At 65.7% G+C, this 57,671-nt stretch carries 16 protein-coding genes and 2 pseudogenes (1 of these 18 running past the window's edge); 7 read left to right on the forward strand and 11 right to left on the reverse strand.

Annotated elements, in window-relative coordinates:
• The 5 genes and pseudogenes from AC5Y7E_RS10270 to AC5Y7E_RS10290 all read right to left on the reverse strand — a co-directional run.
• Window positions 1-8,878, reverse strand: a pseudogene (locus AC5Y7E_RS10270) (amino acid adenylation domain-containing protein); the annotation flags it as partial.
• A 23-nt stretch (window positions 8,879-8,901) separates the two neighbouring features.
• A complete protein-coding gene (locus AC5Y7E_RS10275; RefSeq protein WP_499919807.1) occupies window positions 8,902-9,132 on the reverse strand; it encodes an MbtH family protein in 231 nt (76 codons plus the stop codon).
• 688 nt (window positions 9,133-9,820) lie between these two features.
• Window positions 9,821-11,092, reverse strand: coding sequence for a glycosyltransferase (locus tag AC5Y7E_RS10280; protein WP_499948847.1), 1,272 nt, complete (start codon window positions 11,090-11,092; stop codon window positions 9,821-9,823).
• A 184-nt stretch (window positions 11,093-11,276) separates the two neighbouring features.
• Window positions 11,277-12,269: an aldo/keto reductase gene (locus AC5Y7E_RS10285; RefSeq protein WP_499948848.1), complete on the reverse strand. Its 993-nt coding sequence runs from the start codon at window positions 12,267-12,269 to the stop codon at window positions 11,277-11,279.
• Entirely contained in the window at window positions 12,269-13,876 is a 1,608-nt protein-coding gene (locus tag AC5Y7E_RS10290; RefSeq protein WP_499948850.1) for a GMC oxidoreductase, read from the reverse strand. The genes AC5Y7E_RS10285 and AC5Y7E_RS10290 overlap by 1 nt, the downstream gene beginning before the upstream one ends.
• A gap of 258 nt (window positions 13,877-14,134) precedes the next feature.
• On the opposite strand from AC5Y7E_RS10290, the gene AC5Y7E_RS10295 reads away from it, so the two are divergent.
• Window positions 14,135-15,790 carry a GMC oxidoreductase gene (locus AC5Y7E_RS10295; RefSeq protein ID WP_499919803.1) on the forward strand — a complete coding sequence of 552 codons (1,656 nt, stop codon included), beginning with the start codon at window positions 14,135-14,137 and terminating at the stop codon, window positions 15,788-15,790.
• A gap of 116 nt (window positions 15,791-15,906) precedes the next feature.
• Here the strand turns inward: AC5Y7E_RS10295 and AC5Y7E_RS10300 are convergent, their stop codons facing one another.
• Complete coding sequence (locus AC5Y7E_RS10300; protein ID WP_499948851.1) at window positions 15,907-17,175, reverse strand: glycosyltransferase; 1,269 nt, start codon at window positions 17,173-17,175, stop codon at window positions 15,907-15,909.
• 377 nt (window positions 17,176-17,552) lie between these two features.
• Here AC5Y7E_RS10300 and AC5Y7E_RS10305 point away from each other — a divergent pair, with 377 nt between their 5' ends.
• The 3 genes from AC5Y7E_RS10305 (at window position 17,553) to AC5Y7E_RS10315 (ending at window position 23,006) form a co-directional block, all read left to right on the forward strand.
• Window positions 17,553-18,647, forward strand: a complete 1,095-nt coding sequence (locus AC5Y7E_RS10305) for an NAD-dependent epimerase/dehydratase family protein (protein ID WP_499948852.1) — start codon at window positions 17,553-17,555, stop codon at window positions 18,645-18,647.
• A 154-nt stretch (window positions 18,648-18,801) separates the two neighbouring features.
• Window positions 18,802-20,988, forward strand: coding sequence for an acyltransferase family protein (locus AC5Y7E_RS10310; RefSeq protein ID WP_499949180.1), 2,187 nt, complete (start codon window positions 18,802-18,804; stop codon window positions 20,986-20,988).
• Between the two features lie 497 nt (window positions 20,989-21,485).
• Window positions 21,486-23,006, forward strand: a complete 1,521-nt coding sequence (locus AC5Y7E_RS10315) for an MFS transporter (protein WP_499948853.1) — start codon at window positions 21,486-21,488, stop codon at window positions 23,004-23,006.
• A gap of 77 nt (window positions 23,007-23,083) precedes the next feature.
• Here AC5Y7E_RS10315 and AC5Y7E_RS10320 read toward each other — a convergent pair whose 3' ends face one another.
• Window positions 23,084-24,379 (reverse strand): glycosyltransferase, encoded by a 1,296-nt coding sequence (locus AC5Y7E_RS10320; protein ID WP_499948854.1) that lies wholly within the window; start codon window positions 24,377-24,379, stop codon window positions 23,084-23,086.
• 519 nt (window positions 24,380-24,898) lie between these two features.
• Here AC5Y7E_RS10320 and AC5Y7E_RS10325 point away from each other — a divergent pair.
• Window positions 24,899-26,326, forward strand: coding sequence for a hypothetical protein (locus AC5Y7E_RS10325; RefSeq protein WP_499948855.1), 1,428 nt, complete (start codon window positions 24,899-24,901; stop codon window positions 26,324-26,326).
• Between the two features lie 122 nt (window positions 26,327-26,448).
• Here the strand turns inward: AC5Y7E_RS10325 and AC5Y7E_RS10330 are convergent, their stop codons facing one another.
• On the reverse strand, window positions 26,449-26,679 hold the full coding sequence (locus AC5Y7E_RS10330) for an MbtH family protein (RefSeq protein WP_499919798.1): 231 nt from the start codon (window positions 26,677-26,679) through the stop codon (window positions 26,449-26,451).
• A 750-nt stretch (window positions 26,680-27,429) separates the two neighbouring features.
• Between AC5Y7E_RS10330 and pks2 the strand changes: the two genes are divergently transcribed.
• Entirely contained in the window at window positions 27,430-33,771 is a 6,342-nt protein-coding gene (pks2, locus tag AC5Y7E_RS10335) for a sulfolipid-1 biosynthesis phthioceranic/hydroxyphthioceranic acid synthase (protein ID WP_499948856.1), read from the forward strand.
• An 86-nt stretch (window positions 33,772-33,857) separates the two neighbouring features.
• Complete coding sequence (locus AC5Y7E_RS10340; RefSeq protein WP_499949182.1) at window positions 33,858-35,207, forward strand: hypothetical protein; 1,350 nt, start codon at window positions 33,858-33,860, stop codon at window positions 35,205-35,207.
• Window positions 35,208-35,228: 21 nt separating this feature from the next.
• On the opposite strand, the gene AC5Y7E_RS10345 is transcribed toward AC5Y7E_RS10340, so the two are convergent.
• The 3 genes and pseudogenes from AC5Y7E_RS10345 to AC5Y7E_RS10355 all read right to left on the reverse strand — a co-directional run.
• A complete protein-coding gene (locus AC5Y7E_RS10345; RefSeq protein ID WP_499949184.1) occupies window positions 35,229-35,924 on the reverse strand; it encodes a thioesterase domain-containing protein in 696 nt (231 codons plus the stop codon).
• A 123-nt stretch (window positions 35,925-36,047) separates the two neighbouring features.
• Window positions 36,048-45,545: pseudogene (locus AC5Y7E_RS10350) on the reverse strand (amino acid adenylation domain-containing protein); the annotation flags it as partial.
• Window positions 45,542-57,671, reverse strand: partial view of a non-ribosomal peptide synthase/polyketide synthase gene (locus AC5Y7E_RS10355; RefSeq protein WP_499948857.1) — the 3' portion only. It continues 10,883 nt past the right edge of the window; 12,130 of the gene's 23,013 nt are visible here — the last part of the coding sequence; its start codon lies off the right edge, out of view — the gene reads right to left on this strand; its stop codon occupies window positions 45,542-45,544. The pseudogene AC5Y7E_RS10350 and the gene AC5Y7E_RS10355, both read right to left, overlap by 4 nt.

Below are 57,671 nucleotides of genomic sequence, written 5' to 3' on the forward strand. Positions count from 1 at the left end.
AGTGGCCGGGTCGAATATGTCGGTGCGGAATTCGACCTCTCCGCCGATCCCGGCGGGATCGCCGGCATCAGTCCAGCGCTCGGCCAGCGAGAACGCCAAATCCATTCGGGCCGTGCGGATCTCCACTGGAAGCGTGGTGAGCTGCAAATCCCCGAGATCCAGCTCCGCGGATTGGTTGTTCTGCCAGGCCAACAGCACCTGGATCAGCGGATGGTGGGCCCGGCTCCGGGTGGGATTGAGCCGCTCGACCAGCACCTCAAAGGGCACATCTTGATGCTCATACGCCGCCAGACTGCGCTGACGCACCTGAGCCAGCAACTCGGCCACCGTGGGGTCCCCGGCCAGATCTATCCGCAGCACCAACGTGTTGATGAAAGCCCCGACCAGATCGTCTAGCGCGGTATCACGCCGCCCAGCGATCGGAAAGCCCACCGCCACATCGGAATTGGCGCTAATCGTCGACAGCAACACCGCCAGAGCGGCCTGAACTACCATGAAGCTGGTCGCATCGTGCTTGCGGGCCACCTCGCGGACCCGCTGCTGCAATTCGGCCGGCCAGTCCACCACGACACTGGCCCCGCGGTAATTCGCAATCGGCGGATAGGGCCGATCAGTGGGCAACTGCAGCTGCTCTGGCAGCCCAGCCAGAGTTTCCTCCCAATACGCCAGCTGTCCGGCGATGCGGCTGGCGCTGTCGTCAAGGTCGCCGAACTGCTCGCGCTGCCACAACGTGTAATCGACGTACTGCACCGGCAACGGCGCCCAACTCGGAGCCTGCCCGGCACACCTGCTGGCATAAGCCGCACCAAGATCACGTACCAGCGGGGCCACCGACCACCCATCGGCGGCGATGTGGTGCACCGCGGCCACCAGCACGTGGTTATCCTCGGCGACACGGAAAAGCCTTGCCCGCAAAGGAATCTCGGTGGCCAGATCGAACGTGTAGCGAGCCGCGGCGCCGGTGGCCTCCTCCAGCCGGTCCTCCGGCCACCCGACCGCATCCACGACCTGCCAGCCGAAGTCGGCCCGCTCGGCCGGCACCACTTGCTGCTGGGGTATCCCGTCCACCACGGGGAACGAGGTCCGCAGGCTCTCATGACGGCCGACCACATCGGCAAGCGCCGCCCCCAAAGCATCGGTATCAAGCCGACCGGTGAGCCGCAATGCCACCGCCATGTTGTAGATCGGGGACGGCCCCTGCAACTGATCGAGGAACCACAACCGGCTCTGGGCAAACGACAGCGGAACCACCGCCGGCCGCTCAACGACCACCAACGGCTCCAGCCCGCCCCCGTCGGCGCCGGTGCGGGGCGCCAGCTGGGCCACGGTCGGCGTCTCGAACAAGGCGCGCACCGACAGGCCCGAATCGAATGACTTGTTGATCGCGGCGATGGCGCGCATCGCCGAGAGTGAATCGCCGCCGAGTTCGAAGAACGACTCGTCGACGCCGACGCGTTCGAGGCCAAGGACCTGGGCATAGATCCCGGCAAGGATCTCCTCGGTCACCGTGGCCGGAGCCCGATAACCCTCGGCGTCCTGATACTCCGGCGCCGGCAACGCCCGCTTGTCCAACTTGCCGTTGACCGTCAACGGCAACCCCTCGAGCACGATCACCGCCGCGGGAACCATGTACTCCGGCAACCGCTCAGCCAACCCCGCCCGCGCCGCACCCGGATCCACCGTCCCGGTCACATACCCCACCAGACGCTTATCACCCGGACGATCCTCACGCGCGATCACCACCGCCTGGCGCACCCCATCCAGCGCGGCCAACGCCGCCCGCACCTCACCCAACTCGATGCGATACCCACGAATCTTGACCTGCTCATCAGCACGCCCGAAGTACTGCAACTGCCCATCAGCACCCCAACACACCACATCCCCGGTGCGATACATCCGCGCCCCGGTACCACCAAACGGGCACGCCACAAACCGCGACGCCGTCAAACCCGCGCGGCCCACATAGCCATACCCCACCCCAGAACCGGCCACATACAACTCACCGGCAACACCCGCCGACACCGGCCGCAACCAGCCGTCCAACACAAAAAAGCCCAGATGCGCCAGCGGCACCCCCACCGGACTGGCCTTGGCCGCCACGTCGGCGCGCACAATCTCCCTGAACGACGCATGCACCGTCGTCTCAGTCGTGCCATACATATTGATCAACCGCGGCACCACCGGATGATCGGTGACCCAGGTCGCCAAACGCTGCGGCTCCAACGCCTCCCCGGCAAACACCACGGCCTGCAACTCAAGCCGCCGTCCCTGCTCCGGGCGCACCTCATCAACAGCCTGCAGCGCATAAAACGCTGACGGCGTCTGACTCAACACACTGACCTGCTCGGCAACCAGCAACGCGTGGAAATCCTCCGGCGAACGCGCCACCGACTCCGGCACCACCACCAGCCGCCCACCATGCAGCAGCGCGCCCCAGATCTCCCACACCGAGACGTCAAAGGCCAACGAATGCCACTGCGACCACACCTGCCCGGACAACTCCAGGTGCTCGCCCGCAGCCTCCAACAACCCCGTGACATTGCGGTGAGAAATCGCCACACCCTTAGGCACACCCGTGGTACCCGAGGTATAGATCAAATACGCCACGTCATCAGCCGAGCGCGCCGGCAACCCCGTACCCGGCTGCCCCGTCACGCGCGGATCATCGAACTCGACCACAACCAGGTCAAACTCAACCAACCGATCCGCTAACTCCCCAGCACACACCGCCACCACCGGCGCCGCATCACCGAGCACGAACTGCACCCGCGCCGACGGTACGGCCGGATCAATCGGCACATACGCCGCCCCGGTCTTCAACACCGCCAGAATCGACACAACCGCCTCGACCGAACGGGAAAACAGCAACGCCACCCGCTCGCCCGGACCCACACCCAAGCCAACCAACAAGTGCGCCAACCGATTCGACGCCTCATCAAGCTCGCCATACGTCATCGACCGGCCGGCGAAACTCACCGCCACCGCCTCCGGCGCCCGCGCCACCTGCGCGGCAAACAACACCGGGATCGACACCCCCAAGCCCGCCGCCTGGGTCAACACCCCCCGGTTGGACCACCCATCCAACCGGACACGCTCGACCTCATCCAACAAATCCATCGACGACAACCGCCGCCCCGGATCAGCAACCATCCGGACCAAAATCTGCTGCAACCGATCGATCAACGTCTCGACGCTGGATGCGTCGAACACATCGGTATCGAACTCGAGGCGCAAACCCAACTCAGCGCCAGGCACGACCTGCACCGCGAGCGGGTAGTGGTTGTACTCGCGGTTGGTGAACTCGGTGACGACCAATCCGTCGGCGCCCAGCAACCCGTCGGTATCGAGCGGATAGTTTTCGAACGCGAAAAGGGTGTCGAATAGCTGGTCATGGCCAGTGGCGCGATGGATCTCGCTCAGCGCCAGGTGCTGGTGCTCAACGGTGTCGTTATGGATGGTCTGCAGCTGCGCCAGCAGGTCCACCGTGGTTGTTGCCGGCGAGATGCGCGCGCGCATCGGCACCGTGTTGATCAACAGCCCGATCATCGAGTCCGCGCCGAGTACCTCGGGTGGCCGGCCGGAGACCGTGACGCCGAAGACGACATCGTGGTGGCCGGTCAGTGAGGTCAGCAGCTGCGCCCAAGCGGCCTCCAGCACGACGTTGATCGTGGTGTGGCTTGAGCGCGCCAGCTCGCCGAGGGCATTCGTGGTTTCCTCTGGGACTCGAAACGACGCCACGCTTCGCCGTCCCAGCCGCAACCCACCTGGCTCGCCAACTAGCGTCGGGGCCTCGAAATCGGCGAGCACCTGACGCCACGCCCCATAGGCGGAGTCAACGTCTCGATCCGCCAACCAAGTCACAAACCTGCGATATGGGACCGCCGCGGGCAGCCGCTGACCGGAGTAGCTGGCGAAGATCTCCCCCAACAGGATCGACAGCGACCAACCATCAAGCACGATGTGGTGGTTCGTCAGCACGACCCGGTACCGGTCTGTTCCGGTGCGAATCAGCACCACCCGAAAGGGTGACTGATCAGCGAGATCGCACACAGCGGCACGTTCGGCGGCGCATACCCGCCGGATTTGCTCGTCGATGTCGGGACTGCCGTCAAGCTGCACATACCGCCAGGGCAGTTCCGGGTCAGCAGGGATGATCTGCACCGGCCGGTCGAACTTGTCGGAGAACCGAGCCGCCAGGTTTGGATGGCGGTTGACCACCGTGTGCACCGCATCGCGCAATCGGTCCGGGTCGAGCGGGCCGGCCACGGTGATATCCAGCTGCACCGCGTACAGATCGTCGCCGCCCTGCCCCGCGCTGGCATGAAAGAGTAGGCCCTGCTGCAGCGGAGTCAGCGGCAGGACGTCAGCAATCCGCATATTGCCGCTGGAGCTCGTCGATCTGCTGCTGACTGAGGCCGGTAAGCCCGATGTCGGAGGGCGTCAACCCGCCACCACCGCGACGCACGTGGGTGCAGATACCGGCGAGGGCGTCGAACCACAGCCGGCTCAGCCGCCTAACCTGCGCCTGATTCAGTGCCGAGGGCGCCCAGGTCCAGTCGGCGTGCAGGCGCGGGCCGGTTTCGGTGTCGATCGTGGCAGCGTTGAGCTCTAGCGTGTGCATCAGCGCCATCGGAATAGCCGCGGCCGCCGCGGTCAACGACAAGCCGTCCTGGCTGATCTGCCAGAGCTCGCCAGGAGCCTGGGCGTCCGGGCCACCGAACCGCCCCAGGTAGTTGAACCCGATCTGTGGATCGGAGCCCGCCAAGTCAGCGTCGGTGTTCAGATATCTCAGCAACCCGTAAGTCATACCGTCCGGAAGGTCCCGAAGCTGTTCCTTGGCGGTCTTGATCGCCGCCCCCAGCGCGGCGTCACCGGATCCCACCTGGGTCCAGCTGAGCCTGCCGAAGGTCAACGAGACCGGGTATTTGGTGGTGAACCATCCCACCGTGCGTGACAGGTCGATATCGTTAGCCAGCTCTTCGTTGCGTCCGTGGCCCTCGACATCGATACCGATGGGCGCGCCGCCAGTGCCGAGGAATTCCGCCAGCGCCACTCCAAATGCGATCAGCAGGATTTCCTGCACTCCGGCGTGGAACGACGCGGGCACCTCGCCGAGAAGCAGGCGAGTGGTCTCGGCATCCAGCTGCGTGGACAGGCGGCCGGCCGTGGCAAACGTGTCTACGGCCGGTTGCACTGCCGGCAGCACAGCCGGTGTCAACAATGCCTTCCGCCACGTCTCGGCCTCGTTCAAGACTGCAGCTTCGCGCGCATACTCGGCCAGCAGGGACGACCACCGGGCGAACGATGTTCCGCCCGGCGGCAACGCCACCGGCTTCCCGCTGTGGCGTTGGGCCCAGGCGATGTTGATGTCCTCGAGCAATATCCGCCAGGACACCCCGTCGACGGCCAAATGGTGAATGACCAACGCCAACTGCCCCGTGGACGCCACCCACACAGCGCTGAGCATCACGCCGGCGGCCGGGTTCAACCGCGACCGCGCCTTTACCAGCGCTTCCTCGGACAGCACGTCCACTGACTGCAGGCAGCCGCCGGCATCGACGGCCCCCGCCTCGGGCACTTGCAGCGACCAGCCGCCGGCGCCGTCGTCCTCGGCACGCAGGCGCAGTACGGGATGCCGATCCAGCAACGCCTGCAGGACCGCTACCACGTCCGGTTCGCTAACCCGCGGGGGTGCCTGCATCACCAGAGTCTGGTTGAACTGGTCAACCGCGCCATCCACGCCTCGCAGCCAGCGCATGATCGGGGTGGCCACCACCGGTCCGAGACCCTCGTCGTCAACCTCGCCATCGCGGTCGATGACGCCGGCTACCGAGGCCAGCCGTGCGACGGTCTGCTCGACGAAAACGTCGCGGGGTCGGCACCGCACCCCGGCTTTGCGAGCCCGCGCGACCACCTGCATCGACAGAATGCTATCGCCGCCGAGTTCGAAGAAGGATTCGTCGACGCCGACGCGTTCGAGGCCAAGGACCTGGGCATAGATCCCGGCAAGGATCTCCTCGGTCACCGTGGCCGGAGCCCGATAACCCTCGGCGTCCTGATACTCCGGCGCCGGCAACGCCCGCTTGTCCAACTTGCCGTTGACCGTCAACGGCAACCCCTCGAGCACGATCACCGCCGCGGGAACCATGTACTCCGGCAACCGCTCAGCCAACCCCGCCCGCGCCGCACCCGGATCCACCGTCCCGGTCACATACCCCACCAGACGCTTATCACCCGGACGATCCTCACGCGCGATCACCACCGCCTGGCGCACCCCATCCAGCGCGGCCAACGCCGCCCGCACCTCACCCAACTCGATGCGATACCCACGAATCTTGACCTGCTCATCAGCACGCCCGAAGTACTGCAACTGCCCATCAGCACCCCAACACACCACATCCCCGGTGCGATACATCCGCGCCCCGGTACCACCGAACGGGCACGCCACAAACCGCGACGCCGTCAACTCGGGCCGACGCACATACCCGCATCCGACGCCTCGGCCCGCCACATACAACTCACCGACCACACCCATCGGCACCGGCCGCAACCACCCATCCAAGACAAACAACGCCGCACCAGACACCGGCGAACCGATCGGCACCTCATCTGACCCCGACGTCAGCGGGCCAGTCATCGCCGCGTACACCGTGGCCTCGGTCGGGCCGTAGGCGTTGATCATCACTCTTCCGGGCGCCCACCGATCCACCACTTCGGCCGGGCAGGCCTCGCCCGCCACCACCACTGCCGTCGAATCTAATCCCTCTTGCGCCAACATCCCAAGGGCAGAAGGAGTTTGGCATAAGACGCTGACCTTTTCGGCGACCAGTAAATCATGGAAGTCCTCGGGTGAGCGCGCCACCAGCTCGGGCACCACCACCAGCCGCCCACCGTGCAGCAGCGCGCCGAAAATCTCCCACACCGAGACGTCGAAGGTGAAGGAGTGCCATTGAGACCACACCCTCCCTGGTCCGGGCGGCAGGCCCGCATGCAGCACCTCAAGCAACTGGGTCACGTTGCGTTGCGTGACGGCTACGCCTTTGGGGATGCCGGTGGTGCCCGAGGTGTAGATGATGTAGGCGATGTTGTCGGGCGCAGGCGCCGGCAGCCCCGTGCACGCACACGCCTGGATCTCGGCGGCACCGACATCGATGACCGGCAGATCACAGCCATCGAGGCGCTCCACCAAATCCTGGGTCGTGACCGCCACGATCGGCGCGGCATCGGCAAGCATGAACTCCAACCGCGCCGTCGGCAACGCCGGATCCATCGGCAAATACGCCGCCCCGGTCTTCAACACCGCCAAGATCGACACAATCGCCTCAGCCGAACGGGCAAACAACAACGCCACACACTGCCCAGGCCCCACACCCCGACCGGCCAGATGATGCCCCAACCGGTTGGCGGCCTCATCAAGCTCGCGATAAGTCCACCGGCGCTGCCCACACACCAGCGCCACCGCCTCGGGAGCGCGAGCCACCTGAGCGGCGAACAACTCCGGAACCGACGCCGAGGACCCCACCGCCGCGGCCAACACCGACCGATTACCCAGCTCATCGAGCCGCGCCTGCTCGGCCCCATCAAGCAGACCCATCGACGACAACCGCCGCACCGGATCGGCAGCCATCGCCACCAACACCCGTTCTAGCCGCGTGGCCAACTCCCCGAGATCGCAATCGGGCAGCAACTGCCCCGCACCCGGCGTGGACAAAAACAGCTGATCCTCGTCCCGGAAAAAGACCAGCCGGAACTGATCCCCCAACCCGTCATGAGTCAACGTCGCCGTCACCGCAGAGCCGGCAAGATCTGCCAGATGCGTAGTCGGGATGAAGTTGACCGCCACCCGATTCGACGCCTGCCCGGGACCCCGGAAATGCCCCGCATTCTCCAACGCGTGCACCGGGAACCGCTGATGCTGCAACGCTTCTCGAATCCGCCTGTCGACGTGTTCACAAAAACCGGCCACCGTCGACCCCGGTGACGCCTTCAACACCAGCGGCACCACCCCAGAGATCATCCCGGGCACCAGCTTGGACTCCGGCCGCACCCGCCTGCTCACCGGGAAATCGAACACGATCTCCGAATTCTCGATATCGCCCCCACCGACCAGCAGCGCACACGCCGCAGTAATCACCGACGACCGACGCATCCCCAACGTCTTCGCCAGCGTGTCGATGCCGGCGACGGCGTTCGAGTCCAGCTGCACGGGCGCAGACGATTCGTCGCCGTCGTTCGCAGCGTCCGATGCCTGATAGCGCGGTTCACTCTGCGGGGGCAGATTTTTAGCCCAATACTCCTGGTCATCGAGATAATCGCTGGAAGATTCATATTCCAGCTCACAGTCGATCAGATCGTGCAATGAGCCGAAGTAAGTATCAGGAATCGACTCACCACAAGCCAAAGCACTATAGGTGGTGGCTACCCGATGGAGAACTAGTGCGAGACCGATTCCGTCGGTCACAATGTGATGACAGCACGCGAAGAAATAAAATTCATCCGTCCGTGTCTGCAACAAAGCGAATTTGAATAGCGGGCCACTAAGCGGCATCGCCGTTCGCTGAATCGAGGACGCCAGCCGATAGGCGTCCTGCTCGGAATCCCGGGATTCTGTCAAATCATAGCGAGCAAGTTCGACATGTGGATCCTCGACCACACTTTGAATAATCTGGCCATCGACCTCGGAAAAGACGGCTCGCAGCGGTTCGGCTTCCCGCACAACCTGGCGGATCGCGGATTCGAACAAGTCAGCGTCGATAGGGCCCGCAATCCGCATGAATACGCCAAGCTGCCACCTGGCAGCAAACTGTCCTGTTTCTTCTGCGAGCCATATATCCAGTTGCCCCCGCGTTAGCGGAAGTGAACGGTCATGAAGTCTCATACCACTCCCCCGAAACACACGATCTACTGGTCAGATGCGCGGGCCGCCGTCAGCCTTTCGCGCAGACTCTTCGGCCGTATGTCAATCCAGTTCTGGTCGATGTAGTCCAGGCACGCGGCGCGGTCGGCTTCGCCGTACACGACCCGCCAGCCGGCTGGAACGTCAGAGAAGGTCGGCCACAGGCTGTGCTGCTCCTCGTCGTTAACCAAGACGACAAAGCTGGCACTTTCGTCGTCCAACGGATTGACGCTCACCGATTCCTCATACCCCTCTAGTCGACGTGTGTAACACTGCTCCAAACGGTACCGGAGGCGTCGGGGCCTGTCCGTAGTTTCGACAAACTTGATGGTTGGGCCTACGTGACGATCGCCACAGCCCGGGTGGCGGTGTGCGGGACCGGCTTTCGCAGGCCAACTTCGCCCCGGCGATTCGCGGCTGTTGAGTTTGCTCAATGGTGTGTTGGTCGGGCAAGAATCCCCCAGACTACGAATGTTCGGCAAGCGAGCATTACAATCCACGCCGCTTGTCATCCCCCGCCCATCAGGGGGTCCATTTTGAGACGTCGTAGCGACGTGATTCGCCCGTTTGAAGCAGTGCCACCACCACATCGCTGATTTTGGTCGACTAGCGCCGACCGGCTTGTCCGTCGTCATTGCAATCTCGGCCAGCAACCATTTGCGTGCCCGACCATTAGGCCATGTCTTTGTGCGTCGTCCGTTGCCCGGCGTGATGACGAGCTCTTTGCGCTCGTGCCGATATGGCGGTGGCTCGCGTCGGCATCCGGTGTGGCGCACGGCTGGCGGCGGAAATGGTCACCCGAGAAAAATTCTCGAGCATTAAAAATGCATCCCCTTCGGGCATAGGGGCAATGACCTCAAACATTCGGTTTTGGGAGCGATGAGGTCGCCGATCGACACACTTTCGGCCGCTCGACTGCACCGATCAGCCGACCCTTCGAGCGCGAGCGAATTCTTCCAGAAGATCGGCGGCCGCCCCAACGCTGGCATCAGGTTTCGTCATTCGAGTCGATATTTCACGAGCCCGAGCGACGTATTGCGGGGCGAGGATGGTGCGTAAGTCCGCGACCAACGATTCTCGGGTAACGGTTGAAAAACGACGGGCGGACCCCACCTTCAGTCGTTTGATTTGAGCTCCCAGGAGCGTCTGAGTGGGGTCCATCGACAGGATCAAAGTTGGAACGCCGGCGCGCAGTCCGACGGCCGTGGTGCCTGCGCCACCGTGGTGGACAATCGCGCGGCAAGCCGGAAATATCGCCGTGAAACTGACTGCTCCTACCACCTTGACATGCTCGGAATGCGAGACGTCGCTGAAGTCACTCCAGCCGGCGCACACCAAGGCACGCTCGCCTAACTCCGCACACGCCGCGCTGATCATGGCAAGCGTGTCGGCCGGGGATTCGACCGGCATACTGCCAAAGCCGAAGAAGATGGGCGGTGTTCCCGCAGCAATCCACGAGGCGACCTCTGCGTCTGCCGTGGTCGGCGACTCCATCGTCAGCGCGCCGACAATGGGCCGTCGGCCATTCCATTTCGCCCATTCAGCTGCCAGCCCTGGAAAGCAAACCTCGTCGTAGGCTTGGATTTCCAGGGATCCGCGTTCGGCGATCCTTCGCGGCGCGGGTTTCCTTGCCTTGGGTAAACCGAGCTCACGGCGCTGTTGGTCCTCGACCCGCTTTTCGATCAACCAATCCACCCACTCGAGCACATTCATCGCGAAGCGTGCCAACGGCGCGGGAAGGAACCGCAGGAGCTGGCCATTGGCACGCACCGGGACGTAGTGCAGTGCCGCAAACGGCAGGTCGTAGCGCTCCGCGACGTTGGCGGCGGGCCGCTCGAAAGCCAAGCCCGTGAACAGTAAGTCGGCTCCCTCTGCCACCAAAGACGTCAGGGTTGTGTTCAGCTCCCCCCAGCACCGGCTAACGGGCTCCGAGAGTTCTCTCCACAACCGGCGAAGCTCACGGATCCTCCAGAAGTTCCGGAACAAAGACATCCAGAAGTCGCGGTAGACGGTCAGCATCGCCTGCGAATCCGGCCCGTATGCGACTGCTGGAAGCCCCACCGACTCGGCGAAGCCGACCAGGTCAGGCGGGACGGCGATGCGCACGTCGTGCCCCCGGCGCAGCAGCTCGCGGCCGAGGGCGGCACACGGCTCGATATCGCCACGAGTGCCGAAGCTCGCTAGCACGAATTTCACTGCGAATCCACGCCTTTCACTTATCCTGCCGCGTCCTGCGGGAAGGAGCAGGCGCAGCCATCGTGCGAGCCCAATCGCCCGGCAACCTACGTCAGTACCCACGCTGACGACTGAAATCCAGACGTTCTGGTCAGGCGTGCTACAACACCGGACGCCCTGCTGAGTGTAGCGGGGCTCCGAAAAGTCACCGCAGAGCCTGACCTGTATTCAGCCAGTGCAGCGTCGCTTCATCCAGCTTCAGCGAGAGTGCGGCCGCGTTGTCGTCGAACTTCTCCAGCGTCGTGCAGCCGACCACCGCGAACACATGAAGCGGGTGGCACAGGACGTATGCGAGCGCAACCTGCGCGACGGTGACATCATGCTCGCGCGCGAAGGTTTTTGCGCGATCGAGCCTTTCGATGTTCTCTTGGGTGCCGAAGTACGTTGCACACCACCGGCTCATGCGGTTGCGGCCTGGATTCTTCGGGTCGTAATGGTTGGAAAAGAATCCGCGGGCGAGGCTGGACCACGAGAACACGGACAGCCCGTGCGTCGAATACCAGTCCCTCGCCGCACGCTGGGTTTCCCCTCCAAGTGTGACGGCGCCGGGCCATGGGGCTTTCGCCCATTCGGCCAGGCTGAACTGAACGCTTGAGGCGCTGAATGGCATCGATCCCGCGGCGGTGGCGTACGTGTTGGCCTGGGTGATTCGCTCGTGGGACCAGTTCGACGCACCGATCGCGCTGATCTTCCCTTCGTCCATGTGACGGCTGAGCCGCTCCATGATGGGTTCCACTGATGCCGTGGGGTGGTCGTAGTGAAGCAGGTACAGGTCGATGAAATCCGTGCCGAGCGCCTTGAGTGACGCGTGGAGGTCGTGCGTCACGTCGGACGCAGAGAGCCGCGGAGTTTTGAGTAAGAGGTGGGGATGACATCCCTTGCTGATGACCACAACCTCGTCGCGATTCCGGTGTTGCCGCATCCATGCCCCCAGCGTGCGTTCGCTGTCCCAATAGATGCGCGCCGTGTCGAATGTGTTGTACCCCAGCTCGAATGACCGATCCAAAAGTGAAAAGGCTTGCTGTTCAAGGGCTCGGCTGGGCGGCAACAACGGCAGCCCCCGGCCCCGCAACCGATCGGTGCCGAAGACGATCCGAGAGACCGGCTTATCGATCCCCGCAACCTTCCCATACTCCATCAGTTCACACCGTTCGCGTAGCCACCAACGATGAATCGACACGCTCGAACAGTGAGGGCCATCATCGTCAGCGTGGGATTCTGATATCCGGGCGAGACGAAACACGCACCGTCGGTGACAAACACGTTGTCAACATCCCAGCACTGGCAGAACGAGTTGACCACCGAGCTCTCCGGTGTCTCGCCCATGCACGCGCCGCCGGTCTCGTGAATGGCTCCCCCAGGCCACAACGCGCCAGAGTCCGTGAGGATCAGGGAGCGGAGCAGTCGGTAGGGGATGTTCCACCGCGCGGCGTCGAGGTTGTTGGCCGCTTGCAGTCCGCCGGCCGCCGCAATGTCGGGAAGGGTCCGCTTCATGTGCGCGACCATGTTGACATCACTTGCCGAATGCTTGCACTCGATTCTGGCTACCGGGATCCCCCACGCATCTCTGACTTTCGGGTCGAGCGAAACGAAATTCTCGTACCGGGGCTGCATTTCGCCATGCGCGCTCATAACCCAGACCGGCGTATCGCGGCCAATCGCGACCTGGATGCCGTATCCGCCCGGGAAGTCCTTCGATGAGTCCTTTTCGCAGAAGCTGGGAATGTAGAGGCCCGTTCCACCGAAATCGAATCCGTCCTCGTTGAGACCAATCTCGACATCCTCTTTGGAGACTGCACCAACCTGCGTGTATGAGACGTGGTCGCACAGGTAGCGGCCCAGATGGCCCGACGATCCGCCCACGCCCGACGGGTGTTGCGCGGATCTCGAGTTCAACATGATCCGCACGCTTTCGATCGCCGACGCGCAAAGCACCACGACCTTTGCCTCAACTGTCTGCGCCTTCTTGGTCGAACGATCGATGTACTCAACGCCCGTCGCCTTGCCCGATCGCGGATCGATCACCAATCTGCTCACGACGGAATCGGTCCGAATCTCGAGCCGTCCAGTTGCCAGAGCGAGCCTGACGGCAAGCGGAATCCTATGGTTGTCGTACTTGGTCTTCCTGGCGTACGTCACCCGGACGTTCGGAAGCCTTTTCTCGACATTGTTGAGGAAAGCCGCTTCCATCTTGGTCGTCTTCGCCGGCCCGATGAACTCTCCGTCCGGACAATTGGGGATACCTTCGGCTTTTCCGTAGACGCCGAGCGTCCTCTCGACGATGTCGTAGTAGGGCGCCAAGTCTTCGTATGACAACGGCCAATCGACGCCATCCCCACGGACGCTTGCGGCTTTGAACTCGTAATCCGACATCCGAGGCGTATGTCTCCACCAAGTGTGCAGGCGGCCGCCCAGTTGCCGGCCCCTGAACCAAAGGAACTTGTCCTTGCCCGGCGTGGTGTAGGGGTTTTCCCTGTCGCTGACGTAAAACCGCTTTGTCGTCTCGGCGAATGACGAGCACCGAATCTGCACGTGTTGTCCCCGGGCCGCCGAACGGACGCGCCCTGCAATCCCCATCGCCCGTAGCTCCGCATCGGCGGGAAAGTCGCCGTCGATGTCCAGGTTCCGGCCGGCCTCTAGTAGCACGACGTTCAGGCCACCTTCGGTCAGCTCCTTGGCAGCCCACGATCCAGAGGCGCCGGAGCCGACGACAATGGCGTCGTACGTCAGTTCGCTTGTGCGCATACCTGTTCGTCTCGTTTCATACGTACTTGTTGTTTCCTCGCGGGTAGCGGCCACGACACATCGGACCGCGTGTCCTTTGAGGATATGCGCGCTCACCGCCGTACACCGCCGATTTGACTGCGGCAGGCGTTGCTGAAAAGCCCACGCAGGCGGCATCTTCCCGCCGCTAGGCAGAAAACCGCACCCTTCCTGCGGCGGCGGTGCTATCGTCGTGCCGCTCAGACTCGGCGAACTTTTGCGCCCAACATAAGGAGCTGGATGTTGGCTCACGGCGAAGTGGATCCGCACGAAGCGGAACGCACTATGTGGGACGTGATTGTCGTCGGCACGGGCATGGGCGGTGGGGTGCTGGGTTATTCGCTTGCCAAGGCCGGGCGCAGGGTGCTGTTCGTCGAGAAGGGACGCTCGACCCTGCCGGGGGCGCCGGGCACGATTCGCGCTTCGATGCCCGAAGTGGCCGAGCCGCAGGCGAGCCGTTCCGCTGCATCCTACTACGACGCACTGGCCCGGGCCGGGCGCTCCACCGATGAGATCGAAGACGTTACCGGCCGCTCCGCGCGGCGTTTTTTGGCCGGGATAGGCAGTGGGACCGGCGGGTCCTCGGCGCTGTATGGCATGGTGTGCGAGCGATTTTTTGCTCGCGATTTCACTCCCCGGCAAGACTTTCGCGACCCCGGTGATTCCACGGTGCCGGAGGCTTGGCCGATCAGTTATGACGAAATGCGGCCGTGGTATGCGGCAGCGGAAAAGCTGTTTGGCGTGCGTGGCCAGTCCGATCCCCTAAGGCCTGAGGCAGCTGATGCCAATCTGCCTGCTGCGCCGCCGTTTTCGGAAGTGAACCAGCCGCTGGTCGACCATCTGGCTGGGCAGGGATTGCACCCCTACCACCTCCCGATGGCCTGTGATTACACCGACGGCTGTACCACCTGCCAGAGCTACCTATGCCACCAATCGTGCAAAAACGACGCCGCCCGCAACTGCCTGCAGCCAGCCCTCGCCGAGCATGGCGCGCAGCTGCTGACGGAATGTCGGGTCGTCGGTCTGGACGCTGACGCCACCCAGGTCCGCCAGGTGATCTGCGAACACCCCTCCGGGAGGTTGGCACTGAAGGCCAAGGTAGTGGTGCTCGCCGCCGGCGCGCTGATCACCCCTGTCCTGTTGCTCAATTCCCGATCCGGCGATTGGCCGCGCGGATTAGCCAACGGCTCAGATTGGGTAGGACGCAACTTGATGCGTCACGTGGCTGACCACATCGAGGTCTGGCCGCAACGCGGTTGCAAAATCACGGCCGAAAACAAGCAGATCGGGCTTAACGATTTTTATTTCTGGGAAGGGCAAAAATTCGGCACCGTGCAGTCCGGTGGGGCGATGCCGCCCGTGGCGGCGCTGACCAACCATCCCGGCTGGGGGCACAAGGCCCTGCGTGCGATTAGCCCCGTGGCGCGTCCGCTCTACGAGCGATACTTCAGCGGCGGGCTGGTGCTCGTGGCGATCATGGAAGATCTGCCCTATCTGGACAACCGCGTACTTCCATACGATCAGCCAAGCACGGACGGCCGCCAACGACTTCGACTTCAATATCGCTTGCATGCCAATGAGATTCAGCGCCGCGAAGTGTTCTTACGCCAGGTAAAACACGTGCTGAAACCGTTTCGCAACATCACCCTCGGAAGCCCTAAAAGCAATGCGGCCATTGCTCATGTCTGCGGCACGTGCCGGTTTGGGACCGACCCGAAAACCAGTGTGCTGGACCCGCAAAACCGTGCGCATGAGGTGGAGAACCTGTACGTGGCGGATAGCTCGTTCTTCCCGTCCAGTACCGGTATGAATCCCAGCCTGACGGTCGCGGCCAACGCCTTGCGCGTTGCCGCGCACGTGAACCAGGCGCATTTCGCGCATTCCATCGCGTCCTGATTGCGGTGCGGGCGGCCCTCGAGCCCACCCACACGCGGCGCGTTGCAGCGCGACTAATTCATTGTGGTTGGCGACTTTTCGACGCCGACGCGAGTACCCAACGACCGCCGGGTCGATCAGGCGACACGTTGTAAGCGCGCGAACTCTTCTAAGAGATCGGCAGCGGCCGCAACGCTTTCGCCGGGTTTGGTCATTTGGGTGGCGACCTCACGGGCCCGGGCGACGTATTCCGGAGCGAGGATGGTGCGCAGGTCCGCAACCAACGACTCCCGTGTGGCACTCGAAAACCGCCGGGCGGTTCCGACTTTCAGCCGCTTGACCACAGTTCCCCAAACCGGTTGATCGCCCAGCATCCAGAGGATCAGGGTGGGAACCCCTGCGCGCAGTCCCGCGGCGGTGGTGCCCGCGCCGCCGTGGTGAACGACCGCGCGGCACGCCGGAAGGACGGCGGCGTGGTTCACCGCACTGACCACCTTGACGTGCTCGAGATCTGGAACGTCAGGGTAGTCACTCCACCCGGAGCAGACCAACGCTCGTTCGCCCAATTCGGCGCACGCCCTGCTGATCAGGGTAAGGGTGTCAATGGGGGATTCGACCGGCATGCTGCCGAAGCCGAAGTAAATCGGTGGTCTACCGGCGGCGACCCATGACAGGACCTCGTCATCGGTCTCTGTCGGCAATTCCATCGTCAGCGCGCCAACGAAGGGGCGCTGGGCGGTCCGATTCGCCCATTCCGATGCGAGCCCCGGAAAGCACACGTCGTCGTATGCCTGGATCTCCAGTGATCCACGTAGAGTGATTCGCTGCGGCGCAGGCCGCTTAGCCTTGGGCAGACCCATGTCCCGGCGTTGTGCGTCTTGGACCTTCTTCCAAAGACCCCAAAGCAGCCACTCTCCAGCCGTGATTGCGGTGCGGCCCAACGGGCCCGGCAGGAGTGGCAGGAGTTTACCGTTGGGCCGCAACGGGAGGTGGTCCAGCGTTGCCAACGGAATGTTGTGATATTCCGTTACGTCCGCGGCGATCTCCTGGTACGCCAAACCGGTGAATAGTAGATCCGCGCCCTCCGCCAAGTCCATCAGTGTCGTGTTCATCTGACCCCACCATTGGACGCTCGGCTCCCAAGCCTCACGCCAAACGCTGACGCGATTCCGAATTCTCCAAAAATTGTCGGACAGATCCTTCCAGAGATTGCGGTGCGCCTCCAACATCGCCTTGTTTTCCAGCCCGTACGGGACGGCCACCAGCCCAGCCGCCTCAGCGAAACCAACCTGGTCAGGAGACGCGGCCATGCGCACCTCGTGCCCCCGCCGCAGCAGCTCACGGCCGACAGCGACGCACGGCTCGATATCCCCGCGAGTTCCATAACCTGCCAGCACAAATTTCATCGCGGATCTTCGCCTTTCGCCAATCTTGCGCATCCGTCAAATGAAAGCGGCTGCGCAGGTTGCCAACCCGCCGTCGGCAGCTTATCCCCAGAATTAGCTCGAAAGGGTGAAAATCGCACGCCAATGGCTCCGAATTCACGAAGTTTCCTCAATCCACCCTCACCGGACCGTGGCGGACAGCCCACTCCGGCGGTTCTCTGTTTGTGGTACCCAGCATTCATCCAGGCGTGACGTCGATGCCCAGCTGCAGGCGGCGTGCGGCCGCCAATCGAAAATGAGCCGGATATGATCGACTCCGACCGCACGCGTGCCCGCATCGCGTGCCGGACATAACCTCTCCGCAGGCGAACCGGAGGCTTCGGCTCTTGTCACAATCTGTGCTCATCACTGGTGGGGCAGGCTTTATCGGGTCCGCGCTCGCGCGCCGTCTGGTCACATCCGGCTACGACGTCGCCGTCATGGACGTGCTGCATCCGCAGGTGCACGGTGAAGGCCGCGCGATCGACCTGCCCCAGTCCGTGCGCATGTTCACCGGTGATGTGACGCATGCTCCCGATTGGGACGCTGTGCTTCGGTTGTTCCGCCCTTCTCAAGTCGTCCATTTGGCGGCCGAGACGGGAACGGGACAGTCACTGTCCCATGCGACACGCCACGGTTCGGTGAACGTAGTAGGAACCACCCAGCTCCTTGATGCGCTGAGCCGTTCGGCACTCGTGCCCGACCAACTCGTCTTGGCATCGTCGCGGGCCGTCTACGGCGAAGGAGCGTGGCAATGCGGCACACAAACCTTCTATCCGCAGCCGCGCAGCCACGCGCAGCTGCGGGCCGGTATCTGGGATCCCAAGGGCCCCAACGGTCAACCTGCGGCGCCGCTTGCGAGCTGCGCGGGCCAAACCGAGCCCCGCCCGACCAACATCTACGCTGCAACCAAGCTCGCGCAGGAGCACATGTTGGCGGCCTGGACGGCCGCGCATGACACCAATCTCAGTGTGCTGCGCTTGCAGAACGTCTACGGGCCAGGCCAGTCGCTGACCAATGCATACACCGGAATCGTCGCTCTGTTCGCGCGGTTGGCGCGGGAAAAGAATGTGTTAGAGGTGTATGAAGACGGTCGCATCGTACGCGATTTCGTTTTCATCGACGATGTCGTCGACGCGATATATGCAGCGGTTCAGACTCCCTCGACCCGTGCACGCTGCCTCGATATCGGGTCGGGTGTGGCGACCACCATCCATGAGCTTGCCCGCAAGATTGCCGCCATCTGCGGCGCTCCGGAACCAACGGTCGTGTCAAAGTTTCGGGATGGTGACGTGCGCGCCGCGAGTTGCAACATCCATCCGGCCGAACATTCGCTGGGCTGGCGCCCGAGGTGGGCGCTCGAGGATGGTCTCCATTCACTTCTGGAATGGATCGGGCAGCAACACGATGTACCGGCGGGGCCGCCGATCACGCCGGCTCCTGCCGTGCCGTAGCGGCTCACGATGAGAACCGCCACCGGCCTTTCGCCGTACACCGGTGTGGGCGCGGACGGTGAAGGCTCCTTGGGCCACCCGCGAGACGCGGCGCAGCCGTTGGAGTCGTGTGCAACAATGCGCCAGTCAAAGAACGTGTCCTCGTGCCCAGGTGGTGATCTTGCTCAAGACCCGCGGCGATAGCCCTGTCGAAGGGGCACAGGGTCGCCGCGCACCACAGACCGGTTTTCGCGCGGACATCGAGGGACTGCGCGCCGTCGCGGTGATCGGCGTCGTCCTCTTTCACGCCGATGTGCCCGGTGTGGGCGGTGGTTACGTGGGCGTGGACGTCTTCTTTGTGATCTCCGGCTTCCTGATCACCGGGCTGCTATGGCGCGAGGTCAGCACCACGGGCACCATCGGGCTGCGCCGGTTCTACGGTGCGAGGGCCCGCCGGCTTCTACCAGCGTCTGCTCTGGTGGGCATCGTCACCGCTATTGGCTCGGTGCTTCTACTTCCCCCGTTGCGGGTCCCGGACGTCCTTGATGACGGCCTTTGGAGCGCGCTGTATGTCGGCAATTACCGCTTCGCCCTGCAATTTCGCAACTACTTTGATGCGAAGCTGCCGGCATCGCCTTTTCAGCATTACTGGTCCTTAGGCGTAGAGGAGCAGTTCTACTTGGTGTGGCCGGCCGTGATCATCGGCACGGCTTGGCTCATCCGGCGTGTGGGTCGCCGTGGCACGGTCGGCCCCGAGCCGTCGCGACGGCCCTACCTGGTAGTCCTTGCGCTGATTGCCGCCGCTTCGTTTGCGCTGTCGGTGGTGGTCAGTTACGTCGTGCCTTGCGTAGCCTTCTATTCGCTGCCCACACGGGCCTGGCAACTGGGTCTCGGCGGCCTGGTGGCACTTGCGGCAGGTCGATTGGGCCGGCTTCAGGCATTGCCCGCGGCCATCGCGGGATGGTCAGGACTGGCCCTCATCGTCGCGGCTTACCTGGCATTGAGCCCGACCACTGTCTACCCGGGGACCGCGGCGCTATTACCAGCGATCGGTACGGCGTTGGTGATCGGCGCCGGCTGTGCCGGCCCTCCTCGGGGATGCGGTCGCTTGCTGGAATTGCCTCGGATGCGCGCGGTCGGCCGGGTCTCGTACTCGTGGTATCTGTGGCACTGGCCGGTGCTGGTGTTCGCGCCCGCCTTGCTGGGCCATCCGCTCGGCTTGGCAAGCAGATCTGCGGCGGTCCTGCTATCGGCCGGCCTGGCGGTGCTCACGCTTCATCTGATCGAAAACCCGCTCCGATTCGCGCCGCTCTTACGTCGATCTTCACTGCGCAGTCTCGCACTCGGCGGTGCCGCCACCGCGGTGGCGGCCTGCGTGTGTGTGGCGTTACCAGCAGTGGTGCCGACCCCGGTCGGGCGCGGTGCGCCAGCTTCGGCACTGACCGTGACGGCGACGCCTCGACCCACGGGACCCGACATCACGGCATACGACGCGGCAGTGCAGCGCGCATTCGCACAAGTCCAGGCCGCCGTCGCAGCCTCTGTCGAGTTGCGAGCCGTACCGTCGAACCTGGACCCGCCACTTGCCGATGTGGCAGCCGAACTTGAGCCCCTGTTCCTCAACGGCTGCATGCGCACGTTTTTCCAAGCGGGACAGCCGGAATGCGTGATGGGAGATACCGCCTCCGCGACGACTGTCGCGCTGGTCGGTGATTCGAACGCCGCGATGTGGGCTCCGTCGGTCCAGCAAGTCGCCGCGCAGCGGCACTGGCGCCTGGAGATACTCAACAAAGCGGCCTGCCCTTTGATGGACTTGCCTGTCACCAACCCCCTGCGTCGCACGCTGACCAAATGCGATCAGTGGCGGGATCAAGTGATCGGCCGATTACGCGCGGAGCGCCCACGATTGGTGCTACTAAGCGTATGGCGCGGGTACGGCCCAGGCGGCGGCTACCTGCCGGGCTTTACCGCATACGATCCAGCGTGGCTCGACAGTTTGACCCACCTGGTGCAGCAGCTCCGCGGCTTCGGCGCCAAGGTACTGGTGCTCGGGCCGATTCCGGATCCAAAAATCGTGCCGCGGATATGCCTGTCCGGAAACCTCAACAATGCGACGGCCTGCTCGTCACCGAAATCCACGGCGGTGAACAGCTCTGGTATTACCGCTGAATCCGCAGCGACCAAAGCCGGCGGCGCACAATACGCCGACCTCACGGATCTGTTCTGTACCGCCGACCGCTGCCCGGCCATCGTAGGTAACACCTTGGTCTACTTTGATGAGGATCACCTGACGGCCGAATACCCGCGGGTTTTGGCACCGGTGATAGGGGCGCTGGCCGACCGCGCAATGGCTGGCGGATGACGCTTCGGGCGTTGTGAGTTGACGCCGCCGCCAGCGGCGGACACATCGCGTGAAATCGCTGCGTCACCTATCAGCTATACGCGCTGTGTCACTCTGATATCGCGCGGAGTCGACTTATCGCATTGCAGGACAAGCACTTTGGGTAAACAGAGACCCGACGTAACGACGAACTCGCCGGCCGCACAGACTAGCGTCGCGCACACCGGTGCGGCCGAGGTCGCGCCTTCGCCGCCAACGCGAGCGGTGGGACCGGGTCAGAAGACCTGCGGCAGGCGAGAGTGCCAGGCCGGTGTGCCCGGTGCGCGCACTGCCTATGCTGGAGCGAGGATCAGCGATTGGAACCAGGGCCGCGAAGGGCTTTATTCAATGGCGCAAGTGGGCGTCTAGCAGTGGCTACGGCCGTTTTGCGGTTGGCGATTCTCTAATGCTGTAGCGTGCGCCTGTGACGGCTCTAACGATGAAGGGCTGGCACCCCACACGACGACAGAACGGGCCGAATGAGCGACCCCATCCCCATCGAATCCACCACGCTAGGCCGTACGATCAGCGACTCGCCGACTCGCCTGCTATCTCGCCGATTCCTCGCCGCGATCGTCTCCCTCGGCGCAGTGCAGCTGATGGCCCAGATGGACGGCAGCATCGCGATCGTCGGTCTTGCGAAGATCCAGAATGAACTGGGTTTGTCGGATGCCGGGCGGAGCTGGGTCATCAATGGCTATGTGCTGACTTACGGCGGCCTGCTACTGGTGGGTGGTCGCCTGGGGGACACCATCGGGCTCAAACGCACCTTCATCGGAGGGGTGACTCTGTTCAGCATCGCCTCAGCGGTGTGCGGCTTCGCCCATGACGGAACCACCCTCGTTGGTGCCCGGTTGCTGCAGGGCGTGGCCGGCGCGGTTCTCGCGCCGACCAGCATCGCGCTGGCGGCGACCACGTTCCCGAAGGGACCGGCACGAAACGCCGCGGTGGCGGTGTTCGGCGCGATGGCCAGCCTCAGCTCCGTGATGAGCCTGGTGGTTGGCGGGGCACTCACCGGGCTGTCTTGGCGGCTCGTTTTCCTGGTGAACGCGCCGATCGGGCTGTTGGCGATCTACCTCGCTCGCACCGCTCTGCGGGAAACCGAGCGGCAGCGTATGAAGCTGGACGTCGCCGGGGCTGTATTGGCTACGGTGACCTGTATCTCCGCGGTGGTCGCCGTCTCGATGGCGCCGGAGAAGGGTTGGCTGTCAGGCCCGGCGGTTGGTTTTGGTGCGGTGGCATTGGGCGCTTTTGTGGCGTTCATCATTGTCGAGCGCAACGCGGAGAACCCCATCGTTCCGTTTGACTTGTTCTTCGACCGCAGCCGGGTAGCGACCTTCGCCACCGTCTTCCTCTCCGGTGGCGTGCTGTTAACCCTGAGCGTGATGGTCACCCTCTTCGTGCAGAACATCATGGGCTTCAGCGCCCTGCGCGCGAGCGTCGCGTTCATCCCGTTCGTCCTCGCGGTGGGAACCGGCGTCGTCGTGTCGTCGCGGCTGGTGGCGCGATTCCCACCGCGGTTGCTGGTGCTCGCCGGCGGCTTACTGGTATTGGGTGCGATGCTGTACTGCTCGACGCTCCACTACGGAATCCAGTACTTCCCGAGTCTGGTGGCGCCGCTCGTGGTGGGCGGTATCGGCCTGGGCGTAGCCAGCGTCCCCGTCGAACTGTCAGTGATCGCCAGCGTCGGACCAGACCGGATTGGTCCCACGTCCGCGATCTCGCTTGTACTGTTCAGCCTCGGCGGCCCGGTCGTCCTGTCCATCATCCAAGCCGTCGCCACGTCGCGCACGGTGTCTCTGGGCGGCACGAACGGGCCGGCGAAGTCTATGAGCCCCGCGCAACTGCATGCGCTGGATCAGGGTTACACCTACGGGCTGCTGTGGCTGGCCGGGGTGTCCGTCCTCGTCGGAGTGGCGGCCTTGTTCATCGGTTACACCGCGCAGCAGATCGCGCAGGCCCAAGAGGTCAAGAAAGCCATGGACACTGGGGATTTGTAGGCCTGGTACCGGTCTACCGCGGCGAAAAATGCTCGGCTACGCCATCGGACTCGGTCCCACGGATGGTCTAACGCCACCTACTGCCTTGACGGTCTCCCATCGCCGATCAGGCTTGACCGCTTCTGGCGAGCGAACTCTTCCAAGCGGTCGGCTGCGGCCGCGATGCTTTCGGCGGGTGTGTTCATACGGGTGGCTATCTCTCGGGCACGGGCCACGTATTGCGGTTCGAGGATGGTACGTAGGTCCTCGACCAGCGCTTCCTTGGTGGTAGAAAAGCGCCGCGCCGTCCCCACCTTCAGTCGTTTGACCTGCACGCCCCAAAGCGCCTGATCGAGCCAAGTTGAAACGACCAACTGGGGGACTCCGGCGCGGAGCCCTGCGGCCGTGGTGCCCGCGCCACCGTGGTGGACGACCGCGCGGCAGGAGGGAAACACGGCGGCGTAATTCATCGTGCCCACAACCTTGACATGGTCCAACGGGGGAACGTCGCTGAAGTCAGTCTCGGCGGCGCAAATCAGTGCCCGCTCCCCCAACTGAGCGCAAGCCGCGCCGATCATCAGGATCGTCTCGGCGGGAGACTTGACAAGCGTGCTGCCGAATCCAAAGAAGATCGGCGGCGTTCCGTCGGCGATCCACGAAGCAACCTCGGCATCGGCATCGGTCGGCAACGTCATCGTCAGTGCACCCACGAAAGGCCGTTGGCCATCCCATTTCGCCCATTCGGCTGCGAGCCCCGGAAAGCAAGCTGCATCGTACGCTTGAATTTCAAGCGATTTGCGTTTTCTGATTCGGTGCGGCAATGGACGCGTAGTCTTGGCTAAGCCGAGTTCGCGGCGCTGCGCGTCCTCGACCCTCTTCGCTACAAGCCAATCGAGCCATTCGATCGTCGTCAGAAAAGAACGCATGAGGGGAGCCGGAAGAAACCTGAGCGCCTGGCCATTAGGCCTTATCGGATAGGTATGCAGGGTGGCGAGCGGAATGTCGTAGTAGTCCGCGACGCTAGCAGCGGGCTGCTCGCCGATCACCAGGGTCAGTATTACGTCGGCCCCGTCGGCGAGTGACGTCAGCGTCGTCCTGGTCTCGTCCAGACACTGATTCAGCAACTTCCAATCTTCTCGCCCCAAGCGGACCAAATCCTTGATCTTCCAGGGGTTTCGGAACAAATGCGTCAAGAAGTCGCGGTGCAAATCCTGCCACGTCCGGGCATCCGGTCCGCACGCCTCCACGCTTAGTCCAACCGACTTGACGAAGTCGACCAGGTCGGGAGCGACAGCCATGTGCACGTCGTGGCCTCTGCGTTGCAGCTCTTGGCCGATGGCAGCGCAGGGCTCGACGTCGCCACGAGTTCCATAGCTTGCCAGCACGAACTTCATTTCGGATTTTGACCTTTCGTGTGTCGACGATTCTCCGAATGAAAGTGGCGACCCCCCGGAGGCTGCCCTGTTTCGGATCATAACCCGATTCGCGTGGTGCCAAACTCAAAACTCACTAGACACGCCGAGATCGAAGAATTGGCGTGGAGCGTGAGCAAAATGCCTACACTTCGGGCTGTTTCAAGGCGCCGACGCGGAGCGACGGTTGCTACACGCGCGATATTCGACGGATTGGGCTGGGTGCGCCGCGCCGAACGGCGAGCGCCGCACTGCCAGCGCAGTGACGTCTGCCCCAGCGCGGCGCTCACCGAGCGTTGCAGCGTGAATACGTCGGTGGTCACGCTGATCACGGGGCGATGCCGGGATCTGCGTGGCCGGCAAATTATGTTTTCGAGGTGAACTGCGGCTCGGCTTATCAAAGTTTTGCTGCAGTGGCGTGGCATGCTTCCGGGGCGGCGCGACTCCATGGGCAGCGCCAAAGAGCCGATAGACATGAGCCGGCAAGGTAAGGTTCGGGCGGTGCCAGCCCGGATACGCCCCCTTCGAGCATCCAGAACACGCCGCGCCTCGAAACGTGATGCGCTGCCGGACAATCGGCTCGCGTTCGCGGACCACGCCGTGTTCGCAGAACACACCGCCAACGGCCGGAACCTGGTCATCCAGGTCGTGTTCATTTACGAGCACGCTATCGACATCGATGGGGTGAGGCGGTTCAACCGAAATCTGGGTCGCGGGCTGCTGGGGCGGCGCATCGAGCGTTCATCGTTCGGGCGATATCGGTGGGTGACCAACCATGTTCCATCGGACGTCGACGTGGCCGAGCGTCCCCGGCCACGTGCCGAACTCAGCGACTGGGCCGACGAACGCTCGCAGATGCCCACCGATTCGGAATCGGGTCCCGGCTGGCATATCGGCGTCCTCCCGCTTACCGACGGCTCGACCGCGGTCAGCTTGGTGGTTTCGCACTACCTCATCGACGGCTTCGGGCTCGCCCTCGTGATCGCTGATGCGTTAATAGACAAACAGCTCGAACTTGGCTACCCGCAGCCACATTCGCGCACCCCACTGCGCGCCATCGCACAGGACGTCCGCGAAGCCGGGCGGGACGCGCGCGAAGTCGGCCGCGCGCTTGCCGTCGCAGCAAAACTGGCCCGTCGCCGTCGGCCGGACAGTACCCCGGCAACGGAATCGCGACCCGTCGCCGTCAGCGGAGGCGGGGCCGATGAAGGCGTTGTCGTGCCGGTCGTCACCTTGCATATCGACGCGGACGAATGGGATGCGCGCGCAAAGACTCTGGGCGGAACTGGTAGGACGCTACTCGCAGGATTCGGAGCAAAACTCGGCGAGCGCATGGGACGTCGACGTGCCGGTGATGGTGCCGTCACCTTGCAACTCCCTATGAGCGCCCGCACCGAGGGCGATACACGTGCGATCGCGGTATCGTTTGCCCGCTTCAGCGTCGACCCGACCCCGGTGACAACGGATCTCGGCGACGTCCGCGCCGCGGTCAAGCAGGCGCTGGACACGCTGCGGGAGACACCAGATGAGTCGGTGCAGCTGCTGTGGCTGGTCCCGTTCACGCCGAAGCGGATATTGAGACGAATTGGCAATGCGATGGGCGCCGACCCGGATCACCCGGTGTTCTGCTCGAATCTCGGCGACCTCGGCTTCTTGGTGTTGGCCCTGGCCAGCAACGAGGCCGAATACGCCGTCATCGAAGCGGCCCTCAACAGGCTGCATCTCATCCGGGTGAGCGGGCAAAACTTAACGCGGCAACTGCTCGAGCGGACCGGTGGTCAAATGATGCTGCAGTCCTGGCGGATCGGCGACAAGATCGCCATCACCATCGAGGCCTATCAACCGGGCGCGAAAAACACCAAGACCGCTTTGCGCGAGCTGGCCGGGCAGACACTGGCCGAGTTCGACCTGACCGGTGAGATCGACTAAGCGGCACATCCCGGCTGCCGCAGTGCGGCGACTTCCCTGCGGTGCCTGGCACGTGGGCCCGGAACGTGACGGTTCACGCAACGTAAATTTCGCGGCCCCTGCGATGCGGCGCGACTGCAGGCTTACTCGTCAGACGCCTTGCCGGCTGCCAACCTGTCGCGCAGGCTCTTCGGCCGTATGTCGGGCCAGTTCTGTTCGATGTAGTCCAGGCACGCAGCGCGGTCGGCTTCGCCGTAAACCACACGCCAACCAGCCGGAACATCGGCGAAGGTCGGCCACAAGCTGTGCTGCTCCTCGTCGTTGACCAACACGAAAAAGCTGCCACTGTCGTCGTCGAACGGATTGACGCTCACCGAGTGATTCTCCAGATCCTGTAGTCGAGATTGAGTGAAACCGCCCCAAACGATACCCGGAAGCCCACAGCCACAGTGGTGGGTTCGGGCAAATGTTCCTGATGACGCGGGGCGCGGTACGGCCATCGCACCCGGCGCCAACTGTGCTGCGATGACCCGTTGGCGATGGAGCGTCGTCGGGCCACACACCGACAGCCACGCCGCTCGCCGAGGCAGGGCTCCGGTACGGGCGTCAACCGCCGCGAGCAAACACCCTGCCGCCACCGCGAGGCGGTTGTGGACGCGCACGGACGGCCGAGGAGAGGCCTGAGAGCGCGATACCCAAAGCGTCGCCGCCGCGGCGCCGGAGCGCCGGTAAGTGAGATCACGGTTATTGACGCTTGCGTAGCCGCTAAGCAGGACCGATCCCCCGCGACCGAGTGTGCGAGGGGCCCGTCGCCAAGCGGCGGGTCGTCACCGTCGATGACAACCGGATCGGCGGACGCGGTCACGGGGTCGCGATCCGTTCACAGCCTTGACTGTGAACACAGCCCAGCTAATATCACGGTTAGGTAACGATCTTATCAACTCTTTAAAATCGTCGGCGGCGCGCGTAATACCATCGCCCTGCCATGTGGGCCGCTGGCGGCACCGAAATCGCCGACGTGTAAAGGATCAAGCGGCGTGGGTGGTGGAGCTGGTAATCGGGGGACCGGGTCTTGAGTCAAGGAGGGGGCAAGGCCAGGTGGTCGTTGCCCGTAAGGAGGCGGAATGGTTGCATTCCGGGCCATCGATGATGATGATGCACGTCGATCGGAGTCATTGAGCTGTTCGCCCGGCGCGGCCAGGCCTGCCACCCCGGTTGCCATCATCGGTGTGGCGTGCCGACTTCCAGGGGGAATCGACTCGCCGGACCGGTTATGGGAAGCGTTGCTGCGCGACGATGACCTGATCACCGAGATCCCCGCCGACCGCTGGGACGCCGAGGAATATTACGACCCCGAGGCCGGGGTGCCCGGTCGGTCGGTGTCGAAGTGGGGCTCGTTCCTGGACGACGCCGCGGGGTTCGATGCCGAGTTCTTCGGGATCGAGGAGCGTGAGGCGACCGCGATCGACCCGCAGCATCGGCTGCTGCTGGAAACCTCATGGGAGGCAGTCGAACACGCGGGCCTCAACCCTGCGAGTTTGGCCGGGTCGCGGACCGCCGTCTACGTCGGCGTGTCGCACGACGACTACCTCTCGGTGGCGGCCGATTCCTACACTCAGGCGGGCCCGTACGGATTCCTGAGTAACAGTCGCAGCATGGCGTCCGGACGAATCGCCTACGCCATGGACCTACGCGGTCAGGCGATAACGGTGGATACCGCATGCTCGTCTGGGTTGGTCACGGTGCATCTCGCATGTCGCAGCCTGCACGACAGCGAATGCGATCTGGCGCTGGCGGGCGGCGTTTCGCTGACGCTGGATCCACGAAGATACGCCGCCGGATCAGCCGGCGGCGTGCTCTCGGCGACCGGGCGCTGCCACGCATTCGACGTCGCCGCCGATGGTTTCGCCATCGGCGAGGGCAGCGCAATGATGCTGCTCAAGCGGTTACCGGATGCACTGCGTGACGGGGACCGAATCTTGGCCGTGGTGCGCGGCACGTCCCTGAACAACGGTGGCCGAACTGCGGCCATCACCACACCGTCGCGGCCGGCACAAGTAGCCGCCTACCGGGCGGCCCTGGCAGCGGCGGGGGTGGAGGCCGGCAGCGTCGGCATGGTCGAGGCGCACGGCAGCGGCGACCCGGTCGGTGATCGGATCGAATTCGCAAGCCTGGCAGAGGTTTACGGCGCTGCCGGTCCCTGCGCGCTCGGCTCGGCAAAGTCGAATTTCGGACATAGCCAATCGATTTCGGGAACGCTCGGCTTGATCAAGGCGGCCCTGGCCCTGTGGCACGGCGCAATACCCGGGAATCAACGCTTTTCACGCCTGCCGGATGAGCTCGCGCAAATCGACACAAAGCTCTTCGTGCCGAAGTCGAATACGCCGTGGCCGAGCGATGACCTCCAACCGCGGCGAGCAGCGGTATCGGCCTACGGGTTCTCGGGTACTAACGCCCACGCGATCTTGGAGCAAGCGCCGCAAACTTTCGAGCCCGATGTAGAGGCCGAACGAGCGACATCGCTCCTCCAGCCACCGTTACTCTTGACGCTTTCGTCCACCTCGTCCAGCGAATTGCGCCGCACCGCAAGGCGATTGGCCAGCTGGATGCAGTCACATGACGAGGTGTCGCTGCCTGATCTAGCGTATACCCTTGCGCGCCGTCGTGGCCACCGCCCCGTGCGCACCACGGTCGTCGCCGCCAACCTCGACGAGGCGGCGGCGGGGCTGCTCCAGATCGCCGACGGCGAAACTTCGTATCGGGCGGCGGCCGGACGCGACGATCGGGGCCCGGTGTGGGTGTTCTCCGGTCACGGGTCGCCGTCGGCAATCATCGGGGCCGACCTGTTGGCCAACGAGCCGGCGTTTGCTGCCGCGATTGCGGCGGTCGAACCACTGATCGCGCAGGAGTCGGGCTTTTCGGTAATCGAAGCGATGAGGTCACCGGAGGTGATGACCGGCGTAGACCGGGTGCATCCGACGCTGTTCGCTATGCAGGTCGCGTTGGCGGCCACCTTGAAGTCCTACGGCGCGCGCCCCGGCGCGGTGGTGGGGCACTCGCTGGGCGAGACCGCGGCGGCAGTGGTCGCGGGCGCGCTGTCGCTGGCAGACGGGGTGCGGGTCATCTGCCGCAGCTCCCGGCTGATGGCGCGCATCGCCGGTTCCGGTGCGATGGCCCTGGTGGAAATGCCGGCGCAGCAAGTGCTTTCCGAGTTGATGGCCGGTGGGATCAGGGACGTTGTGATCTCCGTGGTGGCTTCACCCGAGTCCACCATCGTCGGCGGCCAAACCGAGACGGTGCGCGAACTGGTGAAAGCGTGGCAATCACGGACGGTGGCAGCTCGCGAAATCGTCACCGACGCGGCATGGCATACCCCGGTGGTCCAACCCATCCTCGATGAACTGTCGGAGGCGCTGGCTGAGCTGTCACCGGCAACGCCAGAAGTGCCTATCTACTCCGCGAGCCAGTTCGACCCTCGCGAGCTGCCGGTGTGCGATGCCCGCTACTGGGTCGACAATGTGCGGCGCACGGTGCGGTTCGCCGCGGCGGTCCAGGCCGCAATGCAGGATGGCCACCGGGTTTTCGCCGAGCTGGCGGCGGATTCCCTGCTCGACACATATCTCGAACAGAACGCTCGAAGCCTCGACATCTCGGTGGCCGCCTTGGCCGGCATGCGAAGCGAGCAAGCGCTGCGGCACGGGCTGCGCGGCCTCTTGGCGGATCTGCACAATGCGGGCGCAGCGGTCGACTTCTCCGCGCTTTATCCGGGCGGGCGACTGGTAGACGCGCCCCTGCCGACGTGGACGCACCGCCGGCTGCTGTTGGACCGTGACGATCACCAATCCTCTGCCACCGCCGCCGGATGCACTGTTTCGGCCCACCCGCTGCTGGGTGCGCACGTGCGCTTGCCGGAAGAGCCGGAGCGTCATGTCTGGCAGGGAGAGGTCGGCACCGCCGCCCAGCCATGGCTCGACGATCACCAGATCCAGTGTGTCCCTGCGCTTCCGGCGGCGGCCCACTGCGAGATGGCGCTGGCCGCCGCGCACACGGTGCTGGGCGAGATTTCGGAAGTCCGCGACATCCACTTCGAGCGGACGCTGGCGCTGGATGAGCAGACCGCGATCGGCGCTTCGGCGTCGTTGTCGTCCGCAGGGGCGGTCGAGTTCGCGGTGGAGGCATTCCGGGGCGGCGAGAGAACCCGGCTCAGCAATGCGGTCCTGCACGCCGCTGACGAACGACACCTCGCCGTGCGCGACATTGCCGCGCTTCTTGCCGCGCATCCGCGCAGCGAAGACGGCGACGAGGTGCGCAAGCGCCTGGACGAGCGGGGCGTTCAGTACGGTCCGGCGTTCACCGGACTTGGCGCGGTGCACACGGGCGAGGCGGGTAGCAGCGCCGTGGCCGAGGTCGCGCTCCCCCGTCAAATCCGCTCCGGTCAACATGATTACACCGCGCACCCCGCACTGCTGGATGCCTGTTTCCAATCGGTCGCGGCTCATCCGGCCATGCAGGCGGTTGGCGGGAACGTGTTGGCGTTGCCACACAGCATCCGCCGGCTGCGGGCCTACGCCTCGGCGCGCAACGCCCACTACTGCTACACACGCGTATCGAAAGCCGACAGTTCCGGGATCGAGGCCGATCTCGAGGTGCTCGATGAGCACGGCGCAGTCCTGCTCGTCGTAGAGGGGTTGCGATTGGAAACCGGTCTCTCCGAGAAGGACAGGAAAGACCGGGTTCTGGCCGAGCGGTTGTTGACCATCCAATGGCGGCAGCGAGAACTGCCCGACGTCGAATACGCCCATCCCGGAAGCTGGCTGCTGATCAGCACCACCGCCGTCGCAGACGTTCTGGCCACCGATTTGCCCGACGCCCTGAAAAGCCACGGCTCGCAATGCACCACCGTGTCCTGGACACCGCACGCTGACCACGCAGTGAACAGCCAACAGCTTCGGAAACATCTTCTCGGCACTGGGTTTACCGGCGTAGTGGTACTGATGGGACCGCAGAACGGTGACTCGGTTGACCCCCAGCTGGGCCGCGAGTGTGTGGACCATCTGGTGCGGATCATCCGTGAACTGCCAGATCTCCCAGGCGAGTCGTCTCGCCTGTATGTGGTGACCCGCGCCGCTCAGACGGTGCTTTCCGGTGATGAACCGAACCTGGAACACGCTGGACTGCGGGGTCTGATCCGAGTGGTCGGCACGGAACACCCCCACTTGCGGGTCACTCATATCGATCTGGACCCCGACGCCGAAGCCGAACATCTGGCCCGGCAACTCGAGAGCGGATCCGAGGAGGACGAAACCGCTTGGCGTAACGGCGATTGGTATACCGCGCGGTTGTCACCCAGTCCGCTGCTTCCCGAGGAGCGGCGCACCACCGTAGCAGACCACGAGCGCGACGGGGTGCGCCTGCAGATCCGTACACCTGGCGCTCTGGAATCGATGGAACTCGTTGCCTGCGAACGGGTTACGCCCCGGCCCGGACAGATCGAAGTCGCGGTCAGCGCGGCCGGCGTCGATTTTACCGACGTCCTCTTAGCATCCGGTCGTCTCGCGCCGCGAGAACTCGACGGCCACCCAGCGCGGCTCGGCACCGACTTCGCCGGGCTGGTGACAGCGGTCGGGCCGGGCGTGGCCGATCACAAGGTGGGCGACCATGTCGGCGGCCTGTGTCCCACCGGCTCGTGGGGTACGTTCCTGACGTGCGATGCGCGCTCGGCCGTTACTCTGCCGGCCGGCCTTTCTGACGAGCAGGCGGCCGCAGTCACCACTGCGACGGCGACAGCCTGGTACGGACTGCACGATCTCGCCCACATCGACAGCGGCGACAAGATATTGATCCATTCCGGCACCGGTGGTGTCGGGCAGGCGGCGATCGCGATCGCCCGCGCGACGGGAGCCGAGATCTTCGCGACTGCCGGCACCGAGCAGCGCCGAGATCTGCTGCGCGACATGGGTATCGAGCACGTTTACGACTCACGAAGCATCGAATTCGCCGACCTGATACGCCGCGAGACCGGCGGCTATGGAGTCGACATCGTGCTCAACTCGGTCACCGGCGCCGCCCAGCGCGCGGGGATCGAATTGCTCGCGCACGGCGGACGATTCATCGAGATCGGTAAACATGACGGCTTCGGCGACCTCCGGTTGGGTCAGCTGCCGTTGCGGCGCAACCTCGCGTTCTACGCCGTGGACCTGGCCGCTATGTCCGAGAACCACCCGCACCGGCTGCGCGGGTTGTTGGACAAGGTGTATCGACTCAGCGCCGACGGTGTGCTGCCCATCCCGCACAGCACGCCCTACCCGATAGAGAAGGCCGCCAACGCGATTCGGGCGATGAGCGAGGCTCGACACACCGGCAAACTCGTGCTAGAAGTCCCCCGCACCGGGCGCACCCGGGTGAAGGTGCCGCCGGCGGCGGCCCGGGTCTTCCGCGACGACGGCGCCTACATCATCACCGATGGGCTCGGAAGCCTGGGGTTGTTCTTGGCCGAGAGAATGGCTTCTCCCGCTTCAGGGGAGGGCTGCGGACGCATCGTGTTGTCTTCACTCACGCAGCCGGCCCCCGAGGCGCTGGACAAGATTGAGCGCATCCGCGCGATCGGCGCCGACGTTGTGGTGGAGTGTGGCGATATCGCCGAGGAAGCTACGGCTCGGCGTTTGGTCATGGCGGCGACGGCCACCGGCCTTGCGTTGCGCGGGGTGGTGCATGCGGCGACGGTGGCCGATGATGCCGCTCTGACCGACACCACCGACGAGCTCATCCAACGCAGCTGGGCGCCAATGGTCTACGGCGCATGGAACCTACACCTTGCCACGGCCGGCCAGCCGTTGGATTGGTTCTGCTCGTTCTCCTCGGCAGCCGCTCTGGTGGGCTCGCCGGGACAGGGCGCCTGCGCCGCAGCCCACAGCTGGCTAGACGCCTTCACCTTGTGGCGGCGGGCGAAGGGGCTGCCGGCCACCGCGATCGCGTGGGGCCCATGGGGTCAGCCCGCCTCCGCCACCGCCGAAAATGTCGACATCGCCATCACCGCCGACGACTGCGCTTACGCGTTTGAGACGCTGCTGCGTCATGAGCGTGCCTACGCCGGCTATACGGTCATGAGCACCGCAACGACCACCTTCGCCCAACACACCCCCTTCTTCGAGGCGGTCCGCTCCGCTGGCCAAACTGCAAGGGGCGTAAGTAGATTGCGTGCCGAGCTCAAGGGATTGCCCTTCGACGAGTGGCCCACCCGGCTGCTGGGACTGATTTCCGACCAGGTCCGCCTGACCCTGCGCCGAAACGTGGATGTCGACCGGCCGCTCGCCGAGTACGGCATGGACTCATTGGGCGCGCTGGAGCTGCGCACCCGCGTCGAGACCGAAACGGGAATACGCATGAATTCCACCGATCTCGCCGACATCGGCACCATACGCGGCTTGGCGGAAATGCTGTGCGACAAGCTCGCAGGATCACATTGAACAACCGGAAAGGCTGATCGGTGCCACTGCGGATACTTCCTGCACGAGCCTCCGTAGGCACCCGCGCAGTCAACGGTGAAGCGTGCCTGGACAATCGCCTCGCCTACGTGGACCAAGCCCTATTCATGGGGCAGCGCGTCACGGGGCCGAAGCAGATCATGCAGGTTCTGTGGGTTTATGAGCACCCCCTTGACTTCGACGGAGTGAGGCGTTTTCACCACAATCTCAGTCGTGGGTTGCTGGGGAGGCGCATCGAGCGTTCGCCGCTGCCATTTGCCCGGTATCGATGGGTGTCCGACCCCGGCCCGACGGACCTCGATATCGCGGAGCACCCCCGCCCACGCGCCGACGTCAGCGACTGGGCAGATGAACGCTCACAAATCCCCGTCGACCCGGAATCTGGCCCCGGTTGGCATCTGGCCGTGCTTCCACTGACCGATGGCTCCACCGCGGTAAGCCTGGTGATTTCCCATTACCTGCTCGACGGTCTCGGACTTGTCGTGTCGGGGATCGAGGCCCTTTCGGGCATCACCCACGACTTTGGTTATCCACCGCCACGTTCGCGCACTCGACGGCGCGCGCTGGTGGAGGATGCCCGCCAAACGGCGCAGCAGGCGCCTGAGATCGGTCGGGCGCTTGTCGCGGCGGCACGGCAGGCCCGTAATCAGCGGCAGAACACCGCACAACCGCAGAAACCTCGGCCGCCAATGCTAAGCGACACCAACGACGTCGCAGATCCCGTCGTCGTGCCGACCGTCACGGCCTTGGTCGACCTGGCCGAGTGGGATGCCTGCGCGGCGGCGCTCGGCGGAACCAGTAAGACTCTGCTCGCCGGGTTCGTGGCGAAATTCGCGGAGCACGTGGGCCGCCGGCGCGCCGGTGACGACACCGTCACCGTGCAACTTCCCATCAGCACCCGGGCCGAGGGTGACATGCGCGCGAACGCGGTGTCGTTCGCGCGTGTCAGCGTCGACCCGACACGGGTGACGACAGATCTGCGTGAGGTGCGCGCCGCGATCAAGCAGGCGCTGGTGACCCTTCGGGAAACATCCACCGAAGAGTCCTCGCAGGTCGCTTCGCTGATCCCGTTCATACCGAAACGGGTCCTGAAACGGCTGAGCGCGCTGGACTACGCGATGCTCAGCGAAGCCCTGCCGGTGTTGTGCTCGAATCTCGGTGACCTTGGCTCGGTGGTCTGCCGCCTCGATGGCAGCGACGCCGAGTTCGTCACCGGACGACTGGGTTTTCAACACCTGACGCGACAGTGGCTGGAGCGCACGGGCGGCCTGATGACTGTGCAGTCCTGGCGCCTGCACGACAGAATCGTCATCAGCGTCGGCGCCTACCAGCCGGGCGCCGACAACACGAAACTGGCCATGCGCGAGTTGGCTGCGCGCACGCTGGACGAGTTCAACCTGACAGGCGACATCACCTAACGCGGTCGCGAGGGAGCCGGGTCACGACTTCAGCACGAGTTTGAGCTGTTCCCCGTACAAAGCGAGCGATTCGCCGGCCATCATGTCGTCGTGGCCGCAGTCGACCGGATACACCGTGATGGCACCTTCGACGTATGGGTTCCAGTTTCGCGGGTCTGACGACTCGTTGCCGACGTCTCGCAGGGCCGAAAATATGATCACTTCGCCATCGAACACGCCGGGCACATGCTGTCGCAGGTGCGACCCGTTCGAATTGTAATTGTCAACCACGAACTCGAAGATTTGCCTCGGCGGGAGAATCAACTCCACCGCCTTTCCCTGCTGGCGGATCAGTTCCTCAGCCCGCTCGTAGGTGAGTGGCTCCGCGTGTTCGGGAACAGCGATGCGGTTGGATCGCAACGTAAGGTCCAAGATGCGACTCTCGCCCTGAATCTCCTCCGGCGCAACGGTATTCGTGGGCCCGCTATCGCCGAGCACCGGGTCCAGCATGATCAAACGCTGGACTTCGCAGCCGCGCCGGCGAAGCTCGACGGCCAGTTCATGGGCCACTGGCCCGCCGAAAGACCAGCCAAGCAGGTTGTAGGGCCCCACTGGATAAAGGGCCTGCAGTCGATCGGCATAGTCCTTCGCCATGTCACGAATCGATTGCCGGCCAAATTCGCCGTTGTCCGGGATTTGGTTGATTCCGATGATCGGGCAATCGAGGTAATCGCCCAATACCCGATACGCGTAACTCAGGCCGAGACCTTCATGGACGCAGCACAGCGGGATGCCCGTGCCCTTCTTGAGGACTTCTATCGGCAGCAGTTCCGCCGCGCTGTCATCGCTGCTCAGTTGCCGACTCAGGCTCCGAACCGACGGCGCGTCCAATATGGTGCGCACCGCGAGGTGGGCATCCAAAGTCTTGTTGATCGTGGCGATCACGCGCATCGCCAACAATGAATCACCACCCAAATCGAAGAACGAGTCCTCGACGCCGACGCGATCCAGCCCGAGGATTTGGGCGAAGATGCCGGCCAGCGTCTCCTCGATCGCGTTCGCCGGGGCCCGGTAGCGTTCGGCGACAACATATTCGGGTACCGGCAGGGCTCGCCTGTCGAGCTTTCCGTTGGGCGTCAACGGCAGCGCTCTGACCGGCACCACCGCCACCGGCACCATGTAGGCCGGCAACCGCTCGGCCAGCTTGGCGCGCGTGGTCATCGGATCGGCGGTGCCGGTGAAGTACCCGACTAGGCGCTTGTCACCGGGGCGGTCCTCGCGAGCGATTACCACCGCCCGGTCGACCCCGTCGATGTCGGCCAATGCCGCTTGGACATCACCCAACTCGATGCGATAGCCCCGTATCTTGACCTGCTCGTCGGCACGACCGAAGTACCGCAACTGACCGTCGGGGCCCCAGCACACCAGATCCCCGGTCCGGTACATGCGCGCTCCCGGAGTCCCCGCACCGGCGAACGGACATGCCACGAACCGCGAGGCGCTCAACCCTGCCCGGTTCAGGTATCCATACGAGACCCCGGCACCGGCCACATACAACTCCCCTATCACGCCGGCCGGAACGGGGCGTAACCAGGCGTCGAGCACAAACAACGCCGCTTGTAGCACCGGCGAACCGATCGGCACCACGCCTGTCCCCGGCGCCAGCGGGGCGCTCATCGTGATGCCCATCGACGTCTCGGTCGGGCCGTACGCGTTGACCATCAGCCGCCCCGGCGCCCACCGGTTTACCACCTCAGCAGGGCAGGCTTCACCGGCCACCATCACGGCCAGCGACTCCAACCCCTCGGGTGCGAGCGCCGCGAGAGCGGAAGGAGTTTCGGTGAACACGTCGACGCGCTCGGCGATCAGCAAGGCCTTGAAATCTTCCGGTGAGGTCGCCACGGATTCGGGCACCACGACCACGCGCCCCCCATGCAGTAGCGCGAAGAAAATCTCGGACACCGAAACGTCGAAAGCCAGGGATTTGCATTGAGCCCAGGCGGCCGGCGTCGGCAAGTGTCCATCCACCACCTCGAGTAGCTGGACCGCGTTGTGGTGAGAGACGGCCACGCCCTTGGGGACACCCGTTGTGCCCGAGGTGTAGATGAGGTACGCGATGTCGTCGGGGGCCGGCCCCGGCAGACCCGTTGCTGGACAGCCGGGAATGCGGGTGTCGTCGACGTCGATCACCGGCAAATCGGACCCGCCCAGTCGGGCCCGCAGATCTGCGTTGCTGATCGCCGCGACCGGCGCGGCATCGGCCACCATGAACTCGATCCGGGCCGTTGGTACTGCGGGGTCGATCGGCAGATAAGCCGCACCGGACTTGAGCACCGCCAGGATCGCCACGATCGCCTCGGCCGAGCGGGGCAGGAGCAGCGCCACCACATCACCGGCACCCACGCCCTGATCGGCCAACAGGTGCGCCAGTCGGTTCGCCGCCTCGTCGAGCTGGCGGTACGTCATCGACCGCCCCTCGCACGTCAGTGCCACCGCGTCCGGGGCCCGCTCTACGTGCGCGGCAAACACCTCCGGAATAGACACCGACGCGGGCGCCAGGTGCGCCAACACTGCGCGGTTGCCCCACGCGTCCAGGCGGCCGTGCTCATCGGCGTCGAGGAGGTCGATAGACGACAGCGGCCGGGTGGGCTCGGCGGTCATGGCGACAAGCACCTTGTGGAATCGCGCGAACAGCGCGTCGATGCCGGAGCCGTCGAACACCTCGGCGTCGTACTCGACGCGCAGCCCGATTCGAGGACCCGGCATGGCGGCAACCGCGAGCGGGTAGTGGGTGGATTCGCTGGTGTTGACTTCGGTGACGGTCAGGTCGTAGTCGCCGGTCAACGCCTCGGTGTCGACCGGATAGTTCTCGTAGATGAACATGGAGTCGAACAGCTGGTCGTGATCGGTGAGGCGGTGGATCTCGGACAAAGCCAGATGCTGGTGCTCCAGCGTGCAATTGTGGGCGTCCTGCAGCTGATCCAGCAGGTCGGCGGCGGTGGTTGCCGTGGTGATTCGCGCCCGCACCGGCACCGTGTTGATCAACAGCCCCACCATCGACTCCGCGCCGGCCAATTCCGGCGGCCGCCCCGAGACCGCCGTACCGAAGACCACGTCATGCTGCCCGGTCAACCGCATCAGCATCTGGGCCCATGCCGCCTGCAACACGATGTTGACGGTGGTGTGACGCGAACGGGCCAACTCACCCACATCCTGGGTGGTGTCCTCCGGCACCTCAAACCAGGCCGCGGATCGCCGCGCCTGGCTCAGCTGACCCGGCGGACCCACCAGGGTGGGGGCATCCAGGCCCGCCAGCACCTCACGCCAAGCCGCTTGGGCCGCAGCGCGATCCCGCCCGATGAGCCACGCGACGAAGCTGCGATACGGTGCGGCCGCGGGCAGCGGGCGTCCGTAATAGCTGGCGAAGATCTCCTGCAGCAGGATCGGCAGCGACCAGCCGTCGAGCACGATGTGGTGATTGGTGAGCACAAACCGGTGCCGACCTAGTGCGGTGCGGATCAGTACCGCCCGAAACGCAGCCTGTTCGGCGAGGTCGCACACCGCGACGCGCTCAGCGGTGCAGACCTCCTGGACTTGCTCGTCAATGCTCATGCCGTTGGGATGCGGCTCGATATACCGCCATGGCACCACCGGATCAGCCGGGATGATCTGCACCGGCTCGTCCATTTGGGTCGAGAATCGGGCCGCCAGGTTGGGATGGCGCGTTACCACCGTTTGCAGCGCGGCGCGCAACCGATCGGGATCGAGCTCACCGATCACCGTGAAGTCCAGTTGCACCGCATACACGTCGTGATCGGGACCCAGCCCGGCGCCGGCATGGAACAAAAACCCCTGCTGCAACGGAGTCAACGGCAAGATGTCGGCGATATGGTGCTCCCGCTGCAGCTCATCGAGCTGCTGCTGGGTCAGATGAGCGGGAGCGAAATCGGACGGCGTGAACCCGCCGCCGCCGGTGCGGACGTGCGCGCAGATCCCGGCCAGGGCGTCGAACCACAACCGGCCCAGCCGGTCGACGTGCTCGCGATCCACCGCCGACGGCGCCCAGGTCCAATTCGCGTGCAGCTGCGGACCGGAGTCGGTGTCCAGGGTGCCGGCGTTGAGCTCGAGGGTGTGCATCAGCGGCATCGGTATGGCCGCGGCCGCCCGGGTGACCGATGCGACATCCTGGCAAACTCGCCACGGGTCGTGGGACACCTCGGCCGTCGCACCCAGTCGTCCCAGATAGTTAAACCCGATCACCGGGTCCGAGCCCCCCAACTCGACATCGGGGTTCACATATCGCAGCAGACCATAGCCCAGCGGGTCAGGCAGGGCACGCAGTTGCTCCTTGGCGTCTTTGACCAGCGCGCCCAGCGCCGCATCGCCGGCCACCACCCGATCCCAGGCCAACCCCCCGACGTTCAACGCCACCGGATACTTGGTGGTGAACCACCCCACCGTGCGAGTCAGATCCACATCGGCGGCCAGCTCCTCGTGGCGACCATGGCCCTCCACGTCGATGCCGATCGGCCCCCCAGCGCTTGCCGCGAACTCGGCCACGGCCAACCCGAATGCGATCAACAGAATGTCGTGCACCCCGGCGTGGAACGCAGTCGGCACCTCTCCCAACAGCATCCGGGTGGTCCCGACGTCCAGGGCCGCCGACAGATGACCCGCCGCAGCGAACGTATCCACCGCGGGCTGCAGCGCCGGAAGCACCGCCGGGGCCGCCGCCACCTGCCGCCACGCCTCGACTTGATCCACCACCGCGGGACTACTGGCGTGCGCGGCCAGCAACGCCGACCACCGGGCAAACGACGTGCCCGTCGCCGGCAACGCTATCGGCTGGCCACCCCGACGCTGTTCCCACGCCAGATTGAGGTCCTCCAACAGGATCCGCCACGAGACCCCGTCCACCGCCAAATGGTGAATGACCAAGGCCAACTGCCCGGTCGAGCCAGCCCACACCGCACTGAGCATCAGCCCGGCAGCGGGATCCAACCGTGACCGCGCCGCGACCAACGCATCCTCGGACAACACCTCGACCACCCGCAGGCACTCCCGGGCATCCACCTCGCCGGGCTCGGGCACCCTCAAGGTCCAACTCCGGGCACCATCGTCGACGGCGCGCAGCCGCAACATGGCGTGCCGGTCGAGCAGGGCCTGCACCAGCACCACGACGTCCGCCTCGCCAACCCCCACCGGGGCCTGCACCACCACCGTCTGATTGAACTGACCCACCGGACCATCCACGTTGGCCAACCAGCGCATGATCGGCGTCGCGACCACTGGCCCCAGCCCCTCGTCGACCGGGCCGCCGACACCCTCGACCGACCCGGCCACCCGAGCCAATCGCGCCACACTCTGCTCGACGAACACATCACGAGGCCGAAACACCAGGCCGGCCGCCCGCGCCCTGGCCACCACCTGCATCGACAAGATGCTGTCTCCGCCGAGTTCGAAAAATGAGTCGTCGACGCCAACCCGCTCCAGCCCTAGCACCTGGGCGTAAATGCCGGCCAAGATTTCCTCTGTCGGCGTCGACGGGGCGCGATACAGATCGCCCGCGGCGTACTCGGGTGCGGGTAACGCCCGCTTATCCAATTTCCCGTTCGCCGTCAACGGCAACGCCTCAACCACCACCACCGCCGCCGGCACCATGTACACGGGCAAGCGCTCGGCCAGCGCGGCACGGACTTCGGCCGGGTCGGCCGTGCCGGTCACATATCCCACCAGACGCTTATCGCCCGGGCGGTCCTCCCGCGCGAGCACCGCAGCCTGCTCGACCCCGTCCAGGGCGGCCAACGCCGCCTGCACTTCACCCAACTCGATGCGGTAGCCGCGGACCTTGACCTGCTCATCGGCACGCCCCACGTACCGCAGCTGCCCATCGGGACCCCAACACACCAGATCTCCGGTGCGATACATCCGCGATCCGGGCGCCCCCTCTCCCGCAAACGGGCATGCCACAAACCGCGACGCACTCAGCCCGGCGCGCCCCACATAGCCGACACCGACCCCGGCGCCGGCCACATACAACTCACCGACCACCCCGACCGGCACCGGACGCAACCAGCGATCCAGCACGAAGAAGCCGAGCCGCGCCAACGGCACCCCGATGGGGCTGGCCGCACTGTAGACGTCGCCGGGCGCGATCTCCCGAAACGAGGCATGCACCGTTGTCTCGGTCGTGCCGTACAGGTTCAGCAGGCGCGGCGAGCCCGGATGCTGGTCTAGCCACGTTCCCAGTCGCCGCGGCTCGAGGGCTTCCCCGGCGAACAGCACAGCCCGCAAGTTCAAGCGAGCCCCCAGGCCGGGCGCGAGCGCATCGGCGGTTTGTAAGGCATAAAACGCCGACGGGGTCTGACTCAACACACTGACCTGTTCAGCCACCAATAACGCGTGGAAGTCCTGCGGGGAACGCGCCACGGACTCAGGTATCACCACCAGGCGCCCGCCACGCAGCAGCGCACCCCAGATCTCACACACCGAGACGTCAAAGGCCAGTGAGTGCCACTGCGACCACACCTGCCCATCGAGTTCCATCCCGGCTTCCAGCGACGCCAGCAACTGGACCACGTTGTGGTGGGTGACGGCAACGCCTTTGGGGACACCGGTCGTGCCCGAGGTGTAGATCAGATACGCGATGTCCTCGGGCGCCGGTGCCGGCAACGCGGTGCTGGGCCGGGCCGCGATACCCGGATCGGCCACGTCGATGACGGCCACGCCATGGCCGTCCACCCGCTCGGCCAGCTCTGCGGTGGTGACCACCGCAACCGGCGCGGCATCACCAAGCAAGAACTCGATGCGCGCCGCGGGCACCACCGGATCGATCGGCACATACGCCGCACCGGTCTTGAGCACCGCCACAATCGCCACGATCGCCTCCGCCGACCGCGACAACAACAACCCCACCCGCTCACCCGGACCAACACCCCGGTCCACCAACAGATGCGCCAACCGGTTAGACGCCTCGTCGAGCTCCCAATACGTCATCGACGAGCCCTCAAACGACAGCGCCACCGCCCCCGGCGCCCGCGCCACCTGCACAGCGAACAATCCCGGAATCGACACCCGCACAGTCGGATCGGGCACAGCCAGCACCGCCCGATTACCCCAAGCCTCGATCCGGACGTGCTCGTCCTCGTCGACGACGTCGATCGAGGAAAGCCGCCGCGCCGGGTCGGCGGTCATGGCGCCCAGCACCCGTCCCAACCGCTCGATCAATATCTGGATGCTGGCCGCATCGAACACGTCGGTGCGAAACTCGACCATTCCGCCGATGCCGGCCGGATCACCTACATCGGTCCAGCGCTCCCCCACTGAGAACGTCAGGTCCATGCGAGCGGTATGGGTGTCCGCGGGCAGCGAGGTTACGTCCAGATCGCCCAAAGCCGATTCCGCCGGGGGGTCGCCGGCGAAGTTCTGCCAGGCCAACATCACTTGCACCAGCGGATGATGGTTCAGGCTTCGGGCGGGATTGAGCCGCTCGACCAATACCTCGAACGGCACGTCCTGGTGTTCGTAGGCGGCCAGGCTGCGCTGGCGCACCTGAGCCAATACCTCGGCGACGGTGGGATCGCCTGCCAGATCGACCCGCAACACCAAGGTGTTGATGAAGCAGCCCACCAGCTCGTCCAGTGCGGGGTCGCGGCGCCCCGCGATCGGGAAGCCCACGGCCACATCGGAACTGGCGCTCATCTTCGCGAGCAGCACCGCCAGGGCGGCCTGCATCACCATGAAACCGGTCGCCTTGTGCTCGCCCGCCAGCCCAGCGACCCGCTGCTGCAACTCGGCCGGCCAATCCACCATCGCGCGGGCGCCGCGGTAATCGGCCACCGCCGGATAGGGCCGATCGGTGGGCAACTCGAGCCGTTCGGGCAGCCCGGCCAGATGGTCTTCCCAGTAGGTCAGCTGGGCGGCGATCAGACTGTCACCATCGTCGAGATCGCCGAATTGTTCGCGCTGCCATAGCGTGTAATCGACGTACTGCACCGGCAGCGGCGCCCAACTCGGGGCTTGTCCGGCACACCGGCCGGCATAGGCCACCCCCAGATCACTGACCATCGGCGAGATCGACCAGCCGTCGGCCGCGATATGATGCACCACGGCCACCAGCACGTGCTCCTCGTCGGCGACGCGCAAAAGCCTTGCCCGCAAAGGGATCTCAGAAGTGAGGTCGAACGGATCACGCACAACCGCGGCGACGGCCTGCTCCACCCGACCGGCCGACCAACCGGTGGCATCCACGACCTGCCAACCAAAGTCGGCTTCCGCCGCCGGGATCACCAGCTGCCGCGGAACGCCGTCCACCGACGGGAACAGTGTCCGCAGGCTTTCGTGACGGCCTACCACATCGGCCAGCGCCGCCCGCAGCGCCTCGGCGTTCAGGCGTCCGCTCAGCCGCAACGCCACCGCCATGTTGTACACCGCCGAAGGGCCCTGCAACTGGTCGATGAACCACAACCGATTCTGCGCGAACGACAACGGCACCACCTCGGGCCGCTGCACCGGAATCAGGGGCGCAAGTCGGCTCGCGACCTCACCGATGCGGGGCGCCAACTGGGCCACCGTGGGGGCCTCGAACAGCATGGGCACGGCAAGGCCGGCGTCCAGTGCGGTGTTGATCGCGGCGATGGCGCGCATCGCCGACAGTGAATCGCCACCGATATCGAAGAACGACTCATCGACCCCGACCCGGTCTAATCCCAAGACCTGGGCGAAGATTCCGGCCAGGATCTCTTCGACGGCAGTGGCCGGCGCCCGGTAATGATCGACATCGCCGTACTCCGGGGCCGGCAGCGCCCGCCGGTCGAGCTTGCCGTTGACCGTCAGCGGCAATGCGTCAAGCGTCACCACCGCCGCGGGCACCATGTATGCGGGCAGTCGCTCGGCCAACTCGGCACGAAGATCGGCCGGATCCGCGGTACCGGTGATGTAGCCGACCAACCGCTTGTCGCCGGGACGGTCCTCCCGCGCGATCACCGCCGCCTGCGCCACCCCCTCCAGCCGGGCCAGCACCGCCTGCACCTCACCCAGCTCGATGCGATACCCGCGGATCTTCACCTGATCATCGGCACGACCCAGATACTGCAACTGCCCGTCAGTGCCCCACCGCACCAGATCCCCGGTGCGATACATCCGCTCCCCCGCCGCCCCCTCACCGGCGAACGGACACGCCACAAATCGCGATGACGTCAACCCCGCCCGACCGACGTACCCATAGGCCACGCCGGCACCGGCCACGTACAGCTCGCCCACCACGCCGGCCGACACCCGGCGCAGCCCGGCGTCGAGCACGAACAACGCCGCCCCGGCCACCGGCGAACCGATGGGCACCACCCCCGAGCCCTCCGACAGCGGCGCGCTGACCGCGGCGTACACCGTCGCCTCGGTGGGGCCATAGGCGTTGATCATCACCCGACCCGGCGCCCACCGCTCCACCAGCTCCACCGGGCAGGCCTCACCGGCGAGCACCAGCGCCGTCGACTCCAACCCCTCCGGCGACATCACCCCCACCCCCGAGGGTGTCTGACTCAACACAGTGACCTGTTCGCGAATCAGCAAGGCGTGCAAGTCATCCGGTGACGCGGCCACCTCCTCGGGCACCATGACCAACCGCCCGCCGTACAGCAGGGCCCCGAAGATCTCCGACACCGACACGTCGAAGACCAGCGAATGCCATTGCGACCACACCCGCGGTGGACCCACCGGCAATCGACTCTCCACCGCGGCCACCAATTCGGTGACGCCGCGGTGCGAGACCGCGACGCCTTTGGGGACACCGGTGGTCCCCGAGGTGTAGATCCGGTAAGCGACATCGTCCGGGGCCGGCGCCGGCAAACCGGTACTGGGCTGATCCCGCACGGCCGGATCAGCCACGTCGACGACCGCTACCGCACACCGGTCCAGGCGCGAATGCAGGTCCGCGCTGCTGATGACGACCACGGGCGCCGCGTCAGCGACCATGAACTCGATCCGCGCCGCGGGCAGCGCGGGGTCGATCGGCACGTATGCCGCCCCGGTTTTGAGGACAGCCAGGATCGCCACGATCGCCTCGGCCGAGCGCGGCACCAACAGCGCCACGCACTGCCCCGGACCCGCGCCTCGCCCAATCAACAAGTGCGCCAAGCGGTTCGAGGCCTCGTCCAGCTCCCAATATGAGATCGAGCGACCGTCACAGGTCAACGCCACCGCCTGCGACGTGCGGCCTACCTGTGCGGCGAACAACTCGGGAATGGACACCGACGACGGTGGGCGGCCCAGCGCCGCCCGATTGCCCCACTCATCGAGCCCGACCTGCTCGTCGTCATCGAGCAGATCAATCGACAACAACCGCCGAGTCGTATCGGCGGTCACGATTGCTGCTCCGCATCGGCGGTCATAACCACCAGCACCTTTTGCAACCTCCTGAAGAGCGACTCGATCCTGGTTGCGTCGAACACGTCGGTGTCGTACTCGACGCGAAGACTCAACTGCGCACCGGGCTGGACTTGCACCGCCAGCGGGTAGTGGTTGTTTTCCCGGGCCGCGACGTCGGTGATGGCCAACTCGTGATCGCCCGCGAGCGCGGCGGCGTCGACGGGATAGTTCTCGAAGACGAACAAGGTGTCGAACAACTGGTCGTGTCCGGTGGCGCGGTGGATTTCCCCGAGCGCCAGGTGCTGATGGTCCAGAGTCGCGTTATAGGCGTCCTGCAGTTGATTCAATAAGCCGGCGACCGTGGTTGCCGCGGTGATGCGCGCGCGCATCGGGACCGTGTTGATCAACAGCCCGACCATCGAATCCGCACCGGACAACTCCGTCGGCCGCCCCGACACCGCAGTGCCGAACGCGACGTCGTGCCGGCCGGTCAGCCACATCAATATCTGCGCCCACGCGGCCTGCATGACGATGTTCACGGTCGTGTGATGCGACCGCGCCAGCTCGCCGATCGCCCCGGTGGTGTCCGCAGGGACCGTGAACGAGGCGACGCCTCGCTTTCCGAGCCGCAGTCGCCCGGGCGGACCCACCAAGGTGGGCGTGTCGAAATCGGCGAGCACCTCACGCCAGGCGATGCGGGCGGCATCAAGGTCGCGGTCGGCCAGCCAACTCACAAAGTGGCGATAGGGCGCGGCCGCGGGCAGCCGCTGCTTGTAGTAGCTGGCGATTACTTCGCCCAGCAGGATCGGCAGCGACCAACCATCCATGACGATGTGGTGATTGGTCAGGATGAACCTATGCCGATCCGGCGCGGTACGGATCAATGCCGCCCGGAACGCCGGGGGGTCGGCCAGATCGCACACCGCGGCGCGTTCGGCAGCACATATGTCCTGCACCTGTTGATCGACCCCGGCGCCGTGGGCGTCGAGTGCGACATACCGCCAAGGCACCACGGGATCGGCCGGAATCAGCTGCACCGGCTCGTCGAACTGCGCGCAGAATCGGGCTGCCAGATTCGGATGCCGGCTTACCACCGCGTTGACCGCCTCGTGCAGGCGGTCCTCATCCAGGGCGCCGCTCAAGGTGATGTCCAGCTGCACCGCATACACATCGTCGCCGCGCTGCGTGGTGGTGTGGAACAGCAGGCCCTGCTGCAACGGTGTCAACGGCAACACGTCAGCGATGCGGTACTGCGCCTGCAGCTCGTCGAGCTGCGGCTGGCTCAACCGGGCCGGCGCGACATCGGACGGTGTCAACCCGCCCCCGCCACCGCGAACGTGGGCGCAGATACCGGCAAGGGCCTCAAACCACAACCGGCCCAGCCGGTCGACCTGCTCGCGATCCACCGCCGACGGCGCCCACGTCCAGTTCGCGTGCAGGTGCGGGCCGGTGTCGGTGTCCACGGTGCCGGCGTTCAAGTCCACGGTGTGCATCAGCGGCATGGGTATCGCCGCGGCCGCCCCGGTCAACGCCAAGCTGTCCTGGCACAGGCGCCACATGTCGTCGGAGAGGTCAGCCCCAGCGCCCAGCCGCCCCAGATAGTTGAACCCGACGGTCGGGTCGGATCCCCCCAACTCGACATCGGGATTCAGATACCGCAGCAGACCGTAGCCCAGCGGGTCGGGCAGGGCGCGCAGCTGCTCCTTGGCGTCCTTGAGCACCGCCCCCAATGCCGCCTCGCCGGCCACTACCTGGCTCCACGCCAGCCCACCGAGGCTCAACGCCACTGGGTATTTGGTGGTGAACCACCCCACCGTGCCCGATAGGTCCACATCGGCGGCCAGCTCCTCGTGGCGCCCATGACCCTCCACGTCGATGCCGATCGGCGCGCCGCCGGGGCCCAGCAATTCCGCCAACGCCAGTCCGAAAGCGATCAGCAATATGTCGTGCACCCCGGCATGGAACGCCGTCGGCACCTCGCCCAGCAGCATCCGGGTCGTGTCGGCGTCCAGCGACACCGATAAGTGACCGGCCGCGGCGAACGTATCCACCGCGGGCCGCAGCGCGGGCAGCACCGCCGGAAGCGCCGCCACCTGCCGCCACGTGTCGGCCTGCTCCACCACCTCAGGGCTTAGGGCGTGCTCCGCCAGCAGCGCCGACCACCGGGCGAACGACGTCCCCGCCGCCGGCAGTGTGATCGGCTGCCCGCCGCGGCGCTGGACCCAGGCGGTGTTGAGGTCCTCCAGCAGGATCCGCCACGAGACCCCGTCAACGGCCAGGTGGTGAATGATCAGCGCCAGCTGACCCGTCGAGTCGGCCCATAGCGCGCTGAGCATCACCCCGGCGGCCGGGTTCAACCGCGACCGCGCCTTGACCAGCGCCTCCTCGGACAACACGTCCACCGCTTGCAGGCGATCGTTGGCATCCACCGACCCGGCCACCGGCACCGTCAATGACCAGCCGCCGGCGCCATCGTCGTCGACGCGCAGCCGCAACATGGCGTGCCGATCCACCAACGCCTGCAAGATCGCAACGACGTCGGCCTCGGTCACACCCGCCGGGGCCTGCGCCATCACCGTCTGGTTGAACTGGTCCACCGGGCCCTCGACGCTGTGCAACCACCGCATGATCGGGGTAGCCAGCACCTGCCCGACGCCCTCGTCGACCGGGCCGCCCGCACCGTCGGCCACCCCCGCCACCCGGGCCAGCCGCGCCACGGTCTGCTCGACGAAAATGTCGCGCGGCCGACACACCAGGCCGGCGGCGCGGGCGCGCGCCACCACCTGCATGGACAAAATGCTGTCCCCGCCGAGCTCAAAGAACGACTCGTCGGCCCCGACCCGCTCGAGCCCCAGCACCTGGGCGTAAATCCCGGCCAGAATCTCCTCGACCGCGCTGCCGGGTGCCCGGTAGTGATCGACGTCCTGGTACTCCGGTGCCGGCAGAGCACGCTTGTCGAGCTTGCTGTTGACCGTCAGCGGCAGCGCGTCCAGGACCACCACCGCGGCCGGCACCATGTACGCGGGCAACCGCTCCGCCAACGCGCTGCGCACGTGGGCCGGGTCGGCGCTGCCGGTCATGTAGCCGACCAGGCGCTTGTCGCCGGGGCGGTCCTCCCTGGCGATCACCGCCGCCTGCTCGACCCCGTCCAGCCCCAGCAGCGCGGCCTGCACTTCGCCCAACTCGATGCGATATCCGCGGATCTTGACCTGCTCGTCGGCACGGCCGAGATACCGCAGCTCCCCATCGGCGCCCCAACACACCAGGTCCCCGGTGCGATACATGCGCTGGGCCGACGCCCCGTCGCCACCGAATGGACACGCCACAAACCGCGACGCCGTCAGCCCGGCCCGTCCCACATAGCCGTACGCCGCCGCGGAACCGGCCACATAAAGATCCCCGACCACACCGACCGGCACCGGCCGCAGCGACCCGTCCAGCACGAAGAACGCCAGATGCGCCAGCGGCACCCCGATGGGGCTCGCAGCGCTGTCCAGGTCACCGTCGACGATCTCGCGGAAGGAGGCGTGCACCGTGGTCTCCGTCGTGCCGTACAGGTTCAGCAGACGTGGCATTCCGGGATGGTTCTGCCACCACGTTCGAAGACGCTGTGGCTCCAACGCCTCACCGCCGAACACGACCGCCCGCAGCTTCAGCTGACGTCCGAGCTCGGGTGACAGCGTGTCCGCGGTTTGCAGCGCGTAGAACCCCGAGGGCACCTGACTCAAGACACTGACCTGTTCGGTCACCAGCGTGGCGTGGAAGTCTTCCGGTGACCGCGTCACCGACTCGGGGACCACGACCACCCGGCCGCCGTACAACAGCGCACCCCAGATCTCCCAGACGGAAATGTCGAAGGCCAGGGAGTGCGCCTGCGTCCACACCTGCTCCTCGAGCTGCATCTCGCCCTCGAGCGATTCGAACAGCTCGGTGACGTTGAGGTGGGTGATGGCAACGCCCTTGGGCACACCGGTAGTGCCTGAGGTGTAGATCAGGTAGGCGATGTCATCGGGCGCGGGCGCGGGCAGGGCGGTAGCCGGATAGGCACGGATGCGGGGATCGTCGAACTCGATGACCGCCAGGCCACGCCCATCCAGGCGCGAGCGCAGGTCTGCCGTGGTGACGACGGCGATCGGCGCGGCATCGCCGAGCATGAACTCCATTCGCGCCGGTGGATGCTCGGGGTCGAACGGCACGTACGCCGCACCGGTCTTCAACACGGCCAGGATCGCCGTGATGGCCTGGGCCGAGCGGGAGAACAGCAGCGCCACCCGCTCACCCGGGCCCGCACCGTGAGCGACCAGGAATCGGGCCAGCCGGTTGGCGGCCTCATCGAGCTCGCGATAGGTCATCGACAGGCCCGGAGAAGTGACCGCGACCGCCTGCGGGGCGCGGGCCACCTGGGCGGCGAACAGTTCCGGAATCGACGGCGAGGCGGTGACACGCCGGCTCAGCGCCCGCCGGTTACCCCACCCGAGCAGCTGTGCGCGCTCGGTGTCGTCGAGGAGATCGACCGACGACAGCCGCCGGGACGGGTCCGCGGTCAGCGCCAGCAACACCCGCTCCAACCGCTTGATCAGCGCCTCGATGCTGTCGGCGTCGAACACGTCGGTGCGGAACTCGACCATCCCGTCGATCCCCGCGGGCTCACCGGCCTCCGTCCAGCGTTCGGCGAACGACAACGTCAGGTCTGTGCGGGCGACCTGAGTGTCGGCGGGCAGCGTGGTGACCTCCAAATCACCCAACCGCAATCCGGTGGTGGACCCGATGTCCGGCCCGCTGAAGTTCTGCCACGCCAACAACACCTGGACCAGCGGGTGATGGGTCAGGCTTCGGGTCGGGTTGAGCCGCTCCACGAGCACCTCGAACGGCACGTCTTGATGTTCGTAGGCCGCCAGGCTTCGACTGCGGACCTGCGCCAGCAACTCGGCGACGGAGGGATCTCCCGCCAGGTCCACCCGGAGCACCAGCGTGTTGATGAAGAATCCCACCAGATCGTCCAGCACCGGGTCGCGGCGACCCGCGATCGGGAACCCGACCGCGACGTCGCTGCTGGCGCTGATCTTCGAGAGCAGCACGGCGAGAGCGGCCTGCATGACCATGAAGCTGGTCGCGTTGTGCTCGCGTGCCACGCGGGCCACCCGTTGCTGCAACTCCGGCGGCCATTCGACGGCAACGTGCGCGCCGCGGTAGTCGGCCACCGGCGGGTAGGGCCGATCGGTGGGCAGCTGGATGCGCTCGGGCATCCCGGCCAGCGCGTCTTCCCAATACGCCAGCTGCGCACCGATGCGGCTCTGGCTGTCGCTCAGATCGCCGAATTGGGCTCGCTGCCACAACGTGTAGTCGGCGTACTGCACCGGAAGCGGCGCCCAATCCGGGGCCTCCCCCGCACACCGGCCGGTATACGCCACTCCCAGATCACGCACCAACGGCGTCATCGACCAACCGTCGCCGGCGATATGGTGCACCACCGCCACCAGGACGTGTTCGTCGGCGGCGACCCGGAAAAGCGCTGCGCGCAAGGGAATATCGGCAGCCAGATCAAAGGGGCGGCGCACCACCGTGCCGACGGCCTCCTCCAGCCGGCTCTCCGGCCAGCCCGTCGCATCGACGACGTCCCAGCCGAAGCGGGCCCGCTCGACCGCCACCACCAGCTGTTGGGGAATCCCCTCGACCGACGGGAACAGCGTGCGCAGGCTTTCGTGACGGCCCACCACGTCGGTCATCGCCGTCGCGAGCGCATCCACGTCGAGGCGCCCGTCCAGGCGCAGGGCCACCGCCATGTTGTACACGGGTGAGGGCCCCTGCAACTGATCGATGATCCACAGCCGGTTCTGGGCGAACGACAATGGGACTATCTCGGGCCGCTCGACCGGAGCCAACGGCTCGAGTCGGCTCTCGTCCGCACCGATGCGGGGCGCCAGCTGTGCCACCGTGGGCGCCTCGAAAAGAGCGCGCACCGCGAGGCCGGCGTTCAACGTGCTGTTGACCGCGGCGACGACCCGCATCGCCGACAGCGAATCGCCGCCCAGTTCGAAGAACGATTCGTCGACTCCGACCCGGTCCAGTCCGAGGACTTGGGCGTAGAGGCCGGCCAGGATCTCTTCGGTCGGATTGGTCGGGGCACGGTATTGACCGGCATCGGTGTATTCGGGTGCAGGTAGGGCGCGCACGTCGAGCTTGCCGTTGACGGTCAACGGCAACGCGTCGAGCACCACCAACGCGGCCGGCACCATGTAGGCCGGCAATCGCTCGGCCAGAGCGCTTTTCAACGTCGCGGGCTCCGCGGCCCCGGTGATGTAGCCGACCAGGCGTTTGTCGCCGGGGCGATCCTCCCGGGCGACCACCGCCGCCTGTGCCACGCCGTCGAGGTCTGCCAGCGCCATCTGGACTTCGGCCAACTCGATGCGATAGCCGCGGATCTTGACCTGCTCATCCGCACGCCCCGCATACCGCAGCTGCCCGTCAGCATCCCAGGACACCAGATCGCCGGTGCGATACATCCGTTGTGCCGGCGCTTCCGGGCCGCCGAACGGGCAGGCGACAAATCGCGATGCGGTCAAACCGGGACGGCGCCAATATCCGTACCCCACGGTGGTACCGGATATGTACAACTCACCAAGCACACCGGGCGGGACCGGCCGCAGCCACATGTCAAGCACGAACAGTGCCGCGCCCGGCAGTGTCGAACCGATTGGCGGCGCCCCCGAACCCGCGAGCAACGGCGGGCTGTAGGTCACATCCACCGTGGCCTCGGTCGGGCCGTACTTGTTGATCATCAGCCGCCCGGGGGTCGCCCACCGGTCCACCAGGTCGGCCGGGCACGCTTCACCACCCACGAGTAAGGCAACCGACTCCAACCCCTCGGGCGCCATAGCCCCTGCCGCTGAAGGGGTTTGACCAAAGACGTCGACTCGTTCGGATATCAGCAGGTCGTGCAGGTCGGTCGTCGAGTTCGTCATCCACTCGGGGACCACCACCAGCCGCCCACCGTTGAAGAGCGCCCCCCAGATCTCGAGGACCGAGAAGTCGAACGACAGGGAGAACCACTGCGTCCAGACGCCGGGGCGGCGCAGATCGGCGGGCAGTGAGCCGATGTACTGGATCACGTTGTGGTGAGTTATGGCCACGCCCTTGGGGACACCGGTAGTCCCGGAGGTGTAGATGATGTAGGCGACGGAATCCGCGGAAGGCGGCGGCAAGGGAGTGCAGTCACGACCGCGAACAGCCGGGTCGTCGATATCGATCACCGCAACGTCGTGCCCGTCGAGCCGCCCACGCAGCCCATCGGCGGCGATGGCGGCGATCGGCGCGGCGTCGCCGAGCATGAAGTCGATCCGGGTCGCCGGCAGCGCCGGGTCGATCGGCACATATGCCGCTCCCGTTTTGAGCACCGCCAGGATCGCCACGATCGCCCGGTCAGAACGCGGAATGTGCAGCGCCACACAGGCACCCGGGCCGACGCCGTGGCCGGCCAAGTGGTGGGCCAGTCGGTTGGCGTCCTCCTCAAGCTCCAGGTAAGTCATCGAGCGGCCCTCGAAGGTCAAGGCCACGGCTTCCGGCGTGCGCGCCGCCTGCGCGGCGAACAACCCTGGAACCGACACTGCCGGGGCCGGCGACCGGGCGAGCACCGCCCGGTTGCCCCACGTCGCCAGCCGGGCGTGCTCCGCTGTGTCGAGCAGATCCAGCGACGACAACCGCCGACCGGGGTCGGCGGTGACGGCCGCCAGCACCCGCCCCAACCGCTCGATCAACACCTCGATGCTGGCCGCGTCGAACACATCGGTGCGGAATTCCACCTCGCCGCCGATCCCGGCAGGCTCACCGGACTCGGTCCAGCGTTCGGCCAACGAGAACGTCAGGTCCATCCGGGCGGTGCGAGTGTCCACCGGCGCCTGGGTGACCTGCAGGTCGCCCAAGCTCAGACCCGCGGCGGGGTCGTTTTCCTGCCCGGCGAAGTTCTGCCAAGCGAACAACACCTGCACCAGCGGGTGATGGTTCATCGATCGGGTCGGGTTGAGCCGTTCCACCAGCAGCTCAAACGGCACGTCTTGGTGCTCGTAGGCGGCGAGGCTGCGCTGCCGCACCTGGGCCAACAACTCGGCGACGGTGGGGTCCTCGGCCAGATCAACCCGCAACACCAAGGTGTTGACGAAGCACCCCACCAGACCATCGAGCGCGGGGTCGCGGCGGCCCGCGATCGGAAACCCTACGGCCACATCAGAATTGGCGCTGATCTTGGCCAGCAGCACGGCCAAAGCGGCCTGCATCACCATGAAGCTCGTCGCATTGTGCTCACGAGCCAGCCGGGCCACCTGCTCCTGCAACTGCGCCGGCCAATCCACCACCACGCGGGCCCCGCGGTAATCGGCCGCCGGTGGATAGGGCCGATCGGTGGGCAGCTGAATGCGCTCGGGCATGCCGGCCAGCGCGCCTTCCCAGTAAGCCAGCTGGGCGCCGATCAGGCTTTGCGGGTCCTGCAGCTCACCCAGCTGTTCGCGCTGCCACAGCGTGTAGTCGACATACTGCACCGGCAACGGCACCCAACTCGGGGCCTGGCCCGCACACCGGCTGGCGTACGCGACACCGAGATCGCCCACCAGCGGCCCGATCGACCAGCCGTCCGCGGCGATATGGTGCAGGACGGCCACCAGCACATGCTCGGTGTCGCTGACGCGATAAAGCTTTGCGCGCAAAGGGATTTGGGAGGTCAGGTCAAACGGGTCGCGCACCACCTCCCCGACGGCGTCAGTCAGCCGGTCAGCCGACCAGCCGCTGGCGTCCACCACGTGCCAACCGAAATCGGCGAGCTCGACCGGCACCACGACCTGCCGGGGGATCCCCTCGACCGACGGGAAAAGCGTGCGCAGGCTTTCGTGGCGACCGACCACGTCGACCAGCGCCGCCCTCAGTACGTCGGCATCCAGGCGCCCGCTCAGCTGCAACCCGAGCGCCATGTTGTACACCGGTGAGCCGCCCTGCAGCTGATCGACGAACCACAGCCGGTTCTGCGCGAACGACAACGGCACCACCGGGGGCCGCTCCACCGCCACCAGCGGTTCCAGCCCACCGCCGGCGTCGCCGAGGCGCAACGCCAAGTCGGCTACCGTGGGCGCCTCGAACAAGGCGCGCACCGCAAGGCCGGCATCCAGAGCGGTGTTGACCGCCGCCACCACCCGCATCGCCGACAACGAGTCCCCACCCAAGTCGAAGAACGATTCATCGACGCCGACGCGCTCGAGCCCCAGCACCTGGGCGTAGACCCCGGCCAAAAGATCTTCGACGGCGCTGGTGGGGCCCCGGTAATGACCGCCTTCCTTGTACTCCGGTGCCGGCAGCGCCCGGATGTCGAGCTTGCCGTTGACGGTCAACGGCAGGCGGTCGAGCACCACCACCGCCGCCGGCACCATGTACGCGGGCAGGCGCTCGGCCAGCTCCGTGCGGATCTGGGCCCGATCCGCGTCCCCCGTCACGTAGCCGACCAGCCGCTTGTCGCCGGGACGGTCCTCGCGCGCGACCACCACTGCTTGCTCGACCCCGGCCAGCCCGGACAGGGCGGCCTGCACTTCGCCGAGCTCGATGCGATAGCCGCGGATCTTGACCTGATCGTCGGCACGCCCCAGATACTGCAGCTCGCCGTCGGCCCCCCAGCGCACCAAATCCCCGGTGCGATACATCCGCGATCCGGACGCGCCGTCGCCGGCGAACGGACACGCCACGAACCGTGCCGCACTCAACCCCGCCCGGCCCACATATCCGTACGCCAGCCCGCCGCCGGCCACATACAACTCGCCCACGACGCCCACCGGCACCGGGCGCAACCACTTGTCGAGCACGAAGAATCCGAGATGGGCCAACGGCAAGCCGATCGGGCTGACACTGCGGTCGACGTCGGCGGCGCCGATCTCCCGGAACGAGGCATGCACCGTCGTCTCGGTGATGCCGTACATGTTCACGAGCCGCGGCGAGCCCCCATGGCGGTCCAGCCACGCGCCAAGGCGCCCGGGCTCCAGCGCCTCGCCACCGAACACCACTGTGCGCAGGTTGAGTCGATTTCCCGCTTCGGCCGCGCGCGCATCCGCGCTCTGCAGCGCGTAGAACGCGGACGGGGTCTGACTCAGTAGGCTGACTTGTTCGCCAATCACCAACGCGTGCAGGTCATCCGGGGACCGGACGACGGAATCGGGCACCACCACCAAGCGCCCCCCGTGCAGCAACGCACCCCAGATCTCCCACACCGAGTAGTCGAAGGCCAGCGAATGGCATTGCGTCCACACCTGCCCCGCCAGCTCTTGGTCGGCGTTCAACGAATCCAGCAGCCGAATGACATTTCGGTGAGCGACCGCCACCCCCTTGGGCACTCCGGTGGTGCCCGATGTGTAGATCAGGTAGGCGATTTCCTCGGCCGCCGGTGCGGGCAACGCGGCGCTGGGCTGGAAGGCGATTGCCGGATCGCTGACGTCGACGACCGCCAGTCGGCGGGCCTTCAGGCGATCGGCCAAGCCCACGGTGGTGATCGCGACGACCGGCCCGGCATCGGCCACCATGAACTCGGTCCGCGCCGCCGGGTGCGCCGGATCCATAGCCACGTACGCCGCACCGGTCTTGAGGACCGCCAACATCGCCACGACCGCCTGAGCCGACCGGGGCAACAACAGCGCCACCCGCTCACCCGGGCCCGCGCCGCGGGCAAGGAGCAAGTGCGCCAACCGGTTAGACGCCTCATCGATCGCGCGGTAGGTCAGCGAGCGGCCCTCGAATGTCAGCGCCACCGCCCCCGGCGTGCGCGCCACCTGCGCCGCGAACAATTCCGGGATCGAGCCCGACGACGTCGCCGGCCGGTCCAGCACCGCCCGGTTGCCGATCTTGTCCAGGCGTGCGCATTCACCGGGAATCAGCAGATCGATCGACGACAACCGCCGGTCGGGATCAGCGGTGATGGCCTCCAACACCCGCTGCAACCGCACGATCAGCGTCCGAATGCGCTCCGCGTCGAACACATCGGTGCGGAACTCCACCGCGCCACCGATTCCGGCCGGGGCGCCGGTTTTGGTCCAACGTTCGGCCAACGAGAACGTCAAGTCCACGCGGGCAGTGCGGGTCTCGGTGGGTACGGTGCTGACCGACATGTCGCCCAGCGCCAAACCGGTGGCCGGGTCGCCGGCGAAGTTTTGCCAGGCGAGCATCACCTGGACCAGCGGGTGATGGTTCAGCGACCGGGTCGGGTTGAGCCGCTCGACCAGCACCTCAAACGGCACGTCTTGGTGCTCGTAGGCCGCAAGGCTGCGTTGGCGCACGTGCGCCAATACCTCGGCGACGGTGGGATCGCCGGCCACGTCGACGCGCAACACCAAGGTGTTGACGAAGAAACCCACCAACGGATCGAGGGCGGCATCTCGCCGTCCGGCGATCGGGAACCCCACCGACACGTCGGCGCTGCCGCTGAGGTTTGCCAGCAGCACCGCCAGGGCCGCCTGCATCACCATGAAACCGGTCGCGTCGTGCTCGCGGGCGATCCGAGCGATCCGCTGCTGCAACTGCGCCGGCCAATCCACCTCCACGCTGGCGCCGCGGTAGTCGGCCACGGCCGGGTAGGGCCGGTCGGTGGGCAGCTGAATCCGTTCGGGCATCCCGGCCAGCGTGTCTTCCCAGTAAGCCAGCTGGGCGCCGATGCGGCTCTCCGGGTCCTGCAGCTCGCCCAACTGTTCGCGCTGCCACAGCGTGTAGTCGACATACTGCACCGGCAACGGCGCCCAGCCCGGGGCCCGCCCCGCACACCGGCTGGCATAGGCGACACCCAGATCACGGACCAGAGGGGTGATCGACAAGCCATCGGCGGCGATATGGTGCACCACCGTCACGAGCACGTGCTCCTCGTCCGCGACGTGGAAAAGCCTTGCCCGCAAAGGGATTTCGGATTCCAGGTCAAACGCGCACTGCGTCGTTTCCGCAATCGCGTCCCGCAACCGGTCAGCCGGCCAACCCGTGGCATCCACCCGCTGCCAGCCAAAGTCACTCTCCTGCAAAGGAATAACCACCTGCCGGGGAATCCCCTCGACCGCCGGGAACAGCGTGCGCAGGCTTTCGTGGCGGCCCACCACATCGGTCAGGGCGGCCCCCAGG

The sequence above is a fragment of the Mycobacterium sp. NGS17 genome, assembly GCF_059813205.1.

Excerpts from the sequence above, each read along its gene's own strand:
- AC5Y7E_RS10285 (WP_499948848.1), bottom strand. The coding sequence starts at position 12,269 with ATGGAGTATGGGAAGGTTGCGGGGATCGATAAGCCGGTCTCTCGGATC.
- AC5Y7E_RS10290 (WP_499948850.1), bottom strand. The coding sequence starts at position 13,876 with ATGCGCACAAGCGAACTGACGTACGACGCCATTGTCGTCGGCTCCGGC.
- AC5Y7E_RS10295 (WP_499919803.1), top strand. The coding sequence starts at position 14,135 with ATGTTGGCTCACGGCGAAGTGGATCCGCACGAAGCGGAACGCACTATG.
- AC5Y7E_RS10300 (WP_499948851.1), bottom strand. The coding sequence starts at position 17,175 with ATGAAATTTGTGCTGGCAGGTTATGGAACTCGCGGGGATATCGAGCCG.
- AC5Y7E_RS10315 (WP_499948853.1), top strand. The coding sequence starts at position 21,486 with ATGAGCGACCCCATCCCCATCGAATCCACCACGCTAGGCCGTACGATC.
- AC5Y7E_RS10320 (WP_499948854.1), bottom strand. The coding sequence starts at position 24,379 with ATGAAGTTCGTGCTGGCAAGCTATGGAACTCGTGGCGACGTCGAGCCC.
- pks2 (WP_499948856.1), top strand. The coding sequence starts at position 27,430 with ATGGTTGCATTCCGGGCCATCGATGATGATGATGCACGTCGATCGGAG.